Annotated in this window: 51 protein-coding genes (2 of these 51 only partly in view); 40 read left to right on the top strand and 11 right to left on the bottom strand. The window is 45.2% G+C overall.

Annotated features, from left to right (window positions below):
* The 4 genes from QFZ80_RS25300 to QFZ80_RS25285 all read left to right on the top strand — a co-directional run.
* Positions 1–939, top strand: the 3' portion of a protein-coding gene (locus tag QFZ80_RS25300; RefSeq protein ID WP_307553278.1) for a cysteine desulfurase family protein. It extends 210 nt beyond the left edge of the window; the window shows 939 of its 1,149 coding nt (coding positions 211–1,149); the start codon falls outside the window, past its left edge; the stop codon is at positions 937–939.
* Positions 940–967: 28 nt separating this feature from the next.
* Positions 968–1,489 carry a PRC-barrel domain-containing protein gene (locus QFZ80_RS25295; protein ID WP_307553279.1) on the top strand — a complete coding sequence of 174 codons (522 nt, stop codon included), beginning with the start codon at positions 968–970 and terminating at the stop codon, positions 1,487–1,489.
* A gap of 7 nt (positions 1,490–1,496) precedes the next feature.
* Entirely contained in the window at positions 1,497–1,700 is a 204-nt protein-coding gene (locus QFZ80_RS25290; protein ID WP_047676263.1) for a hypothetical protein, read from the top strand.
* A gap of 157 nt (positions 1,701–1,857) precedes the next feature.
* The gene (locus QFZ80_RS25285) at positions 1,858–2,928 is read left to right on the top strand and encodes an AI-2E family transporter (RefSeq protein ID WP_307553280.1); all 1,071 of its coding nucleotides are present in this window, start codon (positions 1,858–1,860) and stop codon (positions 2,926–2,928) included.
* Between the two features lie 220 nt (positions 2,929–3,148).
* Here QFZ80_RS25285 and QFZ80_RS25280 read toward each other — a convergent pair whose 3' ends face one another.
* Positions 3,149–3,379 (bottom strand): DUF3951 domain-containing protein, encoded by a 231-nt coding sequence (locus QFZ80_RS25280; RefSeq protein WP_307553281.1) that lies wholly within the window; start codon positions 3,377–3,379, stop codon positions 3,149–3,151.
* Between the two features lie 497 nt (positions 3,380–3,876).
* On the opposite strand from QFZ80_RS25280, the gene alaS reads away from it, so the two are divergent.
* The 10 genes from alaS (at position 3,877) to QFZ80_RS25230 (ending at position 15,743) form a co-directional block, all read left to right on the top strand.
* A complete protein-coding gene (gene alaS, locus QFZ80_RS25275; RefSeq protein WP_307561714.1) occupies positions 3,877–6,504 on the top strand; it encodes an alanine--tRNA ligase in 2,628 nt (875 codons plus the stop codon).
* 112 nt (positions 6,505–6,616) lie between these two features.
* Entirely contained in the window at positions 6,617–6,877 is a 261-nt protein-coding gene (locus QFZ80_RS25270) for an IreB family regulatory phosphoprotein (RefSeq protein WP_028555746.1), read from the top strand.
* A gap of 18 nt (positions 6,878–6,895) precedes the next feature.
* Positions 6,896–7,312 (top strand): Holliday junction resolvase RuvX, encoded by a 417-nt coding sequence (gene ruvX, locus QFZ80_RS25265; RefSeq protein WP_171644688.1) that lies wholly within the window; start codon positions 6,896–6,898, stop codon positions 7,310–7,312.
* A 6-nt stretch (positions 7,313–7,318) separates the two neighbouring features.
* Positions 7,319–7,627 (top strand): DUF1292 domain-containing protein, encoded by a 309-nt coding sequence (locus QFZ80_RS25260; protein ID WP_307553283.1) that lies wholly within the window; start codon positions 7,319–7,321, stop codon positions 7,625–7,627.
* Entirely contained in the window at positions 7,624–7,926 is a 303-nt protein-coding gene (locus tag QFZ80_RS25255; RefSeq protein WP_307561712.1) for a DUF1292 domain-containing protein, read from the top strand. The genes QFZ80_RS25260 and QFZ80_RS25255 overlap by 4 nt, the downstream gene beginning before the upstream one ends.
* Before the next feature lie 114 nt (positions 7,927–8,040).
* A complete protein-coding gene (gene mltG / locus QFZ80_RS25250; RefSeq protein ID WP_307555969.1) occupies positions 8,041–9,138 on the top strand; it encodes an endolytic transglycosylase MltG in 1,098 nt (365 codons plus the stop codon).
* Positions 9,139–9,184: 46 nt separating this feature from the next.
* Positions 9,185–10,114 carry a peptidase U32 family protein gene (locus QFZ80_RS25245; protein ID WP_307553285.1) on the top strand — a complete coding sequence of 310 codons (930 nt, stop codon included), beginning with the start codon at positions 9,185–9,187 and terminating at the stop codon, positions 10,112–10,114.
* Between the two features lie 26 nt (positions 10,115–10,140).
* On the top strand, positions 10,141–11,424 hold the full coding sequence (locus QFZ80_RS25240; RefSeq protein WP_307555971.1) for a peptidase U32 family protein: 1,284 nt from the start codon (positions 10,141–10,143) through the stop codon (positions 11,422–11,424).
* A gap of 187 nt (positions 11,425–11,611) precedes the next feature.
* Positions 11,612–13,777 (top strand): methyl-accepting chemotaxis protein, encoded by a 2,166-nt coding sequence (locus QFZ80_RS25235; protein ID WP_307553286.1) that lies wholly within the window; start codon positions 11,612–11,614, stop codon positions 13,775–13,777.
* Between the two features lie 151 nt (positions 13,778–13,928).
* Positions 13,929–15,743, top strand: coding sequence for a peptidoglycan D,D-transpeptidase FtsI family protein (locus QFZ80_RS25230; RefSeq protein WP_307553287.1), 1,815 nt, complete (start codon positions 13,929–13,931; stop codon positions 15,741–15,743).
* Here the strand turns inward: QFZ80_RS25230 and QFZ80_RS25225 are convergent.
* Positions 15,729–16,943 (bottom strand): ATP-binding protein, encoded by a 1,215-nt coding sequence (locus QFZ80_RS25225; RefSeq protein ID WP_307564238.1) that lies wholly within the window; start codon positions 16,941–16,943, stop codon positions 15,729–15,731. The two genes, QFZ80_RS25230 and QFZ80_RS25225, sit on opposite strands and share 15 nt — an antisense overlap.
* Positions 16,944–17,241: 298 nt before the next feature.
* Here QFZ80_RS25225 and QFZ80_RS25220 point away from each other — a divergent pair, with 298 nt between their 5' ends.
* On the top strand, positions 17,242–18,066 hold the full coding sequence (locus tag QFZ80_RS25220) for a lipoate--protein ligase family protein (RefSeq protein ID WP_307561710.1): 825 nt from the start codon (positions 17,242–17,244) through the stop codon (positions 18,064–18,066).
* A 57-nt stretch (positions 18,067–18,123) separates the two neighbouring features.
* Here the strand turns inward: QFZ80_RS25220 and QFZ80_RS25215 are convergent, their stop codons facing one another.
* On the bottom strand, positions 18,124–18,855 hold the full coding sequence (locus tag QFZ80_RS25215; protein WP_307553289.1) for an alpha/beta hydrolase: 732 nt from the start codon (positions 18,853–18,855) through the stop codon (positions 18,124–18,126).
* Positions 18,856–19,120: 265 nt separating this feature from the next.
* Here QFZ80_RS25215 and pdhA point away from each other — a divergent pair, with 265 nt between their 5' ends.
* The 4 genes from pdhA to lpdA all read left to right on the top strand — a co-directional run bounded on the left by pdhA (position 19,121) and on the right by lpdA (position 24,066).
* Positions 19,121–20,203 carry a pyruvate dehydrogenase (acetyl-transferring) E1 component subunit alpha gene (pdhA, locus tag QFZ80_RS25210; protein WP_307553290.1) on the top strand — a complete coding sequence of 361 codons (1,083 nt, stop codon included), beginning with the start codon at positions 19,121–19,123 and terminating at the stop codon, positions 20,201–20,203.
* 96 nt (positions 20,204–20,299) lie between these two features.
* Positions 20,300–21,280 carry an alpha-ketoacid dehydrogenase subunit beta gene (locus QFZ80_RS25205; RefSeq protein ID WP_307553291.1) on the top strand — a complete coding sequence of 327 codons (981 nt, stop codon included), beginning with the start codon at positions 20,300–20,302 and terminating at the stop codon, positions 21,278–21,280.
* Positions 21,281–21,311: 31 nt separating this feature from the next.
* Complete coding sequence (locus QFZ80_RS25200) at positions 21,312–22,646, top strand: dihydrolipoamide acetyltransferase family protein (protein ID WP_307561708.1); 1,335 nt, start codon at positions 21,312–21,314, stop codon at positions 22,644–22,646.
* 4 nt (positions 22,647–22,650) lie between these two features.
* On the top strand, positions 22,651–24,066 hold the full coding sequence (lpdA, locus tag QFZ80_RS25195; protein ID WP_307561706.1) for a dihydrolipoyl dehydrogenase: 1,416 nt from the start codon (positions 22,651–22,653) through the stop codon (positions 24,064–24,066).
* Between the two features lie 97 nt (positions 24,067–24,163).
* Here the strand turns inward: lpdA and serC are convergent, their stop codons facing one another.
* The 4 genes from serC to QFZ80_RS25175 form a co-directional block, all read right to left on the bottom strand.
* Positions 24,164–25,252 carry a 3-phosphoserine/phosphohydroxythreonine transaminase gene (serC, locus tag QFZ80_RS25190; protein WP_307561704.1) on the bottom strand — a complete coding sequence of 363 codons (1,089 nt, stop codon included), beginning with the start codon at positions 25,250–25,252 and terminating at the stop codon, positions 24,164–24,166.
* A gap of 395 nt (positions 25,253–25,647) precedes the next feature.
* Positions 25,648–27,039 (bottom strand): ABC transporter substrate-binding protein, encoded by a 1,392-nt coding sequence (locus tag QFZ80_RS25185; RefSeq protein WP_307561702.1) that lies wholly within the window; start codon positions 27,037–27,039, stop codon positions 25,648–25,650.
* A 95-nt stretch (positions 27,040–27,134) separates the two neighbouring features.
* On the bottom strand, positions 27,135–27,956 hold the full coding sequence (locus QFZ80_RS25180; protein ID WP_307553294.1) for a carbohydrate ABC transporter permease: 822 nt from the start codon (positions 27,954–27,956) through the stop codon (positions 27,135–27,137).
* Positions 27,953–28,909 carry a carbohydrate ABC transporter permease gene (locus QFZ80_RS25175; RefSeq protein WP_307561700.1) on the bottom strand — a complete coding sequence of 319 codons (957 nt, stop codon included), beginning with the start codon at positions 28,907–28,909 and terminating at the stop codon, positions 27,953–27,955. Before QFZ80_RS25175 ends, QFZ80_RS25180 begins: the two co-directional genes overlap by 4 nt.
* Before the next feature lie 209 nt (positions 28,910–29,118).
* Between QFZ80_RS25175 and QFZ80_RS25170 the strand changes: the two genes are divergently transcribed.
* The 4 genes from QFZ80_RS25170 (at position 29,119) to lplT (ending at position 33,909) form a co-directional block, all read left to right on the top strand.
* Positions 29,119–29,850 carry a glycerophosphodiester phosphodiesterase gene (locus QFZ80_RS25170; protein WP_307561698.1) on the top strand — a complete coding sequence of 244 codons (732 nt, stop codon included), beginning with the start codon at positions 29,119–29,121 and terminating at the stop codon, positions 29,848–29,850.
* A gap of 41 nt (positions 29,851–29,891) precedes the next feature.
* Positions 29,892–30,275: a VOC family protein gene (locus QFZ80_RS25165; RefSeq protein ID WP_307553297.1), complete on the top strand. Its 384-nt coding sequence runs from the start codon at positions 29,892–29,894 to the stop codon at positions 30,273–30,275.
* A 289-nt stretch (positions 30,276–30,564) separates the two neighbouring features.
* A complete protein-coding gene (locus tag QFZ80_RS25160; protein WP_307561697.1) occupies positions 30,565–32,724 on the top strand; it encodes an AMP-binding protein in 2,160 nt (719 codons plus the stop codon).
* Between the two features lie 15 nt (positions 32,725–32,739).
* Positions 32,740–33,909, top strand: coding sequence for a lysophospholipid transporter LplT (lplT, locus tag QFZ80_RS25155; protein ID WP_307561696.1), 1,170 nt, complete (start codon positions 32,740–32,742; stop codon positions 33,907–33,909).
* A gap of 85 nt (positions 33,910–33,994) precedes the next feature.
* On the opposite strand, the gene QFZ80_RS25150 is transcribed toward lplT, so the two are convergent.
* The gene (locus QFZ80_RS25150) at positions 33,995–34,255 is read right to left on the bottom strand and encodes a diacylglycerol/lipid kinase family protein (RefSeq protein WP_307553300.1); all 261 of its coding nucleotides are present in this window, start codon (positions 34,253–34,255) and stop codon (positions 33,995–33,997) included.
* A 263-nt stretch (positions 34,256–34,518) separates the two neighbouring features.
* Here QFZ80_RS25150 and QFZ80_RS25145 point away from each other — a divergent pair, with 263 nt between their 5' ends.
* The 16 genes from QFZ80_RS25145 to QFZ80_RS25075 all read left to right on the top strand — a co-directional run bounded on the left by QFZ80_RS25145 (position 34,519) and on the right by QFZ80_RS25075 (position 53,816).
* Complete coding sequence (locus QFZ80_RS25145; protein WP_307553301.1) at positions 34,519–36,291, top strand: methyl-accepting chemotaxis protein; 1,773 nt, start codon at positions 34,519–34,521, stop codon at positions 36,289–36,291.
* An 879-nt stretch (positions 36,292–37,170) separates the two neighbouring features.
* Positions 37,171–37,572 carry a DMT family transporter gene (locus tag QFZ80_RS25140; protein ID WP_307553303.1) on the top strand — a complete coding sequence of 134 codons (402 nt, stop codon included), beginning with the start codon at positions 37,171–37,173 and terminating at the stop codon, positions 37,570–37,572.
* A 24-nt stretch (positions 37,573–37,596) separates the two neighbouring features.
* Positions 37,597–38,040 carry an OsmC family protein gene (locus QFZ80_RS25135; RefSeq protein WP_307553304.1) on the top strand — a complete coding sequence of 148 codons (444 nt, stop codon included), beginning with the start codon at positions 37,597–37,599 and terminating at the stop codon, positions 38,038–38,040.
* 138 nt (positions 38,041–38,178) lie between these two features.
* Complete coding sequence (locus tag QFZ80_RS25130; protein ID WP_307553305.1) at positions 38,179–39,993, top strand: sensor histidine kinase; 1,815 nt, start codon at positions 38,179–38,181, stop codon at positions 39,991–39,993.
* Entirely contained in the window at positions 39,990–41,588 is a 1,599-nt protein-coding gene (locus QFZ80_RS25125; RefSeq protein WP_307561695.1) for a response regulator, read from the top strand. Before QFZ80_RS25130 ends, QFZ80_RS25125 begins: the two co-directional genes overlap by 4 nt.
* Before the next feature lie 94 nt (positions 41,589–41,682).
* The gene (locus tag QFZ80_RS25120) at positions 41,683–43,038 is read left to right on the top strand and encodes an extracellular solute-binding protein (RefSeq protein WP_307561693.1); all 1,356 of its coding nucleotides are present in this window, start codon (positions 41,683–41,685) and stop codon (positions 43,036–43,038) included.
* Between the two features lie 11 nt (positions 43,039–43,049).
* Positions 43,050–43,934 (top strand): carbohydrate ABC transporter permease, encoded by an 885-nt coding sequence (locus QFZ80_RS25115; RefSeq protein ID WP_307553308.1) that lies wholly within the window; start codon positions 43,050–43,052, stop codon positions 43,932–43,934.
* Entirely contained in the window at positions 43,931–44,746 is an 816-nt protein-coding gene (locus tag QFZ80_RS25110; RefSeq protein ID WP_307561691.1) for a carbohydrate ABC transporter permease, read from the top strand. Before QFZ80_RS25115 ends, QFZ80_RS25110 begins: the two co-directional genes overlap by 4 nt.
* Positions 44,747–44,769: 23 nt before the next feature.
* Positions 44,770–46,404 (top strand): beta-N-acetylhexosaminidase, encoded by a 1,635-nt coding sequence (gene nagZ / locus QFZ80_RS25105; protein ID WP_307561689.1) that lies wholly within the window; start codon positions 44,770–44,772, stop codon positions 46,402–46,404.
* A complete protein-coding gene (locus QFZ80_RS25100; RefSeq protein WP_307561687.1) occupies positions 46,404–47,387 on the top strand; it encodes an ROK family protein in 984 nt (327 codons plus the stop codon). Before nagZ ends, QFZ80_RS25100 begins: the two co-directional genes overlap by 1 nt.
* Positions 47,326–47,508 (top strand): hypothetical protein, encoded by a 183-nt coding sequence (locus QFZ80_RS39190; protein ID WP_373460158.1) that lies wholly within the window; start codon positions 47,326–47,328, stop codon positions 47,506–47,508. Before QFZ80_RS25100 ends, QFZ80_RS39190 begins: the two co-directional genes overlap by 62 nt.
* A 163-nt stretch (positions 47,509–47,671) precedes the next feature.
* Entirely contained in the window at positions 47,672–48,928 is a 1,257-nt protein-coding gene (locus QFZ80_RS25095; protein WP_307553312.1) for an MFS transporter, read from the top strand.
* A 138-nt stretch (positions 48,929–49,066) separates the two neighbouring features.
* Positions 49,067–50,674: a LytS/YhcK type 5TM receptor domain-containing protein gene (locus tag QFZ80_RS25090; protein WP_307561685.1), complete on the top strand. Its 1,608-nt coding sequence runs from the start codon at positions 49,067–49,069 to the stop codon at positions 50,672–50,674.
* Positions 50,675–50,680: 6 nt separating this feature from the next.
* Complete coding sequence (locus tag QFZ80_RS25085) at positions 50,681–51,424, top strand: LytR/AlgR family response regulator transcription factor (RefSeq protein ID WP_307561683.1); 744 nt, start codon at positions 50,681–50,683, stop codon at positions 51,422–51,424.
* A gap of 132 nt (positions 51,425–51,556) precedes the next feature.
* The gene (locus tag QFZ80_RS25080; protein WP_307561682.1) at positions 51,557–53,617 is read left to right on the top strand and encodes a carbon starvation CstA family protein; all 2,061 of its coding nucleotides are present in this window, start codon (positions 51,557–51,559) and stop codon (positions 53,615–53,617) included.
* A gap of 4 nt (positions 53,618–53,621) precedes the next feature.
* A complete protein-coding gene (locus QFZ80_RS25075) occupies positions 53,622–53,816 on the top strand; it encodes a CstA-like transporter-associated (seleno)protein (RefSeq protein WP_307561680.1) in 195 nt (64 codons plus the stop codon).
* 58 nt (positions 53,817–53,874) lie between these two features.
* On the opposite strand, the gene QFZ80_RS25070 is transcribed toward QFZ80_RS25075, so the two are convergent.
* The 3 genes from QFZ80_RS25070 to QFZ80_RS25060 form a co-directional block, all read right to left on the bottom strand.
* Entirely contained in the window at positions 53,875–54,630 is a 756-nt protein-coding gene (locus QFZ80_RS25070) for a DeoR/GlpR family DNA-binding transcription regulator (RefSeq protein ID WP_307561679.1), read from the bottom strand.
* Between the two features lie 847 nt (positions 54,631–55,477).
* Positions 55,478–56,416 carry an aldo/keto reductase gene (locus QFZ80_RS25065; protein WP_307553318.1) on the bottom strand — a complete coding sequence of 313 codons (939 nt, stop codon included), beginning with the start codon at positions 56,414–56,416 and terminating at the stop codon, positions 55,478–55,480.
* 33 nt (positions 56,417–56,449) lie between these two features.
* Positions 56,450–57,451 carry a Gfo/Idh/MocA family protein gene (locus QFZ80_RS25060; RefSeq protein ID WP_307561677.1) on the bottom strand — a complete coding sequence of 334 codons (1,002 nt, stop codon included), beginning with the start codon at positions 57,449–57,451 and terminating at the stop codon, positions 56,450–56,452.
* Positions 57,452–57,582: 131 nt separating this feature from the next.
* Here QFZ80_RS25060 and QFZ80_RS25055 point away from each other — a divergent pair, with 131 nt between their 5' ends.
* Positions 57,583–57,671: the 5' end (the start) of an AraC family transcriptional regulator gene (locus tag QFZ80_RS25055; protein ID WP_307553320.1), read on the top strand. The gene runs 757 nt beyond the window's last position; the window shows 89 of its 846 coding nt (coding positions 1–89); it begins with the start codon at positions 57,583–57,585; the stop codon falls past the right edge of the window.

Raw genomic sequence — 57,671 nt, 5'->3', positions numbered from 1 at the left:
GGGACCGAAAGCAATAACATGGCGATCTTTGGGATCATGAATGCAAACAAGGATGGCAGGAAGCATATCATTACGACGGAGATCGAACATCATGCTGTTTTGCATCCCTGTGAGCGACTGGAGAGCCTCGGGTACGAGGTGACTTACCTTCCAGTAGATCCGACCGGTCTTATTCAAATAGAAGATGTGGAAGCGGCTATTCGTCCTGACACAGCTCTCATTTCCATGATGTATGTGAATAATGAAGTGGGTACGATTCAACCGATCGAGCAAGTAGGCCATCTAGCGCGGAGTCGGCAAATTCCTTTTCATGTAGATGCGGTGCAAGCTTTAGGTAAATTTCCGCTGAATGTTCATGAACTTCCTGTTGATTTAATGAGTTTCTCGGCTCATAAGATATACGGACCCAAAGGTGCAGGCGCATTATTTGTATCGAAGAACACGAGGTTGACACCTCACGTCTATGGCGGCTCTCAGGAGAGAAAGCGCCGCGCAGGTACGGAGAATGTAGCAGCAATTGCAGGCTTTGCTAAAGCTGTGGAAGTTACTCTCCCCATGCTGGATAGCATGAAATCCAATGTCACAGAGTTTCGCGGGCTTATGATAAGCATACTTGAGCAGCAATTAGGCTGCGATAACTTTACGATTAATGGCCACAAGGAACAGTGTATCCCGCATATTCTGAACATCAGCTTCCCAGGTATCTCAACAGAAACACTTCTTATGAATCTGGATTTAGAAGAAGTGGCTGCTGCAAGCGGTTCTGCATGTACGTCAGGTTCACTTGAAGTATCACACGTATTACAAGCTATGAAGCTCCCAGAAAATGTTACGGCCTCCGCGGTTCGATTTAGTTTTGGAATGGGGAATTCTAAAGAACAAATCGAAACAGCTGCCCAGAAAATTGCAACCATTGTCAAGCGGTTGCGTACTATATAGTACCGGGTGGTTCTAGGAGGAATAGAACTTGCGCAAAGCGCATGATTTGATCGGGCTTCCCGTTATTACGGTAGATTCCGGAAAACAAATAGGTCAAGTTAAAGATTTGTTGGTAGGCCCTGATTGGAACATACGAGGTATCATGCTCGAAGTGAAGCATTGGTTCTCCTCCTTACGTTATATACCGTGGGAGGGAATCGTCTCTGCCGGAGAAGATGCCATTACCATACCGAACGAAAGTGTCATTCGCGAGTTTGAGCATGTGGAAGAGTGCCATGCTTTTCTTGAAGGAAGCCGCAAAATTAAAGGTCTTCCCGTCATTACGGTGGGAGGACACAAATTAGGCGTGGTAGAAGATGTTTATTTAAACCAGAATTGGGGTAAACAAATAGTAGGTTATGAATTGTCCGAAGGGTTTATTTCTGATTTAAAGGAAGGGCGAAGATGGCTTCCCATGCCGGTGGCGGCAACCAAAGGGGAAGATGCCATCATAGTGCCTGTACATTGCGCTCAGGAAGTAGAAGAACTCTTCGTATCCAAAGAAGAATAGGGTGAGCATTATGCGTTGTCCAAACTGTAATTCCAAAGATATTGGAAAAATCGGTTCCCATCAATTCTACTGCTGGGGTTGCTTTATTGAACTCAGTGTTAACGGAGACAAGATGTCCGTGTATCAAGTAGAGGAAGACGGTACGTTGAGTTCTTTGGATGATTTATTTTTTGAGGAAGAAATTCCTCATGTCCACGAACATGCAAATTAATCGTTAATACACATTACAAAACGTTATTTTTTAAGCGCAGAGCGCTTAAGAAGTAGCGTTTTTTCTTGTTTAGCTCATGATTTAACGGGTTAATTTGGACAGGTTGTACATATACTGTATGAGCATATGTTTATAAGGATTAACAGAGGTGAAGAGAATGGAACGCTTTTGGAAAAATAAATGGTTTGTCGGGCTGGTCTACCTCCTGCTTGTTCTGGCCAGCTTGTATATGCTTCTCCAAATAAAGCCAATCATGTTTAGCGTATTTACCTTTATCAAAGCCATCGTGACGCCATTTTTTATAGCAGTGATTATTTCGTACATTTTAAACCCGATCGTGAATATTCTTAACCAGCGGAAAGTGCCAAGAACCATTGCTGTACTGCTTATTTATAGTGTCTTTCTCTCATCTCTGACCGTTATTATCATGAATATGACACCGATGTTTGTGTCCCAAATAGCGGAACTGAATGAGCATATGCCGCAAATGGCTATGCGTGCGCAGTCGCTTGTAGATGGCTTTAATCAAAATCAACTGCTGCCCGACAGTGTGCGCAATGGATTTAATCATTCACTTACGAAGCTGGAAAATAGCATTTCCATGGCCATCTCGAACTACATGAATCAGATTGGAAATACCATCAATATGCTGTTCATTGCTTTCATCGTACCGTTCGTTGCGTTCTATATCTTAAAGGATTTTCAAATTATTGAGAAAACAGCCCTGGCAATTGTGCCGCGTGAGCATCGTAAGAAAACAATCAAGTTGCTCATTGATATTGACACTGCACTTGGTAATTATATCCGTGGTCAACTGTTAGTTTGCTTGATTATAGGAGCTCTTGCCTATTTGGGGTATTGGCTTATTGGCATGCAATATGCCTTGCTGCTCGCTAGCGTTGTGGCGGTGTTTAATATTATTCCTTACTTGGGGCCCTTTTTTGGAGCAGCGCCGGCAATCATTATGGCTTCAACGATCTCTTTGAAAATGTTGTTATTAGTTGCGCTTGTTAATTTAGCCGTACAAATTCTCGAAGGCAACGTAATCTCTCCTCAGGTGGTAGGAAGAACGCTGCATATGCATCCATTATTTATCATCTTCGCCTTACTTGTAGGTGGGGAAGTCGCAGGTATTGTGGGGTTAATATTAGCTGTACCTTTCTTTGCCGTCATGAAGGTTATCATTCAACATATTTTCCTTCACTATGTTCATAAGCCCACGACATGAGGTTTCATTAGGTGTGGACGCACAGAACCCCTCTGAGCCATGATTTGCGGGATCATGGTTCAGAGGGGTTCTGCACGAGGGTTGAGGATATGAAAGGTGTGGCCATGCGTAAACCATCGAATGGGCTACGGAATAAGTATACGAATTCTTGCCTTATGTCTTGGTTCGATAATGAAAATCATTATCATTAAAATTAGTATACTTTCATTGAGAATGATTGTCAACTATGATTTTTTAAGTTTTTATCTTTGTCGTCTCCCTGGTCGTCCTTTTCTTCTTTTTGCTCTTTTTGTTCTTGAAATGGGGCTTGGGTTTGACCAGTTATATAATCAAAAGGATTATAACGGCTATCGGGTATCTCCTTTTTGATGAGAGTCTTGGTCATGATGTAGATGACTAATACAAAGATGGGTGTGATTAACCCGAGTAGGGTGAGGGTTGAAAAATCCAATTGAAACACCTCCGAGGATCATATAAGGAACGAGTATATTGTAGGTACGATTCCCTTAAAGGGTTGGTTCCATTAATTTTCTTTGAATTGAATGGACTAAGAGCCCAAAACTTTACATGAATATTGACAGGGTACTAGCATATAGTTATAATTTGCCTTATCTATATCTGAATTGAAAGCGTTGATGAAACTTTAGTAAGCCATAGTCCATCGTCAGAGAGAAGGTTCCGCTAGAGCAGTATTATTACTGAGTGGCGGCTGTGAGAACCTTTCGATGCTAGGATGGCCCAAAGCTCGTTTCGGAGTGTGGATGAACTCCACCGGTTGGACCCGTTAAAGATCCGCACAAGGAGATTGCGTTTGTTTCCTCTTGGTATAAGCAAGGGTGAACCGAACACAATAACCAGGGTGGTACCGCGATTATTCGTCCCTGTATGTTACAGGGGCGTTTTTTGTTTGTTTTTCGAACAATTGATAAATATGGAGGCTTGAAAAAGATGAAAGCAAGTGAAATACGTTCCAAGTGGTTGCAATTCTTTGCAAGTAAAGGGCATAAGATAGAGCCAAGTTCATCGCTCGTCCCACATAATGACCCCTCACTCTTGTGGATTAATGCGGGGATTGCTCCTTTAAAGCCGTATTTGGATGGACGCGAAATTCCAGAAAATCCACGGATTACGAATGCCCAGAAATGTATTCGTACGAATGATATTGAAAATGTAGGTAAAACACGCAGACATCATACGTTCTTTGAGATGCTGGGGAATTTCTCCATCGGAGACTATTTTAAAAAAGAAGTCATTCCATGGGCTTGGGAGTTTTTGACTGATCCGCAATGGATCGGCTTTGATCCGAATCGTATTTCTGTCACTGTGCATGAAGATGATGAGGAAGCTTTTGAAATTTGGAACAAACAAATTGGTATACCCGAAGATCGTATTTATAAGCTCAAAGAAGATAATTTCTGGGATATTGGCGAGGGTCCATGTGGTCCTTGTACAGAGATTTTCTATGATCGCGGTGATAAATACGGTGATTTGTCTGATCCGGAATGCTGGCCAGGTGGGGAAAATGAGCGTTTCCTAGAAGTATGGAACCTTGTATTTACGCAATTCAACCATAATAAGGACGGCAGCTATACACCGCTCCCTAACAAAAATATTGATACCGGTGCAGGATTAGAACGTTTTGCTTCGATTCTGCAAGATGTAGACTCAAACTTTGACACGGATTTGTTTAAGCCGATTATTGATAAAACATGTGAGCTTACAGGTGTGAAATATCATGTGAACGATGAGCACGATGTTGCACTCAAAGTCATCGCTGACCATATCCGCACAGTTGCTTTCTCCGTTGGTGATGGTGTGCTGCCTTCTAATGAAGGCCGCGGTTATGTTATCCGCCGTTTGCTGCGCCGCGCTGTACGATACGGCAAAGTACTTGGTCTTGATAAGCCATTCCTTCATAAGCTGGTACCAACCGTTGGAGAAATAATGGGCGTTTACTACACGGAAGTTGTAGATAAACGAGAATTTATCGAAAAGGTCATCCGAACCGAAGAGGAGCGTTTCCATGAAACGTTAAGTGATGGCTTGATCATTCTGGCCGAGATGGTAGAAAAGACATGTCAAGCGGGGACGAATCAGATCAGCGGACCGGATGCTTTCAAGCTGTATGATACGTATGGCTTCCCCTTCGATTTGACCGAAGATTTTGCTTCTGAGAAGGGTTTAACGGTCGACCGCGCAGGGTTTGATACTTCCATGCAGGAACAACGTGACCGTGCTAGAGCGGCCAGTCATAAAGAAGGCGGCATGAAGGTACAAGGCGGACCGTTGTCTGATTTGACGATTAAAAGCGAATTTGTTGGATATAATGAATTGGTAGTTACTGCTAGTATTGTGGCGATCGTTCACGAGAATGAACTCGTAGACATTGTCGGAGTTGGTGAGACTTGTCAGGTCGTATTGGATCGGACTCCTTTCTATGCTGAAAGCGGCGGTCAGGTAAGTGACTATGGTATAATTCGAAGTAACCAAGTGTCATTGAAGGTTGAAGATGTTATCAAAGCGCCTCATGGTCAGCACGTTCACAAAGTTCTTGTTGTGTCGGGTGTACTTCGCAAAGGTGATTCGGTAGAAGCTATTGTTGCAGCTGCGGAGCGTGGGGACATCATTAAGAACCATACAGCTACACATTTGCTGCACAAAGCGCTTAAGGAAGTACTTGGAACGCATGTTAACCAAGCGGGGTCTTTGGTTGAACCTGACCGTTTACGGTTTGACTTCTCGCATTTCGGAAGCATTAGCAGCGAAGAACTGCAGGATGTGGAACAGCGTGTGAACCGTCAAATTTGGAACAACACGAATGTGGATATTTCACTCAAAGCAATCGCTGACGCGAAAGCAATGGGAGCTATGGCATTGTTCGGTGAGAAATATGGTGATATCGTGCGCGTTGTGCAAGTGGGCGATTACAGCTTAGAGCTGTGCGGCGGTTGCCACGTTCAGAATACAGGTCAAATTGGCTTATTCAAGATCGTCAGCGAGTCCGGTATCGGTTCAGGTGTTCGTCGGATCGAAGCGGTCTCTGGCCGCAGTGCGTATGAATACCTTGATCAACAGTTACAACTATTGAAAGAATCCGCGGGCTTGCTCAAATCAAATGTTCAAGATGTACCTAAACGTGTGGAAGCTACGCTTCAGCAAGTGAAGGAACTGACACGTGAAAACGAGTCACTGCGCAGCAAACTTGGGCGAATCGAAGCGGGTTCACTTACAGACCAAGTGAAGCAAATAGCAGGGGTTTCGGTGTTGGCTGCACAAGTCAACGCAGCAGATATGGATTCGCTTCGCAATATTGTGGATGAGATGAAGACGAAGCTCGGTTCCGCTGTTATCGTACTCGGCGCTGTTGCTGATGACAAAGTCAATTTGGTAGCTGCTGTAACGCCAGATCTTGTGGCTAAAGGCTTCCACGCTGGCAAAATCATTAAAGAAGTGGCTCAAGCTGTTGGAGGTAGCGGAGGCGGTCGTCCGGATATGGCGCAAGCAGGTGGTAAGGATGCATCCAAATTGCAAGCTGCATTGTCCGGAGTTGAAGGACTTCTTTCCCAATTTGCATAATTATTTTTCTGTGGGACAGGAATTTTTAAACCCATAGAGAATATAACCAGTATACATGGATTGGTTTTCAAATATTTTACAATGGTATCACAAGGAAAGTGAGGTGCTCCTGATGAGTTCCATGGATAAAACGATGAAGTTTAACGTAAAAGCAGAAGAAATTGAGACTTCGCCGAAAGACGTGTTATTAGCGGTGTACGATGCTCTTCAGGAAAAAGGGTATAATCCGATCAACCAGATTGTCGGGTACTTGCTTTCCGGAGATCCTGCCTATATTCCACGGCATAACAATGCTCGGAGCCTCATTCGTAAACGGGAACGGGACGAACTCATTGAAGAATTAGTTCGTGCTTATCTGGGTCAACACAAATAGAAGGAAAAGAGAACCGGCATGAGATGGATAGGTTTGGATTATGGGGACAAAACGATTGGTGTAGCGATGAGCGATGAGCTTGGTTGGACGGCTCAAGGGCTTGAAGTCATACATCGTCGGAAGCCTGGGGAAGACATCGCTCGGCTGGAGGCTATTGTCAAACAGTATGGTGTTACTCAAATAGTGGTAGGCTTACCCAAAAATATGAATAATACAATAGGGCCACGCGGTGAGCTTGCTATCGCATTTTCACAAGAATTAGAGCAAAAACTAAGTGTACCTGTACACTTGTGGGATGAGCGGTTAACGACCGTAGCTGCGACACGCACACTTCTTGAAGCTGATGTGAGTCGGAAGAAACGCAAGCTGGTTATTGATAAAATGGCCGCACAGCTCATCCTGCAAGGTTACATGGATGCCAATATGAAGAGGTGAACGAACATGTCCAAAGAAGAATTGCGTGAGGAACAACCAGAAATCATTTACATCCCGGACGATGAAGGCAACGAAGAAGAGTTCGAGGTTATCATGAAATTCGAAGTGGACGGTTCTGACAAGAAGTATATGATGGTCGTGCCTACTGACGGCGGAGATGAAGAATCTGATGAAGTGTACGCATTTCGCTATGAAGAGGATGAGGACGGCGAGGATTTGAAGCTGTTCACCATCGAAGATGAAGAAGAATGGAATATTGTTGAAGAAACATTCAATACCTTAATGGCAGAATTCGATGAGGAAGAAGAAGCATGAGCATGAGTACGACGCCTTCTGACTTATTGCGCAAAACTTACGGGGATGATATTATTTTGTTTGATGAGCAAAATGAATCAACGGTGTATCATCTTCTTAAAGAATTCGTTTATGGAAATTATACGTATGCTGTTCTGCAATCTGATGAACTCAAGAAGGAAGACGAGGTTGCTGTTTTCCGAGTGACGACAGATAGTGACGGACAGTATGAATTGGAAACCATCGAGGATGACGAGGAATGGGAAACCGTTTCAGAGCTCTACGACGAGATGGTATTTCCAGAACAGGATGAATTGTAAGAAGCATACAACCGAGCGGAGCGCATCCGCTCGTTTTTGTTTGCTTTGGGGTATAGAAATGCTTACGAACTCAGTTTTCTTACGAAAATTCTTAGGAGGATTATTGTGAACAACATGCTTGAACAAGAGAATGAACAGAATAAGCCTAGAAGAAGTAAGCTTAAGCTCATCCTTCTTGTCTTTGGACTATTGCTGCTTATTATCATTGGAACTGCAGGCGGCATCGGATTGTATATTGCGAATGCGCTCCAGCCTGTAGAGGCTTCAGAGCAAGAAGTAAGAGTTTCAATTCCACAAGGCGCAGGGTCTTTACAGATCGCCAAGGAGCTTGAAACGAAGGGACTTATTAAAAATTCTTCGGTTTTTACGTATTATTTAAAGGTGAAGAAACAGGGCTCCAGACTTCAAGCAGGCGAGTACAGTATGAAGCCGGGCATGACATTCGAAGAAATGATCAATAAACTGAATAAAGGGGAGACTGTGAAGGAAGAGGTCATCCGTATTACAATCCCTGAGGGCTATACCATTGATCAAATTGCAGCCAAATTAAATGAGCAGACTCCTTGGAAAAAGGAAGTTTTTCTACAGTTGGCGGATGCGCCTGCCGGGCTCAAAGGGGAAACGATCGCAACGCTTCCTGATAATAAAAGCATCAAACATCGTCTCGAAGGGTATCTGTTCCCAGAAACATACGAGTTTAAGAAGGACTCCACGGAACAAGAGTTCATTGAGCGAACACTGCAGGAGCTGGATAAGAAGCTGGCGACACTTCCATCAGACTGGAAGGACAAGCTCAAGGAGCGCGGACTTGACATCCACCAGATGTTGACCATTGCATCTTTAATTGAACGTGAAGTGGTTGTAAATGAAGAGCGTGCACTTGTATCCGGCGTTATCCAGAACCGGTTAAAGAAGAATATGCCTCTTCAAATTGATGCAACCGTGCAATATTTATTCGATAAGTCCAAAGAGAGATTGCTGGAGAAGGATCTTCAAATACAAAGTCCTTATAACACGTATTTGAATACAGGTTTACCACCGGGACCGATCGCGAGTCCGAGTCTTGCCTCGATGAAAGCAGCTATTTATCCGGAAGAGACGAAGTATTTATTCTACGTAACTAAGAAGGATGGGACCAAAGGGCATTTGTTCGCAGAAACTTTTGAAGAGCATAAGAAGAATATTACAGAAAGCAAGAAGGTCGCGAATTAGTAGTTCGAACTTATGATAGTAAGCTGATAGAAGGTAGGGTAAGCAATTGAAAAAACCAGAGTTAGTAGTAAGCTGCAGCACTGTGGCAGAACTGAAAAGATTGATCGAAGCAGGCGCAGATGCGGTTATTATTGGCGAAGCGCGCTACGGCATGCGCCTGCCGGGAGAAGTGAAACTTGAAGAGATACAGGAAGCTGTGTCCTGGGCACATGAACAGAAGGCTAGTGTATATGTAGCTGTAAACAATATTTTCGACAATAATGCCCTTGAAGGGCTGCATGATTATTTAGCCAAATTACAGGAATACGGTGTGGATGCAATCATTTTCGGCGATCCAGCGGTACTCATGACTGCCCGTAATTTACCTAAGCCGCTAACACTGCACTGGAATGCAGAGATGACATCAACCAATTACGCGACTGCGAATTATTGGGCTAAGCAAGGAGCTACCCGTGTGGTCCTAGCTAGAGAATTGAATATGGAGCAGGTTTTGGCTTTTAAAGAGCATGCGGAGTTGGCTGTTGAAGTTCAAGTACATGGCATCACCAATATATATCATTCTAAGCGTGAGTTAGTGAAGAATTATATCGAGCACCAAGGGAAAGATGCAGCTGAGCAGGATCGTTCCATGGAGCGAGGGCTTTTCCTCATTGAGCATGAACGCCGTGATCAGCGTTATCCTATATACGAAGATAGTAATGGCACGCACATTATGAGTTCTGAAGATATATGTATGTTGGAAAATTTACCTGAGCTTATGGACGGTCAAATAGATAGCTTGAAAATCGAAGGTCTTTTGAAATCTTCTCTTTATAACGAAACAGTAGTGAGAAGCTATCGGGCTGTCATTGATGCTTATGCAGCTGATCCTGAAGGATATATCTTTCAACAGGAATGGTTGGATGCGATAGTTAAGCTGCAAGATCCTGAACGCGAATTGTCATATGGGTTTTTCTACAAAGAACAGGTATATTGATAGATGAAAGAAGGTGCGTTATCGTGATGACGACAGCCATAGAAGCCCGAGCTAGAGGAAAGCGTGTTAGGCTTAACAAGCCGGAATTACTGGCTCCAGCAGGCAATTTAGAGAAGCTGAAATTTGCGATCCATTACGGAGCGGATGCGGTTTACATCGGTGGCCAGAAGTATGGTCTCCGTTCCAACGCGGATAACTTTTCGCAGGAGGAAATGCGCGAAGCCGTAGAGTTTGCCAATCAATATGGGGCAAAAGTATTCGTAGCAACGAATATTTATGCTCATAATGAGGATATAGAAGGCCTTGATGATTATTTGAGAGGACTTCAAGAGGTTGGGATCTCTGCTATTATTGCAGCTGATCCAATTATTATGGAGACGTGCAGAAGAGTAGCTCCTAAGTTGGAAGTTCATGTGAGCACACAGCAATCCGTTATGAACTGGCAAACCGTGAAGTTCTGGAAAGACCAGGGTATTGAACGAGTTGTTCTTGCCCGCGAAGTCAGCATGGAAGAAATCGATCAGATTAAAGCTCATGTCGATGTAGAGATTGAAGCTTTCATACATGGGGCAATGTGCAGCTCGTACTCGGGCCGATGTGTGCTTTCTAATCATTTCACGGATCGAGATTCCAATCGCGGCGGCTGCTCGCAATCATGCCGTTGGAAGTACGATTTATTTGCCAAGGATCAACCACTCTCTGCTCCTTTGGCTACGGATTTGCCGATGTTTGGCGAGGAAGATGATGCTTTCACAATGGGCTCGAAGGATCTGAGCATGATTGAACATATTGCAGAGATGATCGAATCTGGCGTAGACAGCTTCAAGATTGAGGGCAGGATGAAGAGCATTCATTATGTGGCTACGGTTGTTAATGCCTACCGCCAAGCCATTGATGCCTACTTTGCCGATCCAGAGCATTTCGAGGTCAACCCTTTGTGGCAGGATGAAATATATAAAGCAGCAAACCGACCTTTGAACTCCGGCTTCTTCTATGAGGCGCCAGGGCATGAGGATCATATTTTTGAGCCAGAAGATAAAGTGGTTGGATATGATTTTGTTGGTCTGGTTATGGGGTATGATGCTGAATCGGGCACGGCGCTCATACAGCAAAGAAATCATTTCAAGACTGGCCAAGAAATTGAATTTTTTGGACCGGATGGTACGCATTTTAAGCAAAAGGTTGGGGTCATAAGAAATGAAGATGGCTTAGAATTAGATGCAGCTAGACATCCACTTCAAATGATCAAATTACAAACGGATAAAGCTGTAAAAAAATGGGATATGATGCGTAAGAAAACAGGAAAATAAGTTCATGGAAACTTTCTTCAAACTCGAGTAAATTGGAGAAAGTTTCTTTTTTTATTTATTTTAGATCGGATTTTGAAGGATAATGGTAAAGTGTGTCGAAATTATTTAAAAACGTAAAGTGAACCCTTTACATTCTAGTTCAAAAGTCTGGTATATGCAGGAAGTAGAAACTAATGGCGGTGAACAAATGAATCAGAAACTTCAAAGTATTTTAGACAAAGTAGTTCAAGCAATTCGTAATGTTCCATGGGGTCGTATTGTAGGTGTGGCAAGCAACAAATCTAAGCAAATGGGTTCGATCGCTTTTAAAGAAATGAAGCAAGTCAAGGTAGAAAATCCTGTGAAATCCGTAGGTATGAAGCTGTTTTTAATGTTTTTTGTAAGTATTCTTTTTTTCGTCCTTACTGTGGGTTTGATTTCTTACACGGTATCGAAAAATGTGATTAAGAACAAAGTGTCTGAATCCAGTCTTCAAACCGTAACACAGGCGGGGCAAAAACTAGATTTTCTTTATCAAACTTTTGATGAAGTATCTCTACAAATTATGCTTAACAAGGATCTGCAGGATTTGCTTGGGTCAATTCCTACGTTAGATCCATCCTCCTACGAAGCTCTTGATGTTACTCGTCAATTGACGGAGAAATTGAATGTGGTGACTTTCTCGAACAAAGCAATTAAAACGCTTCATCTTTACAGACCTGATGGTAAATTGATCGTTATCACAGGTTCAGGCGGTTCGTCATTTAGCGAGAATTCAAGCGGAAATGATTGGTTTAATAAGACTGTTGAGAACGGTGGAAAAGTGGCTTGGTTAGATAGTAAAGTCAAAGGGTATTCCAGCGGCTCGTCCAATACATTTGCTATTGGTCGAGTGATGAGAAATACACTTACGAATACCACATCAGCCATTCTTCTGATAGAGCTTAATACAGATTTACTCACTAAAGAGATTACTGGGATGTCATTAGGTGATGATAGTAAGGTTGTCATTACGAATACAGAAAACAAATACATAGCTAATAAAGAAATCTCGGAATTAGAAAAAGATTCTGACGTCAAATTGACGAAAGAACAATTAGAAGAAGAACACGGCTCTTTTATAACGAGCGATGATCACTTGGTAGCCTATTATAAATCGTCCATATCCGGTTGGAATCTTGTTGGTGATATACCTGTGAGCGCTCTTGTGAAGGATGCTAAGCAAATCTTCAATTATACGCTTCTAATCGCCTTGTTTGCGGCTATTGCCGCTGTGCTAATCGGATTATTCGTAGCTAGAATGATCGGACGTCCTCTGATTAATCTACGTAACCTGATGCAGCAAGGTGCTAAAGGGAAACTTACGGTGCGTGCTAACTACAAAACACAAGATGAAATAGGACAACTAGGTGCCAGCTTTGATGTGATGATGCAGCAGATTACAACCTTGGTTCAACAAACCAGCTCTTCTGCTCAAGCTGTTTTCGAAACCGCACAAGAATTAACGAATTCCTCGAAGGTAACGGCTACAGCTGCAAGAGAAATTGCAGTCGCGACGGATGAGATTTCCAATGGTGCCGGAGGATTGGCAACGGAGTCTGAGAGAGGCAATGAGTTAACTTATCATATTGGCGAGCAAATGAAGCAGGTAATCGAAGCCAACCTCGAGATGGGAACGGCTGCTGCGGATGTTCAAAGCTCCAGTGAGCAAGGTACGAAGTATATGACGGAACTTATTTCAAAAACGAACCTGACAGAAGAAATGATTCGCTCGATGGTTGATAAAGTCGATAATTTGAAGGACAGTACCCGTTCTATTCGTAAAATCTTGGATGTTCTTAATAATATGACGAAGCAAACGAATATTTTGTCTTTAAATGCGACAATTGAGGCCGCACGTGCTGGTGCAGCTGGTAAAGGCTTCATGGTGGTTGCAGATGAGATTCGTAAACTAGCGGATCAATCCAGACAATCCATTGATGTCGTAGGTCAAATTACAGAAACCATCACGAAAGAAATCGATGAGACGGTGAAAGTGCTTTCAACGGCAACACCCATTTTCCAAGAACAAATATTAGCTGTAAAAGAAGCCGACACCATCTTCAAACAAGTAACGAATCACATGGGTGGATTCATTACACAGCTAAGCACGGTAAGTGATTCGATCTCCACACTGGAGCAATCACAAGTTGTACTTTCCGATGCAATGACGAATGTCAGCGCGGTAGCTGAGGAATCCCTAGCTACATCGGAAGAAGTTGCTTCATTGAGTTCAGAACAACTTAGTATCAGTGACGGTTTAGTTAAACTGTCGGACAAGCTGGATCAGCTGTCCAAATCGCTTAACGACACTTTATCCAAATTCGAAGTTTAGTATCATAGAATACGCAGTCCACTCTCCAATTAGGAGGGTGGATTTTTTCTGTTTTATTGAGCATTAACGTGGATCGGACAGTTTGACCATGATCAGGAATGACGATACTGAAAGCAACACTAGTCATTGTTAGTTAAAAGGAGTCAGTAGCATGAGGATTAAACAATTATCGTCTTCTGAAAAACGTCGAATCTTTCTTGTTCTCCTCACGATCTTACTTTTGTTTATAGGGATCGTTGGCAAGCTTTTTTGGATACAAATAGCGACAACGGAAAACTATTCCTCACGAGGAGTTAATTTGGTCAAAAACTCGGTCGTACAGAGGCAACGGGCACTAGTGCTGGAAAGCGGGCGAGGGGAAATCTTAGATCGTGATCTATTGCCCATGACGGGAAAAATGATTAAAGCCCTTGTGGCATTTCCTATAAATAGCGAATACCATGGTGAGCCGCAACAAGTAAATCAATTGGCCCGGATTTTGCGGACGAATACAGATCATTGGCTTGCTTTCTCTGGTGATTTGAAAGAGCCGCAAGTGTGGCGCACTGCTGAGGGTGGGAAGCCTGTAGAGTTAAGCGATCAGCAGGAGGAGCAAATTAATGCTCTCGGCTTACCTTATTTGAAAGTCGTGAAGATGGAGGATCGCTATCCATCAGGCATGACAGCGCGTCAATTGATTGGGTTTATTGGGCAAAATCCGGATAGAGTGATGAGTATCTACGGTGCTGATCTGGAGAAAGGAAAGGTTGCGCTAACCTCGAAAATCGGAGGTGCTGGACTGGAGAAAACGTTCGATCTGTGGCTTCGAGGCGTTGGTGAGACGTCAATCTCTTATTTTACGGACGCAGGAAAAAGACCGTTAGCTGGTCTAGATGCCCGAATGATTGCACCGGATAATACCTTCTATCCCGTCAAATTAGTGACGACACTGGATTTAAGCGTGCAGCAGCGAATTGAGATCCTTATGGATAAGCTAAATATACGCGAAGGTGCGGCTGTTGTTCAGGAAGTGGCACAAGGAGATATCATCGCGATGGCGAGCAGACCCAACTTTGATCAGACAGAAGTCGATCTCGCTAGCAATAACTGGAGTAATTATGCGCTCAAGGCGACGGCGCCTGGCTCGATTTTCAAAACAATTGTAGCCGCAGCAGCGTTGGATAAAGGGATCGTCGATCCCAAAGAAACTTTCAATTGTGAAGGTGCGCTTGGGAAATATGGCTTTACGTGCTGGAGAAGAGATGGACACGGGCCTTTAACTTTAGAGCAGGGCTTTGCGCAATCCTGTAATATTGTGTTTGCCCGAGTGATGCAGCGACTGACGCCTGCTGAGTTGGAAAGCTATGCACATAAGCTTGGTGTATTGAATGAAGTGGGCTGGACGGGGAAGACAGACGATGAGCAAATGCTCCGTCAATTGGATACAGAAGAGAACGGACAGCTATTTGGGGCCCATACTCCACATAATGACGAGGGAGTGCTTATGCAAACAGCCATTGGTCAAAGAGATGTCAGGATGACCCCTTTACAGGCGTCTAATATGATTGTTACCTTGCTGAATGGTGGGAAGGGTTATTCACCAAGAGTAGTTCAAGAAATTCGGTATCAAACGGATCGTGTGATGGAGAAATTTCCTGTTCAATTATTAGATTCCGAGGCGGGGCGGGTTTCTGCAGCGACCAGTCATACATTAGTAAACTGGATGAGAGAAGTGGTAACCGTTGGAACGGGACAAGGCTTAGAGGATGCGAAGTGGAAGCTGGCTGGGAAATCCGGTACGGCACAAATCGAGAATGGCAAGCAAGAAAAGGTGAATCAGTGGTTTATTGGTTATGGCCCTGTTGAATCACCGAAATATGCCGTTTCTGTTGTCATTAAGAACATGGAGCCTGCTGAGAGCAATAAGTCCATCCCTTTATTCAAAGGGATTATGGATATTTTGGCAAGTGACTCAAACGGTAGGTAATGAAATCGTGAAGCAAGTTCCCTGGTCTGGCTGGCTTGTTACTTCTATGAGCCCGCCAAATGTTTTGATGATTCTATAGGAGACCATCATGCCAAGCCCGGTGCCTTTATTTTTCGTAGAGTAGAAGGGCGTTCCGAGACGGTTCACCTGCTCAGGAGTCATACCAATACCGGTATCTTTAATTTGTAAAATAACTTTAGCGCTTTTCTTGAAGCCAGTTATTAACAGAGTGCCTCCGCTAGGCATAGCCTCGATGCCGTTTTTCGTTAAATTAACTAGGCATTGAATCATTTTTTCGCTGTTGGCTTTAATCAGAAGAGAAGACTCCATGTCAATATGAATTTCTACACCGCTCATTGACGCGTAAGGATTTATGAGATTGCTTATTTTGTGAGTCAAAGTGGAAACATCCAACTCTTCGAGCTTCTCGGCTTGCGGCTTAGCGAAAGATAAGTAGTCGGAAATAATACTTTGGGCTCGGTCAATTTCTTCAATTACCATAGTGGTATAGAGCTTCTTTTTCTCTTCAGTAACTTGAGACTGGCTGAGTATTTGCATAAAGCCGCGGGCAACTGTCATAGGGTTGCGAATTTCGTGGGCAACCGAAGCAGCTAGTTCACTTAATACATTCAGCTTCTCTGAACGCTGGACTTCTTGGCGCATCGCAATATTTTCTCGGATACGAACAATTAAATAGGTTATCAGCCACATCGTCAGCATGTGAACAATACAGAACAGTAAGCCGTATAGCAGAAAGCTCCTATCTACGGATACATTCGAATCGATGCGATATAGCATCGTCATGCAGAAAGTAGCTAGAGCGCTAATAAAAGCCAGAAGACTGGGAAACATCACTTTGGGGGTTCGGTACTTCCAATTGCTTAGGGCAATGAAAGCCAGGATGAAGGGTACGAGCAGAGCCGACAAGGAAACAATCCATAAAAAGTCGGAACCATCCATGTAGTAGGTATAGGCTATTATTACTGCGGAGACCGTAAGTCCTGAACGTATGCCACTGTAAAGGAAAGCAACTAGTACAGGAATCGTGCGCAGATCAAAGTTGTTGCCTGTTATCGTGAAAAAAGGATGGGACATGCAAAATATGGCTGCTAATGAATAAATAGGCAAGATAAATGCTCTATTTGAAGGATTAAAGCTGATGGGACCGGGCCGATCCAGCCATAAAATATGACATAGCATAATGGGGAGAGTTAAAACAAGTATATTGAGTAGTAAGTCGTCAAATACATTCAATGATCTCGCCTACTTAATTGAAAAATTTGGGTTTATTTTTTATTTCGACAGAAAACTTGAAATTCCTTTGATTTCTTTCCAAAATTTTGATGTTTTTTGACAAGTTCTGACGGAAATTTTGCTGTATATCCATTTTTCAAGCAAAATGTTCCTCTTTCCGTACATGCTTTTTATTGCAGCTTAAGTTTGTATCGCTTACAATTCTGTACATGGATTCAAATTGTAGGCTCAGGAGATTAAGCAAATGATGACTTTAGAACTACCAGCTTCAATGGTTATTCTTGATCGATCCGGTGAAACCGCAACGCAACCTATTCTATATGCATTTGCTCTGGAAGAACTTTTATGCCGAGCAATAGGGAAAGCAGCACCACCGATTCTTCACATATGGAGGCACCCGCGAGCCTTTGTAATGGGACTGAGAGATAGTCGCCTACCGAAAGCGGCAGAAGCTAACGAATGGTTGCTAAGTCAAGGCTATGATACGGCTGTAAGGAACTCTGGGGGTGCAGCGGTGCCTCTCGATTTGGGCGTCGTGAATGTATCCCTGTTGTTACCAAAAAACGCAGGGGACATGGAGCATCGCAAGGATTTCGATCTGATGGTAGCTTTGATAAGAGATGTCATGAGCACAATTACGAACCGTATCGATCAGGGGGAAGTGATGGGTTCATTTTGTCCGGGGGAATTCGATTTAAGTGTCGGTGGACGCAAGTTTTGCGGTATAGCACAACGCAGACAACAGCTTGCCTTATCGGTTCAAGCGTTCATAATCGTGGAAGGTCAAGGTGAAGCAAAAGCAACTTTGGCCAGAGGCTTTTACGAACGCGCGGCGGGCTCAGCATCACCAAACGACTATCCGGTAGTGGCGCCGGGGAGTATGGCGAGTTTATCGGAATGCTTACAAATAGAGTTAAGTGCAACGCGTTTCACGGACAATTTCGTACAAGTGATGGCTTCCAAAGGTGTGAAAGTGCAGAGTCCTAGGGATATCCCGGGCTATCCGAGTGAAGATGAGTTATTGGGTATGATGGAGCTTTTGAAGCAGCGTTATGCGATTAAAGAATAAATAAAAGCGGCCCAACTTCACGTCAGGAGACGGAAAGTGGACCGCTTTTTACCGTTATCATGCTAGAAAATAATGCAGAGCCGCGTCCAACTCTCCTTGCCAAAATCCCCATAAATGTTTGCCAGGCTTCTCGATATAATGCAGGGCGACATTTTTATTTTCCATTTCAGCTTTGGCCAGTCGGTTTTCTCTTACGAAATCAAAAGTCCCTCGTTCCGTTTTTACATCTGTTTCATCCAAGCCAATTAGCATATACAGCTCTAGCCAGGACAAGTCGTCCTCCGCTTTGATACGTTCTCTGGTAATGTCGAAAAATGCGCCCGATAAGGATATAACACGGCAAAAAAGGCTAGGATAATCTAAGGCGAGATGCAAGGACACGGTCCCCCCAAGGGAATCACCCGCCACAATGCGTTCGTTCCGTTCGGATCGAATCGGATATCGGCTTTCTACATAAGGGAGGAGTTCCTCTGCAAAAAAACGGCAGTACGCGTCATGGCGTTCACCCTCAGGCGCATATTCCGAAGTGCGGTTACGATTATTCACATCAACACCGACAACAATGGCGGGCTCCAAGCCTTCATCCAGAATACAGCGAGTTATCGTAGTCGCAATTCGGCCGAAATTAAAGAATTGTTCACCATCTTGGCAATAAATGACCGGATAGGAGAGCAGTTCATTGTAACCGGGAGGGAGATAAATTCGCAGGGAGCGATTTTCTCCGAGAAGGACAGAGGTGAGTTCATCTTTCACAATTGTTCTTTTATAAAAGCGAGAGTCATCCGACATGGTTGTGCTCCTTTAAATTTCTCTTTGGACCTAATTTGGTGCAGCAAGTGTAAGCTTGTCGTTTAGAGGGTAATGTGTATTATAGCAGTTGTAAATTTTATGTTAACTGTATTATATATTTTCGGGAACTGTACTATTCACTCCGGTGAAAAAAGGTCATATAGCACAGGGATGCTGGTGTACAATTCACAAAAACAGGTTTATAATAATACTATAACAGAAGTGAAGCTAGCAGGCATCAAAATCATATAAGAGGTGAAATGGTATGAGTAAGCCACTTGTCAGCCAAGCGAATTATGAAGTGACCACAGAGAAGGTTGAGCCTTTACAGGTTCTAGCTCCAGACGGCACCATTGTTAATTCCGACAAAATGCCTAAACTTAGTGACGACCAATTGAAAGAATTAATGAGAAGAATGGTATTCACCCGCGTATGGGACGAAAGAGCAGTTAATCTTGGTCGCCAAGGACGTCTTGGTTTCTATGCTCCGGTATCCGGACAAGAAGCTTCGATGATCGGTAGTGAGTTTGCATTAAATAAAGACGATTTCATTTGCCCGGGTTACCGTGATATGCCACAACTCGTTTGGCACGGACTTCCGCTTTATCAAGCGTTTTTGTATTCCCGTGGCCATCAGCATGGCGGACAAATTCCGCAGGATGTACACGTACTTATGCCGCAAATCATCATCGGAGCTCAAATTTTACATGCTACCGGTGTGGCTATGGCATTCAAGAAACGTAACCAACCGCGTGTAGCGATTACCTACACAGGCGACGGAGGAAGCTCCGAAGGCGATTTCTACGAAGGCATGAACTTTGCAGGAGCATTCAAGCTGCCTGTCATTTATTTTGTACAAAACAACGGTTACGCAATTACGACTCCTTATTCGAAGCAAACAGCTGCGCTTTCTGTTGCGCATAAAGCAATTGCTGCCGGTATCAAAGGCGTGCAAGTTGACGGAATGGACGTATTGGCTGTTGTTCAAGCGGTTACCGAAGCTGCTGAAAGAGGACGCAGAGGCGAAGGCGCTACGTTGATTGAAGCATTAACCTACCGTTACCGTCCGCATTCCTTGGCGGATGACACGACGAAATATCGGACCAAAGATGAAGAGAGCGACTGGGAGCCTAAGGATCCACTTACGCGTATGCGTCTGTTCTTGACTAAAAAAGGTCTCTGGAGCGAAGAAGAAGAAGCTCAAGTGAAAGAAGAAGCGAAAGCAACTGTTGCTGAACATATCAAAAAAGCGGAAGAAACAGAGAAAATGACTGTTCCAGGCCTAATTGACTCTATGTTCGAAGTAACACCGGCACATCTCGAAGAACAGAAGCAAGCGTTTAAATAAATTAGGCTTACGATGCCAGTTTTTCTGGCGATAAACTAAGCTTAAGCTTACGAAGCAAGTTTTCTCACGAAAACAATTAGGAGGCACGGAGAAGTCATGGCACAAATGACGATGATTCAAGCGATAAAAGACGCAATGCGCGTTGAACTGGAAAGAGATCCTAATGTAATTTTGTTCGGCGAAGACGTTGGCCATGTTGGTGGCGTATTCCGTGCTACGGAAGGTTTACAAAAAGAATTCGGCGAAGAGCGCGTATTCGATACGCCTCTTGCTGAGTCTGCTATTGGCGGGCTTGCAGTTGGTCTTGGTATTCAAGGCTTTCGTCCGATCGCTGAAATTCAATTCGTAGGCTTTATTTATGAAGCGCTTGACCAAATTTGCGTGCAAGCAGCTCGTATGCGTTACCGTTCTGGCGGCCGTTACAACTCTCCAATCGTATTCCGGACACCTTTTGGTGGCGGTGTAAAAGCAGCTGAGCTGCACACGGATGCACTCGAAGGCTTACTTGTACAAACTCCTGGTATTAAAGTTGTTGTTCCTTCCAACCCTTATGATGCGAAGGGACTGCTCATTTCCGCGATTCGCGATAATGACCCTGTCTTCTTCATGGAGCATTTAAATTTATACCGCGCATTCCGTGCTGAAGTACCGGAAGGCGAATACACCATTGAGCTTGGTAAAGCGAATGTTGTTCGCGAAGGCTCCGATGTGACGATTATTACTTATGGGGCTATGGTTCACACATCTGTGAAAGCAGCTGAAGAAATCGAGAAAACACAAGGTGTGAAAGTTGAAGTTATCGATCTTCGTACCCTAATTCCGCTTGATATCGAAACCATTGTAACTTCAATTAAGAAAACAAACCGTGCGATTATCGTGCAAGAAGCGCAAAAAACATCCGGTGTAGCCGCTGAGGTAATTGCACAGATTAATGAAAAAGCGATTCTGCATCTGGAAGCTCCTGTTTTGCGTATTGCTCCGCCAGATACAATCTATCCGTTTGCACAAATCGAAGACGCTTGGTTGCCTAGTCCAGCAAGTGTCATTGCAGGCATTAATCAAGTACTCGAATTCTAATCACAGTCGAAGGTAATAGGAGGTTGTGCACGTGGCTTTGTTTGAATACAAGTTCCCAGAGCTTGGTGAAGGCATTCATGAAGGCGAGATCGTAAAGCTGTTGGTTAAAGCGGGTGACACCGTAACAGACGAAACGATTCTTATGGAAGTACAGAACGATAAAGCAGTCGTTGAAGTTCCTTGTCCAGTTGAAGGTAAGGTTGTTGCAGTTGCCGTTAAAGAAGGACAAGTTTGTAATATTGGCGAGCTCGTTATGACGATTGAAGTGACAGGCGAGCTGCCTGCTGAATCCATGCATCATAAGACCGACAGCCACGCTGCGCCTGCAGCGGCTCCAGCTGCTGCCCCCGTGGCGGCAGCACCGGCCCCTACAGCAGCGCCTGCCGCGTCATCAGTTCCAGCAAGTGCCGCGCCAAGCGCTGGCGCGGGCCGCGAAGTCCTTGCGACGCCTAGCGTACGCAAGCTTGCAAGAGAGCAAGGCATCACACTCGCAGAGGTGACGCCTACAGGTAAGCACGGCCGCGTAACACGTGAGGACGTGCTTGGCTTTAACGGAGCGGGCACTGCCGCGGCTCCTGAAGCAGCAGCAGAACCAGCTGCGTTATCAGTAGCAGCTGGTGGAAATGCACCTGCGGCGGCAGCGCAGCAGGTTGTCGTAGGCGATCGCGTCGAGGACCGGGTTCCGTTCAAAGGAATCCGTAAAATTATCGCGAACGCTATGGTGAAATCCGTGTACACGGCTCCGCACGTGACATTGATGGACGAAATCGACGTATCGGCACTTGTCGCACTTCGTGAGCGCACGAAGCCACTCGCCGAGAAAAAAGGCGTGAAGCTGACTTACCTGCCTTTCATCGTGAAAGCATTGGTTGCGGCTTGCCGTCAATTCCCAGCGCTCAACGCGATGATCGACGAAGAGAAACAAGAAATTGTCTACAAAAAGTACTACAACATCGGAATTGCAACAGATACAGACAACGGATTGCTCGTTCCTGTTATCCATGATGCAGACCGCAAGAATATATGGTCGATCGCTTCTTCAATTAAAGACCTTGCCTTACGCGGACGCGAAGGCAAATTGGCTCCTAACGAAATGAAGGGCGGCACGATCTCCATTACGAACATTGGTTCCGTAGGCGGTATGTTCTTCACACCAGTTATCAACTTCCCTGAAGTTGCAATCCTAGGTGCAGGCCGTATCACAGAGAAACCAGTTGTGAAAAATGGGCAAATCGTTGCAGCATCCGTTATGGCGCTTTCCTTGAGCTTCGACCACCGTATCGTGGATGGAGCCACAGCACAAAGCTTCCTGAACTACATCAAACAGCTTCTGGCTGATCCAGAGCTTCTCGTCTTGGAGGTGTAACAGCATGGTAGTAGGAGATGCTTCTTTAGATATTGATTTGTTGGTCATTGGTGCAGGTCCCGGCGGTTACGTAGCTGCCATCCGTGCTGCTCAGCTTGGGCAAAGCGTTCTGATTGTTGATAAAGCAGAATGGGGCGGCGTGTGCTTGAACCGCGGCTGTATCCCGTCCAAAGCTTTAATCTCCGCAGCTCACACGTATGAGCATGCACAGCACGCTGACAGCATGGGTATCTCTGCCCAGAACGTGAAAGTGGACTTTGCAAAAGTACAAGCATGGAAAAACAGCATTGTTGCGAAACAAACGGGCGGCGTTAGCGCGCTGCTCAAAGGCAACAAGATCCAAACTTTCCAAGGCGAAGTGATGTTCATCAATGAGCATGAAGCACGTGTGTTCAATGATGCAGAAGCTCCTCGCTACCGCTTCAAGCACTGCATTATTGCGACCGGTTCCCGTCCGATCGAGCTGAAAGCATTCCCTTACGGCGGAAGAATCATTTCTTCCACGGAAGCGTTGAACTTGCCTGAAATTCCGAAAAGCATGATCGTTATCGGCGGAGGCTACATCGGAATCGAGCTAGGTCAAACATATGCAAAGTTCGGTACAAAAGTAACTGTGCTTGAAGGATCCGATCATGTGCTTCCAGGCTTCGAGAAAGAATTGACGAAGCTTGTTGCGCGCAATCTGGAGAAAGTCGGCGTAGAGGTTCATACCGAAGCACTGGCACAATCCTGCACGAAGACAGAAAATGACGTAACGGTTACGTTCACAGTTAAAGGGGAAGAGAAACAAGTAACAGCGGATTACGTATTAGTAACCGTTGGCCGTCGTCCGAACACAGATGGCGAGCTTGGTCTTGATCTCATTAACTTGAAAATGACTGATCGCGGTTTGATCGAGGTCGATAACCAAGGTAGAACGAGCATCCCGCATATCTTCGCGATTGGTGATGTTGTACCTGGTCTTTCATTGGCACACAAAGCTTCCTATGAAGCTAAAGTGGCTGCTGAAGCGATCGCGGGTCACTCCAGCATCGTAGATTACAAAGCAATGCCTGCTGTTGTATTCTCTGATCCGGAAATTGCTGGCGTCGGTCTAAGTGAAACAGAAGCCAAAGCACAAGGCATCAATGTAACGATTGGTAAATTCCCGTATGCCGCTAATGGTCGCGCTAACTCTTTGAACGCAGGTCAAGGCTTCGTGAAGCTTGTCGGCGACAAAGAAACAGGCCAGCTGCTTGGTGGTCAAATCGTTGGTCCGGAAGCATCTAACTTGATCGGTGAGCTTGCTCTTGCTGTTGAGATGGGCGCTAACTTGGAGGACATCGCTCTTACCATTCATGCACATCCAACATTGACAGAAATGATCATGGATGCCGCGGAAGGTGCACTTGGTCACCCGATTCACCAACTTGGTAAATAAGTAGCATTATTCCTATAGTTTCTCTTACCTTTAGATAAAAAGTCCCGAGAGTTAGGCATTAGCCGCTCTACGGGACTCTTTTATTTTTATTTGTGATCTAACCGTTTCTTCGTGCAAAATCTATCATGAAATCGGCTAAAGCCTGACAAGCTTCGAATGGTACTGCATTGTATGCCGAAGCACGCAGACCTCCGACACTTCGATGACCGGCCAGACCTTCAAAGCCGTTAGCCTCTGATTCTTCGATAAACTGACGCTCTATTCCTTCATTGGCCATGCGCCAAGTGATATTCATATGCGAGCGATTGTTAACTTCAATGATTCCGTTGTAGAATCCGCCGCTATGATCAATAACATCATATATGAGGCCAGACTTTATGCGATTAAGCTGTTCTAATTGATCAACACCGCCTTTGTTTACAGCCCATTTTAGCACCAAATTCATCATGTAAATGGCGTGAACAGGCGGCGTATTGAACAATGATTTGTTTTTGGCGAATGTTTCATAGCGCATGATCTCAGGGATCTTCTTGGATGCCTTCTCCAACCACTCTTCTCGGATGATGGCAACTGTAACGCCTGCTGGTCCCAGATTTTTCTGGGCGCCGGCATACATCATCGAAAACTTCTCTAGATCCAGCTTTCTGCTGAGGATTTCACTCGTTAAATCGGCTACAAGCGGCGTGCTGCCTACTTCCGGAATTTGATTGTAACGGGAACCTTCAATCGTATTGTTCATGGTGATGTGAATGTATGCCGAATCAGGTACTAGCTTAGCTGCAGATAACTCAGGAATACTGCGCCATTGCTGGTCTTTGGAGCTTGCCGCGACATGTGTGAGCCCGACATAAGCAGCTTCCTTATAAGCTTTTTCCGAAAAGCTCCCAGTTAATGCATAGTTGGCCGTTTGATTCGTGTTCAAAAAGTTTAACGGAAGGAGAGCAAACTGTGTGCTAGCCCCTCCACCCATAAAAAGCACCACATACCCGCTAGGCAGGCCGAGCAGTTTCAGAAGAAGCTGCTGGGTTTCTTGATTCAGATCCTCAACTGTGCGGCTTCGATGAGACATTTCGAGGAGTGAGATACCTGTCCCTTGATAGTCCACAAATTGCTCTTGGGCCTCTTCAAGTACCTCAAAAGGCAGTGCAGCGGGTCCTGGGTTAAAATTGTACCGTCGTTTCGTCATTTCTAGTTACCTCCCATTTGTATGTGGTTAAAAAAACAAAATTACCCCACAAAGTGATGTGTACCCTTCGAAGCTTATTCCCAATACTTTGCGGGGGCCCCGAAAATAACAAAAAACGCCCTCATCCGATTGGGACGAGGAGCGTTTGCTCGCGGTGCCACCCAATTTAAGAAACATTCGGGTGAATGCTTCTCCACTTGGTTCCGCGGTAACGGGCGGTGCCGGTTAACTTAGAATGACTGACTTTGCTGAGCGCAAAGGGTTGTTCTTGGCGAAAACGCCTCCGAGTTGGAATCTCATCATAGGCACGATCTGGTATGGATATTGAGTAGAAGTATAAGCCTATTCGCAGAAAAGGTCAATCGTTTTGGAGAGTTCTGCTGGTTGTTTCCAAGTTACTTCACTGTCTTGTTATAAGCGGCAATTTTCTCCGTGATACTCTTCGCAGCACCATCCAACGCTTCTTTCGGCGCCTTCTTACCTGTTAGAGCTTCTTCGATCGCCGTTTCTACAAGCTGACGCGCTTCTGGGAATACACCCATTACAGCACCTTGTGTGGCTTTATTAGCTTTTGTATTGTGCAGTTGATCAATTGCAGTTTGGAATTGCGGATATTTGGCAAGGTTATCCTTCACCAGCTGCTCGTCGTAAGCTTTCTTCGTAATTGGGAAGTAGCCAGTGTTAACGTGCCACCAAGCTTGTGTTTGTGGTTTTGTCAGGAATTTGATGAACTCCCATGCACCTTTTTGTTCAGCTTCGGATTTGTTGTTTAAGATATAGAGACTTGCACCACCGACAACAACACCGCCATCCTTCGCATCAGTTGGTTTAGGCAGGGTGCTGGTTCCGACTTGGAATTTACCGTCAGCACCGCTCACGATCCCGCGGAGTGAGGCTGTGGAGTCTAATGTCATAGCGACTTGTCCAGCCAAGAACGCTTTCTTCGTATCGTCTGTCTTGCGTCCTAGGTTAGTAGCTGTTTTGCTGTCAACCATTTGCTTCCACCACGTCAAAGTCTTCACGCCTGATTCACTATTGATCATGGATTCCGTAGCTACGGCTGTACGACCGTTACCATTGTTAAGGTATTCGGCACCTTGTCCAGCAAAGAATTGCTCCATAAACCATCCGTAGATGGCGAAGGATGCGCCTGCTTTACCGTCTTTGCTTAATGTTTGAGAAGCTTTGGCAACCTCTTCAAAAGTTGTTGGCGGCTTTTCAGGATCAAGACCGGCAGCTTTAAACATGTCTTTGTTGTAATAAAGAATCGGATTCGATGTGTTGAAAGGCATGGAATACAGTTTGCCATCGAATTTATAGTAATTCAGAATATTATCTTCAAGTTGGGTGAGATCAAATTGATCAGCATCGACATACTTTTGAACTGGCGTAATGGCCTTGGAGTCGATCATGAAACGAGAGCCGATTTCGTATACTTGAATAAGAGAAGGTCCGCTTTTGCTATCCATAGAAGCTTTCATTTTATTTAAGCTTTCATCGTATGTGCCTTGAAAAACAGCTTCAACTTGAACATCTTTCTGGGAAGAGTTGAAGTCTGTTACAAGTTTATCTACAGCTTTGCCGAGCTCACCGCTCATCGAGTGCCACCAGATAACTTTAACTGGTTCAGCCTGTTTTTTTGTTTCTGCGGCAGCAGGAGAAGCGGATGCTTTGATATCTGCTGTACTGCCAGATGTCGTCGTTTCAGCCTTGCCGCATGCGCTAGTCAATAGCACCATGAGTGCTGTTATTGCGATAGCTGAACTTCTCATTTTCAATGTCTTCATTTTTTTTGTTTCTCTCCCTTTTGGTTTCTTTAATTTTTATTTATGGAAATCTGGGTCAGCTTATTGCTGAACAGAGCAGCCATCACACATGGGGACTAACCTTTCACAGCACCAGCAGTAAGCCCTCGAACGAGCTGCTTCAAACCGAGTACTAAAAGCAATAGTGAAGGCAGCAAGACGATAGTTACGCCTGCTAAGACCAAGTTCCAAACGGTTAATTCTTCGAATTGAAGCATGGCAATGCCAATCTGAACCGTTCGCATTTCCTCGCTGTTGGTGATGAGAAGCGGCCATAAGTACATGTTCCACGAGTTTAGGAACGCATAGACGGCTAGCGTTGCAAGTGCTGGGCGGCCTAGGGGCAGGACAATTCGGAAAAAGCAGCGGAAGTGTCCACAACCATCAATCCGCGCTGCTTCGAACAGCTCCTTAGGCAGCTGTAAGAAAAATTGGCGCAGCAGAAAGGTGCCGAAAGCAGTCGCCAGGAATGGAACGGTTAAGCCCTGAATGCTATCGAGCCAGTCCCATTTTTTGACCGTCAAATAGTTGGGAATGATGGTGACTTCCCACGGAATCATCATGGTGGCCATGAATAACGCGAAGAAGACAGCTTTACCCTTGAAACGAATGTTAGCAAAGGCGTAAGCGGCCATGCTGGATGTAATGAGCTGTCCAGCCGTAATGATGATCGAAACGACCAAACTGTTGGCTATAAATTTGCCGATGGGGACTAATTGGAACACGGCGACTATACTGCCGATATAAAAGCTGCTCGGCCAGAAGCGGGGCGGATAGGCCGATGCTTCCTCAGGTGTCATGAATGCTGCGGTAAACGTATAAAAAATAGGATAGAGCACGAGTGCAGCGAATATGATTAACAGAACATACACGAAGGTATTTTGTAATCGATGGGTCATTGATAGTGCACATTCCTTTCAAAAACTTTAAATTGCACAAAGGTGAAAATAAGGATGATGGTGAACAGGACAAGGGCCTGAGCACTACCAGTCCCGAATCGGAAGTTGATGAAGGCATCTTGATACAAGCTGTATACAAGGACATCTGTGGAATTAACAGGTCCGCCTTTGGTCAAAATGTGAATCTGTCCGAAGGACTGAAAAGCACCAATGATCGACACAATGGTGACGAAGAATACCGTCGGTGAAAGCAAGGGGAATACGATTTGGATAAAGGTACGGAATGGACCTGATCCGTCGATTTTGGCGCTATCATAAATTTCTTCTGGTATTCCTTGCAGGCCACTGAGAAGGACGATGTAAGTAAATCCAAGATTCATCCAAACTGTCATCATAGAGACGGAAAGCAGTGCCCATCTTGGATCTGTTAACCAAGCTACTGGCTCTAAGCCAACAATGCTCAGCAAGTAATTCAACATCCCGACACTCGGGTGAAAAAGCATCATCCAGATCACCGCAGAGGTTCCAACTGACAGAACAACAGGCAGCGAGAAGATGAATTGAAAGATCCGCATTCCCTTCAAATGATTGTGTGTTAGTGCGGCGAGTAAAAGCGCAAGAGCAATGCAGGTTGGCACCGTAAGAAGTGTAAAAAGACCTGTGACTTCCAAACTTTTATAAAATCGCTCGGAAGTGAAGATAGCAATGAAGTTATCGAAACCGACGTAAGAAGCAACTCTCCCTCGCGGATCCGTCTCATGAAAGCTCAGATAGAAGGTTTGAAGCAGGGGGTAAAAAAGAAAGATAGCAAACAGCAAAATCGAAGGGAGTAAGAAAACATAACCAAGCAGCGTTTCCGCCCATTTCTGATGGATAAGCGCACGGGGAGGTTGCCCCGCTTTTGCTTTTGGCTTGGTTGTTGAAAGCGGTAAATCTCTATTCATCGTATTCATGTGGTGCTCCTTCACGAACATTATTAGACTTGTACTATGTTATTAGCTTAACGATGCTTTATTTGACCCGTGTTAAATAGAGATTAACTTATTGTGTATTTTTCCAACAAATTTACGTAACCTTTACGAATAAATACTGGGCAAGAGCGAGTCATTTCATCTATAATTTGAGCATAGTTGAAGAAGCTTACATGTTGGGAGTGTTAACAATGAACAAACATAAACCGATTGTAATTGGACATCGCGGAGCGGCTGGGGAAGCACCGGAAAATACGCTAGCTTCTTTTGCATTAGCTTTGGAGCAAGGGGCAGAAGGCATCGAACTAGATGTACATATAACGAAAGACGGAGAGATTGTCGTCTGTCATGATGCTACGCTCGATCGAACGACGAATGGTTCCGGGCTTATTTGTGATCACAGTTGGAGTGAATTGAAGTCGTTGGATGCTGGCTCTTGGTTCTCTGAGGCGTTCGCGGGGGAACGGTTACCACTTTTGCATGAAGTATTCGATTTATTGCCGCGAGGGTTCTTTATCAATGTGGAAGTGAAGCATGCTTATGAAGGACGAATGGAGAAGGCGCTTCTAGCATTTTTGCGTGAAAGCAGCCGAATGGAAGATGTGGTCATTTCTTCTTTTGATCACAAGGTGATTCGCCGAATTAAGCAGGCTGAGCCTGGGGCGAAGGTTGGTTTGTTATACGCTGCAAACCTTATGGATCATACTGCTTATGCAGGGCAAATAGGTGTAGATGTGTTTTCGTTGCATCCTCATCACCAATGCATTGAGCAAGAAGATGTTGCTGCGGCAGTATCCTCTGGGCTTGCTGTTTATCCTTATACGGTAAATGACTTGGCCGATTATCATAGGCTGATTGCATCCGGTGTTTCAGGAATAATTACCGATTACCCTGCTAGACTTAGAGAGCTATTGAACCTGTAGTGTGGTAAAATATGGGTATAATAGTTTGGGAGGGGAAACGTATGAGCGATAACAGCTTAACTCAAATTGGACAAATCTCAGTAAATGCAGCTGACATTCCTAGAGCAGTTGCCTTTTACCGCGACACATTAGGCATGAAGTTTTTGTTTCAAGCTTCTCAAATGGCTTTTTTTGATTGCAATGGCGTTCGATTGATGCTAAGCCTTCCTGAAAAACCTGAGTTTAATCATCCTGGATCTGTTATTTATTATAAGGTTGGGGACATTAATCAGGTCTATGAGGCTTTTCTAGAACGAGGAGTGTCCTTTATTAGTGAGCCGCATGTGGTAGCTAATATGGGCAGCTTCGATATTTGGATGGCTTTCTTTCGGGATACAGAGGGAAATACCTTGGCAATTACCAGTGACGTCCCTAATGGAAATTAAATGCTTTTAGAGAGAGACCTATGCAGTTGGATGCATGGGTCTTTTTTTATTGAAAAAAATCCTCCAAGAAGCTGGTACTACGCAAAGTTAGTACTATCAGATTCCAGGCAAATGCATACAATGGAGTTATGATCAGGTATTAAGAGAAGCCCAAAAGCTTGTGCGTACGAATCCAGTTTAGCCAAAGCAAAGCTCAGTTGATGCTTACGAGAGAGCTTTGCCAAAGCGAAGCTCAGACCATGCTTACGATGATAGCTTTGCTAAAGCAAAGCTCTTAGGAGGAGTCCCAATGATCAAATGGTTGTTTGTTGCTCTGTTAAAGCTGTTACTTCCCTTATTGCGTCCAGTCTTGATGACAAGTTTTAAGGTTAGGGTTAGGGGGATGGAGCGGCTCGACTTGACGGAGAAAACGGTGCTTATTCCTAATCACGTATCATTACTGGATGCTGTGCTCTTAGCTCTGATACTGCCGAAGGAAGTGGCATTTGTTGTAAACACAAGGATTGCTAAGCGTTTTGCTTGGCTGCTCCTTTTTCGGACGCATATTTCGGTAGATCCGTTGAACCCTTACTCCGTGCGAAAGATGCTGAAAACCGTGCAAAACGGTATACCGCTTGTTGTTTTTCCAGAAGGGCGAATCACAACAACCGGGGGCATGATGAAGGTGTATGGTGGGATTGGTTACATTGCTCTGAGATCACAGGCATGCATGATTCCAATTGCGATTAATGGACTGGAGCATTCGAAATTATCTTATCTACGCGGCAAATTGAAGCAGATCTGGTTTCCGGCAGTGAGCATCACGTTTGGGGAAGCTTTTCAAGTGCCCATGAGTGAACATATTTCGAAGCGAATTCAGAAAGAGCGGGCGACGGATATCATACGCAGCCGTATGCAGAATCATTTGCTGGAAAGCCGAATGAAGCCTGAGCTTAATTTATTCAACGAGATGCTGATAGCTGCCAAACTTCATGGCATTTCTACCGTGATTTGTGAAGATATCATAAGTGACTCCGCTTTAACATACCGCAAATTACTGCTCACAACGTATACAATGGCGGGGCTTCTAAAGCAGCTTCTTAAGGAACAGAAGCGTGCTGCCGTTTTATTGCCTAATGCTGCGGCACATGTAGTCACCTTGTTTTCATTATTCCGATTAGGAGTAACACCAGCTGTATTGAATTATTCTGCTGGTAAGCAGACGATGTTGGATGCATGCGAAACAGCCGCGGTGAAGACGATTATTACGTCCAAAGCGTTCATCGACAAAGCGGGACTTGCCGATTTTATCGATACCGCAAGCGGTACTTTCAAGATTGTTTATCTCGAAGATGTTAAACAAAGTATCACTTTTAAACATAAAATTGCCGGTATTATTCACTATATACGGAAAGTTCAAGGACCGGTTGGCTCAGGAAAGAACGAGGTTGTTCTTTTTACATCAGGCAGTGAGAGTAAACCGAAGGGTGTCGTTCTTACACACCGTAATATATTCGCTAATATTCAGCAGGCTAAGGCAGTTATTGCCTTTAATGGGTCGGATATTGTGCTGGGCGCGATGCCGATGTTTCACTCCTTTGGATTGACCGCAGGAACGATGCTGCCCATCCTTTCGGGTATGAAAGTCGTGCTTTACCCTAATCCCTTACATTATAAAGTCATTCCGGAGCTAGTCTACGATCGCAATATTACGATTCTGTTTGGAACTTCAACATTTCTTTCGGCTTATGCGAGAACTGCACATCCGTATGATTTTGCCCACTCCCTCAAGTATGTCGTGGCTGGTGCTGAGAAGTTGAAGGAGGAAGTCCGTCAAACCTGGTCCGATAAATTCGGGATTCGTATTCTAGAGGGGTATGGGACAACGGAGACAGCGCCCGTCATATCGCTTAACACACCTATGTACGCAAAGAAGGGTACAGTGGGGCGAATCATGCCAGGTATGGATTACCGTTTGGAAAAGGTGGAAGGAATTGAGCTTGGCGGTAACTTGTTGGTGAAGGGGCCGAATGTGATGAAAGGTTATCTCATTCATGGTCAAGGCTTCGTCCCTTGCCCAGAGTGGTATAGCTGCGGAGATGTTGTGCAAATGGATGATCAAGGGTATATCTCGATTCAAGCTAGGTTGCAGTCTTTTGCCAAAATTGGTGGGGAGAAAGTGTCACTGCCGATGGTGGAGGAGCTTGTGACGGCAAGCTTGCCGCCCGAGGCGATATGCGCAGCGGTTAGTGTGCCGGATATGCGTAAAGGGGAGCGAATTGTTGTCTATCATAATATCCTTGGTGTCCAGCTACAGCAAATCAGAGAGTCGATGAAACAGCAAGGTCATCCCTCATTCTACATGCCTTCGGAGCTTCGTTATACGGAAAAATTGCCGCTTCTAGGAAGTGGAAAAGTAGACTATGTGTCGATCAAGCGATCGGCTTTGAAGGATGATCTTGAAACCTAAAGGGAGCGAAAAGTTATGAAAATGAATCCACTTCAGACGCTGTATCTAACGCAATTTCTTTCCGCTTTTGCCGATAATATGATTCTCTTCATTACTCTGGCGATCATTAACCAACAGGCATTCCCTGATTATTATATTGGCGTTGTGCAAGCCTGCTTTCTTATTGCCTTCGTCATTTTGGCACCGTTCGTTGGGGCCTTTGCAGATAAAAATGCGAAATCCCAAGTCCTTCTCGTCGGAAACGCCATCAAAGCCATTGGAATTATAGCCCTATTCCTGAATCTCGATCCTGCTGTCAGTTATGGCATTGTCGGGATAGGAGCCTCGGTTTATTCACCGGCCAAATATGGCATCCTGCCTTCCCTTACGCATTCGGAAAGCGAGCTGCTGAAAGCCAATGCACGTATTGAGGGCTATACGATTATGGCTATTCTCACTGGCTCCGTGTGTGGCGGAGTTTTGGCGAAAATCTCGCTTACAGGGTCTATTGCTGCTTGCTTCGCGCTATACTTGATTTCATTACTTTTAACGCTGCAAATTCCTAGAATTTCAGGCAATTCGAGCCTACGCTACGTCAAAGAGGCCGGGTCATTCCTAACGGATATGAAGCTCTTGTTAAAAGATCGCACGACCCGCTTTTCACTGGTAGGTACGGGCTCATTCTGGATGACTTCTTCCGTCGTCCGTCTTGCGATTATTGCATGGGTGCCGGCACATCTAGGTATACAGTCTGTCGATCAGATTTCGATGCTTGTTGCCGTCACGGGCATAGGTATTATGGTTGGCGCTCTCATGACGCCCAAATTGATTCCAGCGCATAAATATTATAATTCCTATCTATTTGGGATTGTAATGATTATCAGTATATTGCTGTTCCCGCTTATTACTAACTTATATGTCACCATAGGTCTTCTGCTTCTTGTAGGCTTCAGCGGCGGCGTATTTATCGTACCGATGAATACCGTGCTTCAAGATAAAGGACAGGGAATGGTGGGGGCTGGCAAAACAATTGCTGTTCAAAATTTCCTCGAAAATTCCATGATGCTCGCAGGTGTAGGCATATATACACAAATATCCAAGGATGGATTATCGCCTGATTTCTCGATCACGGGAATTGCTGTTATACTCGCTGGCTTCGTAGGATACCTGTTTATACAGCGTCAACGCTTGAAAATCGTCGTGTAAGTTAACCTTCATTCAGAGATGACCCGATAACAGTTAATGCAGAGGGTACAATCTCGATTTGGAGCGGTGTTGACCCGGCGAATTCTCAGTCCGCTTGGACGAGTAAAGGATTTTGTGTACGAAGTGAAATCGACGTTCCTTTATAGAAAGAAACAGCAGGATGCTGGATATGCTTACCTTGATAAACTGTGAAAAGAATCGGCAGCAATCGGTATCGCCCTCTGCTTTGAATCACGACAATATCGGCTACGCCGTCGTGAGGAGAGGCAGCAGGGCATATTTGTATGGAGCCACCGTAAAAGGGGATATTAGCGACTGCAGCCAGCCGCATATCAGGGCAATTCATGAACCGTGCCGTCAACTTCTCATTTCATTTAACTCCGATCTATCACGAAAATGGAATAAATTATATGCGTAATTTCTTGATTTATGTATCTTTTTTGCCTTATTTTGTCTTTACATCGTGAACGCTGTTTTGTAGAATAAACCGTAGGTTAATTGAAAAAATTATGTAAGGTTTATCACACGTGCAAATGAAATGGTTTAGTAGTTTACAGGACAAGTAAGTAAGACTACAAGATCTATCACTCGGGAGGAGAACGGGAAACTTTGAAATTCAAAAAGAAATTGAATGTGAGTAACTTTAAGAACGTAAGAAACGTGAAAGCCAACCTGTCCATCCTTCGAAACCTTAAACTACGCTTTAAACTACTATTAATGAACGCAATCGCTATTTTGTTCCTACTAATTGTAGGTATTACGGGTTATTATTTCATGGATAAGATGTCTAGTAATTCTACTAGAATGTACGAGGAAAGTCTGCTATCTGTCAAATGGATTAATCAATTGAAATCAAATTTTAATGAAACCGAAGCCAATCTGCTGGAGATGATGCTTTCGACCGATGTGAAATACAAGGTTAAATTAAAAGTTAAATTAGATGAAAACAGTGCAAAGAATAAAGAACTGGTTACTAAATTAGCGGGAATTGCCTTAAATCAAGAGGAAACTGACGCTTTTAAAAGCTTTGAGGAACTGAATCTAAAGTACCGTGAGGTTGTAGTCAGAACCATTGATCATGCTACCCAAAATAATCAAGTAGCCTACCAAGTATATAACAATGAGGTTTCACCTCAAGGTGATAAAACGATAGAAGCGTTGGACAAATTGGTTGTACTCAAAGAGTTTGCTGCTGAACAATTCCAGCGTTCAAGCAGCGCAGACTCAAAGAAGTCACACTGGGTCATTATCCTTACCATTGTTATCGCAATCATCATAATGACGGTAAATGCACTAGCTTTAAATATGATTATTACGACGCCAATTCGCAGATTGCAGGAGCATATGGAGAAAGCGGCAAGCGGTGATCTCTCTGTTAAAGGTGACTACCCTTATGAGGATGAGGTCGGTAAATTGACAGGCTCCTTTAATGTCATGACCGAAAGCTTGCGAAGCTTAGTCAAACAGATTGCAGACAATGCGTTGACACTCTCGGCGAGTTCGGAAGAACTTCTGGCGAGTTCGGAGCAAAGCTCCATGGCTGCGAGGCAGGTAGCGACATCCAGCCAGAAGCTATCCGAAGATTTCGATAAGCAGTTTGCTGGCGTGAATCAAGCAAACGAGGCTGTTCAGCAAATGCTGACAAGTACGAAGCTCATTGATGAGTCAGCCCAAGAGGTTGCTGAGCTCGCAGAACAAGCAACTCAAGCCGCACAAAACGGCAAACAATCCGTTGTCTCGATTGCCGGTCAAATGACGGAAATCTCCGATGCTGTTCGTGAAGTCAACGATGTGATAGAAGCATTAGGTAAGAATGCTCACAAAATCGGTGAGATTGTCAATGTGATCAACGAAATTTCCACTCAAACGAATCTTCTCTCTTTGAATGCTGCTATTGAAGCAGCTCGTGCTGGAGAAGCGGGTCGCGGGTTCGCGGTTGTAGCAGGAGAAGTGCGTAAGCTTGCTGAGCAATCATCTTCGTCTGCACGCAACATTACGGAGCTTGTTTCCACGATTCAAAGACAGATCAATCACGCTGTAAGCTCCATGCATGCAGGAGCAGGCAAAATGGAAGTTGGATTATCGATTTCGGGGAAGGCACAAGAATCCTTCGTACATATCGAATCATCCGTTGAGAAAGTGAATGCGAAAGTGGAAAGTGTGAACACGAATATTCACCAGCTTGTTGATGCTAATTTACGCATAGAACATGTGATGGGAATCGTGAGTGCTGTTTCGGAAACAGGGATTTCCGTCAGTCAAGAGACATCGGCTGCCAGTCAGCAGCAAATGGCCACGACCGAGGAAATTGAGAATTCGGCCAAAGCCTTGGCAGGACTTGCCGAGGAATTACAAATTTCTTTGCAGAAATTTACGGTGTAGTAAGATGACCGCGGGCGGTTTGCCTGCGGTTTTTTTGTTTGGGCTGCCGCGGAAACGGATGTATTCATCGCTAAGGGGCGGCAGAAAAGGCTGTCTCGGAGGCCCGAATGGGGTGAAAGATGTGCGAGATGTCTGAAAAGGACCTCTCAACTGCTGAGAGCAGGCGTTTGAATGACGAGGTTTGGAATTTACATTGACCGATGGCAAGTAACTCTACTTTTAATTGTTGAGGTCTGGCTTTTACGTTTTGAATGGTGAGTTTAGGTTAGCATGTTTTAAGTGGTGATATTAGGCTTATACAAATTGAATGGGCTAAGCAAGGGCATAGGGTATAGATAGCGTGTACGTATGCTAAAAGAAGAGTATATTTATATATTGACATTCAATGAAATTTCGTATATAATTTATGAATTGATTGAAATGAACCATATAAACACTTAAAACCAAACCTCATTTACCCCACACGAACGATTAGCGAGAAGAAAGTAACCCCCTCTCCTTGTTTGTTTTTCTCCCAATGTGCAGTAAAAACCAGCTCATTTATGGTAAACCCGAGGCTACGTCAAGTGTTTCGGCAGCAGGTGTTTGTTAAGCAATTCGTACTGGCGCGGTCATTGGAGCCGCAAGGATGGAAGAGAGGTAGGGCTTTCATTGTTTTGATTCCAACACATTAATTATGCATTTTCATAGATATCAATGATAGCAAGTATAAGGCTGTTTTTATCTATTTTAGGGATAAGGATGGCCTTTTTCTATTGCAAAAAAACAAAATCGTTCTCGTCCTGATACCAGGAGTGAGAACGATTTTTGCTTACTGGTGAAACAAAGCGTATTCCTTTACAATTATAATTAACAGTGTATATGTAAAGGATGGTTGCTATGATTTGGAATATGAATTGGACATTTTTACTGCTGGCAATCATATTTGAAGTAGTGGGAACGACGGCTATGAAGATGTCGTCAGGCTTTACAAGGATAGGTCCGGCTATTGTTATGGGCATCTGCTATATTCTATGCTTCACCTTACTGACGCTGGCTTTAAAGCAGCTCGATGTCAGTTTGGCCTACGCCATATGGTCTGGAGTAGGGACAGCACTCATCACGATCATCGGCATATGGTGGTTCAATGAATCGGTTTCCACACTGAAGGTGCTTTCCATTGTTCTCATCATCTTAGGGGTTATTGGTCTACATATAAGCAGCAGTGGGGACGAAGGTCAATCGAAGGCCTCGCAAGCGCAAAATTCTTCAACGGCAATAAACTTAGACACGAAGGAATAGATGAAAGTGAGGCGCTAAAAACCTATGAGCGAGCATCGTTTTGAACTTAAGGCTGAGTGGTCCGGAGGCTTGGACGGCACAGGTCACATTCGAGCAGGTAACCTAGTCTCGGCGATTTCAGTGCCAAGCCAATTAGATGGTCCTGGCATCGGGACGAATCCGGAGGAGATGCTGCTTGGCGCGGCAGCGACCTGCTTTTTAATCACACTAAGCATGCTGCTGAAGCGTCAAGGTATTGCATCGATCGAGCTGAACTCAGAGATATTCGTCCATAGCAGTCCGGCGATGAAGGTGGATAAAATCATTCACCGGCCGCGAATCAGTATCCCAGCTCATACTTCACAAGAGCTTACGGATAAAATAAGCAAAGCGGCCTATCGTGCTGAGCAGACTTGTATGATCAGTAAAGCATTAAAAGGGAATGTTGAGGTCATTGTGGAACCTGAAATTCTTCTATTGAAGGAGTAGAGGATTTTATCCCTATAACAGCCAAACCTATCCCTAGGAGCATAAAATGCGGGTCATTTATAATTAATAGTAAGCAGTGTAAAGGCGCCAACATTAGGATGGTGCCTGATTCAGTTTGGAAGGAGTCTGCCATCGTCGATGAATTTGAACAAAAAAGTGTTTATCGGTTTTTTAATGTTCATTATTATTCCTTTGTTCGTACTAGGCTCCGCCGTTTATACGGTATCTCAACAGCTAATTGAGAAGAAGTACGGGGATTTGACCGAGGTCACTTTGCAGGCGATTTCTCGTAACATTTATTACATGTTTAAGGAAGCCAATTACTTTTCGGACTTTTGGATGGTAAAAGAGAGTATTCAGGGTATTTATCGAACGATCGATGAGGTGAAGCCGAATGAAAATACGCTCTCGTCTTATGACTTGAATACCTTTGATACCTTGCTGCGCGGCTCCATATTAACCTATTCACCAGTGCAATCCGTCGCGATTTATAATAATGCCGGCAAATCGTTTAGTGCGGGGCGCGGGGGTGGAAGCACTTTGCCGTGGAAAGCGCTGACGCAAAGTATCGCATTTCAGCACATACAGGAATTGAACGGAAGTCCACTCTGGATTGGACCTTCCGAATATAAGGAGTTCGGGACGGGCCGCGGGGAATTTTATCAAGCGAGATTGGTCAAAGATTTCTGGACGATGGACAACCTGGGGTTCATGCTGTTGAAGTTCAAATTCAATGAGCTTGATCAAATTTTCAAATCATTCCATACGAATGAGGAAAGCTCGAAGCGTTATTTACTCGTTAATAAAAGCGGACTTATTTTTTATGATAATAAGCAAAATTTAGAAGGTGCCAATGTACTGCAGCTGCTGCCAGGCAAATTGGATCTGCAGCTAAACAATAACAGTTTCCAGGCGGATTTTCAGAATGAAAAAAGCTTAATTTCACTCTATCATTTGAATATTAATCAGATGGGTGTTCAAGATTGGAGCGTCGTGTCGATCACCTCATGGAAGTATGTAGCCGGGGAAATTGAGACGATTATGAAGCTGGTCGCAGGGATTACGTTCGTCTGTTTATTTTTTGCACTTGTATACAATCTGGTTTTTGTAAGGCGAATCGTTCAGTTGATTCTGCGTATGCTTTCTTCAATGAAAAAGGTTGAACGCGGCGATCTGACGACCCGTATGGAGGAAAGCGGTAAGGATGAAACGTCCGCTCTCGCTAGAGGGTTTAACAGCTTGGTTGTGCGTGTGGAGGATCTTCTGGAAGAAGTCAAACGTCAGCAGGACCGTAAAAATAAGGCCGAGCTTATGCTGCTGCAAGCCCAGATCAAGCCGCATTTTCTTTTTAATACACTCGAATCCATCAATGTGCTAGCAATCCAAAACCAAGGGAAGAAAGTCAGCCAAATGGTGTATCGATTGGGGAATCTGTTACGGATTGGGATGGAAAACAGAGAAGAGATTTCACTAAAGCAAGAGCTTGAGCATCTGAAAAGCTACCTCGAAATTCAGGAATTCCGATTTGAAGATCAATTTCAATATGACATTCAAGCTCCGCCTGAGCTTTTGGATTATTACATTCTCAAGCTTACTCTCCAACCATTGGTAGAGAATAGTTTGCAGCATGGTTTTGAACCCATAGATTATATGGGCATGATCGCCATTAAGGTTGTGGATGAAGGAGAACGAATTGCTCTTTATGTGACGGATAACGGCATCGGTATAAGTGCGGAGAAATTAGCTAAATTCCATTACAAAACAGAGCTAGAGACGCCGTTTCACGAAATATTAAGCGCGAATGAAGAACGAAGAGGACTTGGCGTCAGCAATGTAGCTGACCGTATACGGATCCAATATGGCGCACATTATGGCATGTTCATCTGCAGTCAAGAAGGTCACGGCACGACAATGAAGATCGTGATCCCAAAAAATAAGGGGGAAGGCTTATGAGACTAAAAGCGATCTTGGCAGATGATGAGCCTAACATTTTGCGTAATTTGCAGGCGGTTATACCTTGGAATGAACTGGGGATTGATATTGTTGGAACGGCCAAGAACGGGGTTGAGGCACTGGAACTTAGCTGTCAGCATGTGCCGGATTTGGTCATGAGTGATATTCGTATGCCGCTAATGGATGGAATTACGTTCGTTCAGAAGCTGCGAGATATCAATGTGGATTGTACGGTGCTTATGGTGACGGGTTATCAAGATTTCGAATATGTACGTTCGTTAATGCGAGTTGGCGTGAGCGATTATATATTGAAGCCTATTAACTATGAAGAGTTAGAGAATTCGATAAGCAAATTGGCGAATGAAATCAGAGTTAAGAAGCTAAGTGAGCAAGAGGAGCAGCAAAAGTGGGGCAAAATGAAAAATTTGGCCTATGAGAAGATCCTTCAGGATGTTTTGATGAATTATACGGAAATTACGCCAAATACGCTGCTTCCAATTGATGATAGGGACTTTGAAACGTTGACCTATTTATTTGCGATGATCGACGTGGATGATTACTCGCAGAAATCACTGCCTTGGACGGAGCAGGAGCGGAAGCTATGGAATTTCGCAGTACGAAATGTATTGCAAGATTCGTTAACGGACGAGAAATTGAAGTTCACAGTACTCCAGATCCGCGAAGGCGAGTGGTGTGTAATCATACAATGGGATGAAACTGACGAAAGCGCCGCATTGGTGAAGTTAAATGAAATAGCTGCTCAACTGCAGCATAACGTTTCACAATCCGTTAAATTAGGCATTAGCGTCGGCATCTTCCCGTCAGCGGTGGGACTACGTCAACTCTCTGAGGCGTATCGAAAGCTTCAGCGATTCATGCAGCTTAATCTGGGGAAGCAGGAATCCGTGCTGTTGTATAAAGAGTCCAAAGAGCCAGCTGATGCGAACAGCTCCATATGGTATTTGGTGGAGGAAATTGTAACAAGCCTTAAACAGCTGAACCGTCTCAAAACAGAGGATGCTTTAAAGCGCTTGAAATTGATGCTTGAAGGTTTGTCTGACAGCTCTTTTGCCAGAGCCTATCAGATGCTGCATTTCCTCATTCTTCATCTGCTCCGCGAACTGCGAGAAATGAATTCCCTTGATTTTCAGGAGGAAGAACAGATCTGGTGTCAACTAGATAAAAGCGAGAGCATTCAACATTTGCTTCAGGTTATGGTACAGCTTGTAGCACTTGGGCTGGAGGGGACGAATAAGAAGAAAAACAGCGAGCTGCTCATGACAGCGGCGAAGGAATACATAAGAACACACTACTCGAACGATTTCGGGATCGAGGATATAGCGAGCTCCCTAGGGATTAGCTCCAGCTATTTTAGTTTATTATTTAAGCAGCATTTTGGAGAAACCTTCGTTGAATATGTCACGAAACATCGGATGGAATTGGCGAAGTCGATGCTGCTGCACAGTGATAAAAGTATTACCGACATCGGGAAATCAGTGGGATACATCGAACGGCGATATTTTACCAAAGTATTCCAAAAATTTACTGGCGAGATTCCCTCGGAGTTTCGCGAAAAGCGCAAAGAAGCGAAGTAGAGAATTTTGCCCCTGTATTAGGAATTTGTGGGTCTTTAGGACAAACAACCGTTAATTTATACTTAGATGGTAAGCAAAAAGGAGATCAATAAAGATGAGAAAAGGAACGTTGATTTCGGCAGCAGTGGTAGTGGCTATGACGTTCATCGTATCTGCTTGCAACGGCTTAACTTCGAGTAAGGAACAAAACCTTCATACAGGCGAGACTCCCAACCCCGCGGGGATAAAAGGAGAGCCGATCCTACTGACACTTCGTCATACGCAGGTGAAAGATACACAGAAGAAGCGCTTCGCGATGCTGCAGGATGTAGTGAAAGCAACGGAGTCGAAGATGCCTGGCTTATCCATTACGTTAGATGGGGTGGAGGATAAGGTCAATCGCTTCGAGAAGCTGAGAGCAGAGATGGCAGCTGGGAATCCACCAGAAATATTCGACTTGTTTGGCGGAACGGATACGAAGGATTACGTCAAAGCGGGTAGGCTGCTTGATCTTACGCCGATTCTGAATGAGCTAGGATTAATCAATAAGTTTTATAGCTTCGAGGAGTTTACGGTTAACGGTAAAATTTATGGCATTCCGATGGCAGGGTATGTCGAGGGCTTGTACTACAACAAAAAGATTTTAGCGGATCATCACATAAAACCACCTCAAACGTGGGAAGAACTGCTCACGGCTGCCGCGATACTAAAGGCTCAGAAAATAACGCCATTTGCATTGACGGCTAAAGATTCCTGGGTCATTAACATGATGATCAATACGATGTGGGTGCGCACGGCCGGTCCAGATTCTGTTATGGGCTTTTTGGATGGAAGTAGACGATGGACGGATCCGGATGTTGTGGATGCTTTTGATAAGTATTATACGTTGATTCAAAAGGGGTATCTCCAGGAGGGCAGCTTAGCACTTTCATATGCCGAGCAGCAAAATAAATTTAGCAGCGGTGAAGCAGCTTTCATGTTCGATGGCAGTTGGGCGAATACGCCACTGCTTGACCCTGAGAAGTCGTCCATTGTAAAGGATGTAGGCTTCATGAATTTCCCGGCTATGGGAGGCCCAGGTGATGGCTATATCAATGGCGGATGGTCTAATGCTTATGGCTTCTCTAAGAAAGCGACACCAGATCAGCTAGAGGCCATTAAGGAGTTTATCAGGCAAATGTATAACGAATCCATGCAAAAAAGACAGCTCGTCGAAGAAGGTATGCCACCTGCCATGGAGCTGCAGGATACGAGCAATGTAAACCCGCTCATTACGGAAATTCTGAATGTATTTGAAACCAGTAAAGGTGCCTTCCCCGCATTCGATTCACGCATTCAAACGAAAGTTCGAGAAAAATTGGAACGCGGTATGCAAGAATTAATAGGCGGAAGAACAGATCCGGCCTCCTTAATGGCGGACATACAGAAGCAGCAAGAGGCTTCGAATAAGGAAGAAACCCATACCAACTAGTAGGATGAGACATGAATAAGATAGGAAGAAATCCATTTGCTTATGCGCTTTTTACGATACCGACACTGCTGCTATTCGTAATCTTTTTCTTATATCCCATGATCATGTCGCTGCGCTACGGTTTCACAGAGTGGAACGGAGTATCGCCGGCGAGATTTAATGGTTTGGATAATTTCGTTACTGCTGTCCAGGACAAATATTTCTGGATGGCTGTGCGGAATAACCTGTATTTCATTGGTTTTTCTGTTGGATTGCAAATCCCCTTTATACTCGGTTTAGCGCTTCTGGTAAGCAAAGTTAGGCGATGGACTAGCTTCTACAAAACGATGATTTTCCTCCCGACAGTTCTTTCAACAGCTGTGGTTGGTGTATTGTGGGGGTTTATCTATCACCCGCAGGCAGGGCTGCTCAATCAAGCCTTAGAAGCTGTAGGGCTAATGACTTGGCAGCATGTTTGGTTAGCAGAGGAAGCGACAGCGATGCTCTCTGTGCTTGTTACCAACGCATGGCAGTGGATTGGATTCTATGTCGTGCTGGTTTTATCGGCGATCTATGCTATCCCCAAAAATATCTTGGAAGCGGCTGAGTTAGACGGGGCGACAAGCCTGCGAGAGGCTTGGTCGATTACGCTTCCGCTGCTGCGTCCCGTCATTATGGTCATGATTTTGCTATCGATTACCGGAGCTATGAAGGCCTTAGACATCGTCTTTGTGATGACTGGCGGTAATCCGTATGGAATTACAGAAGTGATGGCCACGTATTTGTATAAAAAAGCTTATCGCATTGGTGAATATGGGTATGCAAACGGAATTGCCGTACTTATTCTCCTGCTAACCGGCATGTTAACATCCTTGTTTGGCTGGTTCACAAGGAAGCAGGAGGAGGTGCGATTTTGAAGGAAATTCGCTATCGCCGTGTCTTCCTCCATGCTGTACTCATGTTGTACATAGGCATTATTTTGTTTCCTCTTCTTTGGGTATTGAACTCCTCATTTAAAACAAATAAAGAAATCATTGCCTCGCCGTGGTCCCTTCCAGAGCAACTCTCGTTTTCGAATTATTGGAATGCCTGGACTGGTGCGCATGTGGGTCACTATTTTACGAACAGTTTAGTGATTTCTGTGATATCCGCCGTGGCGACGCTGCTTCTTGGTACGGCAACGGCGTACGCCTTAACACGAATGGAATTTCCACGATTAAGCAAGTTCTTGAAGCGTATATTGATGCTTGCTTTGCTTGTGCCCGCAGGTTCCTTGCTTGTCCCGCTATATATGCTCCTTCGCAGCATGTACGTATATAACACACCCTTAGCTTTGATCCTGCCATATGTAACGATGGGTTTACCTTTGACTGTGTTTATTTTTAGTGCCTTTTTGAAATCCATACCGAGTGAGTTAGAAGAAGCGGGGATCATGGATGGACTATCCATCTACGGACTTTTATGGCGAGTCATTTTACCTATTACGATACCTTCACTTGTCACGGTTTTTATGCTCAATTTCCTTAACAATTGGAATGAGTTTATGATGGCCAATCTATTTCTAACGAAGGAAAAGTTTAGGACGCTTCCTGTGAGCATGGTAGCCTTTTACGACCAATTGAATATGAACTACGGTTCGCTCTGTGCAGCAATTATGTTTAGTGTTATTCCAGTTATGCTGATCTATTTTATTTTGCAGAATCGTATCATTGAAAGCATTAAATCTTAACTCACTCATTCATGGAGCGTGTAATGATGTCATCTTCATCACGTAATAACCAACATCCTTTAACCTTGCGCCAAAAAGTAGGTCAAATGTTTATTTGCGGTTTTGAATCTTTGGAACCAAATGCGTCCATTACCCAATTAATTGAGGAATACGGACTTGGCGGTGTCATCTATTTTCGTCGAAATGTAAAGGATGCTCACCAATTGGCTCATTTGTCATCCGAATTGCAAACGATGAGTCTTCGCAGCGGCGGACAGCCGTTATTCATTGCCGTAGATCAAGAGGGTGGTATGGTTTCCCGTATTGAAAAAGGAGCAACTCTGCTGCCAGGGAACATGGCTTTAGGGGCTTCTTTTGCTCCCGCAGGTGTTTATGCCAGCTCAAAAGTGATGGGTAAAGAATTACGCCAAATGGGTGTGAACATGAACTTCGCCCCTTGTTTAGATATCAATAATAATCGATTAAACCCTGTTATCGGCGTGCGCTCTTATGGTGAAACAGCTGCGCTAGTGGGTGATATGGGCACACATGCGGTGAAAGGCTTGCAGGATATGGGCGTTATAGCCACAGTCAAGCATTTCCCAGGGCACGGTGATACGTCAGAGGATTCTCATCATGACCTACCCGTTGTGCCCCATAGTATGGAGCGGTTGATGGAGCTAGAGCTAGCCCCTTTCATTAAAGCGATTGAAGGCGGAGTAGATGCGATTATGACGGCGCATGTCGTCTTCACGGCACTAGAAGAGAATGGTGTTCCATCGACGTTGTCATATCGCATTTTAACGGAATTGCTTCGTGAGAAACTTCAGTTCAAAGGGTTAATTGTAACAGACTGCCTGGAGATGAAGGCGATCTCAGAAGGGATTGGTGTGGCGGAAGGCGCTGTACGTGCCATTGAGGCTGGATCGGATCTTATTCTGGTTAGTCATTTACTGGATCGCCAAGTGTCTGCCATTGAAGCGGTTATAGCTGCGGTGGAAAGTGGACGTATTCCGGAGTCGCGAATTGATGAGTCTGTGCTGCGGATAATGACCTATAAATATAAGCGAGAAATTCGCTATGATACGCTAGCACCCATCCCGACCGAACCTATTTCTAAACCCGAGCATCAACTGCTCGCCAAAGAACTGAGCCGCAAAAGTATTACGCGGGTTAAGGATGAAGTAGGTAAAGTGCTGGATCTGAACGAGCCTACTTTAGTTATTTGGACAGAAGTACAAACGGGAACTGAAATTGATGAAGTTGTGGAGCGGAGCGGTACACTGGGCAGTGTCTTATCTGAGATAGCCGGAAAGCCTGTTCAGGAGGTTTATTTGGGGCTGTATCCTTCGGATACGGAGGTAGCATCGGTTCTAGAAGCTTGTGAGGGTAACAAGCAAATTGTCATTGTCACATACAATGCAACATTCTCAGCAGGACAAACCAGGTTGGTTAAAGAATTAGTTCAAATGGAAGAACCGTATGTTATCGTGGCTGCTGGGAGAAATCCTTATGATTTACTTGAATTTCCTGAGGTAAAGACTTATTATGCTTGTTATGAAAACCGTCCGCTTGCGATGGTTTCTCTCGCGAATGTGCTTCTTGGGAAAGAGAAAGCGGTTGGAAGGCTGCCTGTGACATTGTCGGAGGAGTATCCGCTTGGTTGGAGGCTGGATTGATGGGGAAAGGGGAAAAAGAGATGACATTGGAGCAGGAAAATAAGCAAGATGTTTTTGTAAAGGGTAACGGCATCGAACAAGAAAAAGGTATGAAAAACATCGGAGAAGAACAAGATGTCTTCGTTCGGGAGTATTTTGTTGGGGTAGATCTGGGAGGCACGAAGATGCTGGCCGCCTTGGTCGCGTACGATGGCAGCATCATCGCGCGAGAAGAGATCCCCACCCTTGCGCAGCAGGGGGAGGTAGCTGTGCTCGATCGGCTGGGTAACCTGATCGAGGGGATTCTCGCGGCTGTGCCCGGCAGCCGCAGTGCTCTCCGCGGTATTGGCGTCGCCACCGCTGGCACGCTTGATACGGCGAACGGTGTCGTCACCTTCGCCACGAATCTCGGCTGGCGCGACGTTGCTGTCGCCGCTGTGTTGTCGGACCGCTTCGCTTGCGAGGTCCGGCTCGAGAACGATGCCACCGCCGCAGCGGTTGGCGAATGGCTGGCCGGCGCGGGCGAGGGCGCGCCGGACTGTATATTCGTGACGATCTCCACAGGGATCGGCGGGGGCATCATTTCCGGCGGCCGCTTGATCGCCGGAGTTAACCATAACGCAGGGGAGCTTGGTCACATTTCCATTGATGGAAATGGGCCACGCTGCCTCTGCGGGAATGTGGGGTGCCTGGAGCTCTACGCGTCAGGCACCGCCATTGGCCGCCGCGGCGCCGAGCACGTGCGCCGCGTTGCGGGAGGCGACGGCGACGCTGCCGGCGCCCTCACGAGGCTTGCGGGAGGCGCCCCTGACCGCGTCGATGCGCGGTTGGTCGCGGCCGCAGCCGCGGAAGGGGATGCCGAGGCAAGCGGCATCCTGCGCGAAGCGGGACGAGCCCTCGGCATCGGGCTCGTGAGCATTCTCCCACCTCCTCAATCCGCAGGTGGTCATTATTGGCGGCGGAGCTTCGCACATCGGCGAGCCGCTCCTAGGTCCGATGCGTGAGGTTATCGAGGAGCGCTGTCTGCCTTCGATTCTTGGCCCGGTCCGATTCGTAACATCCGCGCTTGGATCCTCCGCAGGAGCTGTAGGCGCAGCACTGCTCATGTCGAGGGATGGGCGCTGAGTCATTTCACTTTATGACCGGTCATATGACAAATTGCACTAGACGTTAAGCACCTTTTTCGTTACATTTGATGAGGCTTATGAAACTTTTTTAGTTCCGGTTACGTCGGAATGAAGTTGACGTTTTATAGACCAATCTATTGTCGAAGGGGTGTATTTTTTCTATGTCTCAAGCAGTATCTAATTCTGCGCCAACGATGCGTTCTTTTTTTGCCAATCGTTTTGTGCAGTCCATTATGTTATCGGGTCTCTTCCTCCAAATCGGGATTTGGATTCGTAACTTCGCGATTCTTCTCTACGTAACCGACATGACGAATAACGATCCTTACTCGGTTTCCTTGATTTCCGTTGCCGAGTTTGCGCCGATATTTATTTTCTCTTTCATTGGCGGTGCCTTTGCAGATCGATGGAGACCTAAGCTCACGATGGTCTGGTGCGATATTCTCAGTGCTGCCTCGGTGTTTGTCATTATGATTACCCTGTATTATGGTTCATGGAAGGCGATCTTTTTTGCCACATTAGTATCGTCCATCCTGTCCCAATTCTCTCAACCGTCCGGGATGAAGCTGTTCAAGGTTCATGTGCCGGAATCTCAAATGCAAATGGGGATGTCATTGTTTCAATCGATGATGGCAATCTTTATGATTTTGGGTCCAATTATGGGTACTTTCGTGTACTATACCTTTGGAATCGAAGTTGCTATAGCGATCATGGGAATTTGCTTTGTGCTTTCCGCTCTTGTCCTAACATTTCTACCAGCTGACCGTAAAGCGGAAAAAGGATCGGAAGCTCCATCCACGCACATTTTTGCTGAGATGGGCGAAGGTTTCCGGTATGTGCTCAAGAATAAAATGCTTGTTACTTTGGGAGGCTGCTTTGCTGTTGCCGGTCTTGCGATTGGTCTAATCAGTCCACTTGGTATCTTTCTTGTTACGGAAAATCTGGGCTTGCCTAAAGAGAACTTGCAATGGTTTATGGCCACGAATGGTGTCGCGATGATTATCGGCGGGGGCTTGACGATGGGCTTTTCCAAAAAAATGTCGTCGCAAGCGCTGCTTATACTCGGGATGTCCGTAAGTGTCGTGGCGTTCGCGGTCATTGGTATGACACATCTGTTATGGGTAGCACTTGTTATGCAATTCCTGTCCGGTCTCGTCATGCCCGCTATCCAAATTGGTATCAATACGATGATTCTTGGCAACACGGAGGAATCATTCGTGGGTCGCGTGAATGGTATTCTGAATCCTTTGTTTATGGGAGCTATGGTCATCACGATGAGTTTGGCCGGAAGTATCAAAGCTTCCTTCTCGCTTGAAGCCATTTATCTAGTAAGTGCTGCTTTATTTTTAGTTGGGGTCTTCATTATGCTGCCTTCGTTGAAATATAAGCAACCTGTCGTGCCGCAGACGAGTAGTGAATGATGTACGAACCCTCCCGATTATCGAGAGGGTACATAAGACCAAGGTTTCTACAAACGTAGAAATCATGGTCTTTTTTACTGCAAGGACAAACGATTTCTGCTAGGATTATTTTAAAAGATGTTAAAAGGTGTGTGAGCGATGCTTCATTTGTTCGTCGATATGATTGAAAGGGTTGGATTCTTGATAGCGCTTGCATTTGCCTTTTCTCGCAGCCGCTGGATGCGCAGTTATATGAGTTATCAAGGTAACAAGACCTATCAATGGCGTTTTCTTTTCTTTTTCACTGCTTATGCGATTCTGGCCACCTACTCGGGTGTGACGGTTTCCGAGTACACATATCGACCGGCACCATGGATCGGCGAAGTAGCCCCAACCGCGGCCATTGCCAATGCTCGAACCGTTGGAGTCGTCATTGCCGGCTTGCTAGGCGGTGTGAAAAGCGGGCTCATCGTTGGTGTCGCAGCGGGCCTGCATCGTTACAGCTTGGGTGGATTTGTTGCTGTAGCTTGTATGATTGCGCCTATTCTACAAGGTGTCTTGGCTGGACTTTGCCGCAAAGCGTTCAAGAAACGCTTCCGCAAGGTGTCGTCCATTCAACTCGCCTTTCTTGTAGGCTTCATGGCTGAAGCTCTGCAAATGGCACTTATTCTTGCGCTCGCCAAGCCCTGGGGAGATGCATTAAACCTAGTTTCGCTTATTGGTTTACCACAGACTCTCGCTAACAGCATCGGGGTAGCCCTTTATTTCGTACTGTACAACACGATGGAGCGCGAAGAGGATCGCATCGGCGCAGAGCATGCTCATAAAGCACTGCAAATTGCGGATATGACGATGCCGCTTTGGCGATTGGAATTCGAGAAGGCCGTACATGAAATCGCGAAAGTTTTGAATGAGGAAATGAAGGCCGTGGGTGCATTTTTCAGTAAGAACGGCTCGGCATGGATAGCGGAGGGAAGAAAAACAAAGCATTGGATCGACTTATTCATTCATATTCCGAATCAGCGTCCGATTGGGCAATTTCGCTTGTATTTCGAGCGAGAGCAGGATGATAATCCATCTCGTAGACGAATGTTGTCCTCGCTTGCCGGTCTGCTTTCTCAGCAGTATGCGTTTGTCGAGTCCGAGAGACAGTCGCAGCTGCTGGCGGATGCGGAGATTCGTTCGCTGCAAGCGCAGATGAATCCCCACTTCCTTTTTAATGTGCTCAACACAGTCAAATCGTTTATTCGTACTAAACCGGAAGAGGCCCGTCAGATGGTGATGCACTTGTCTAAGTTTTTGCGCAAAAACATGAGCCATAGTAACCAACGGATGATTACGATACGTGACGAATATGAATTGGTCATGTCTTACCTTAGTTTGATTAAATCACGTCTTGGGGATCAATTGGAATTTTATGCTGAAATCGATGAAAGGCTACTGGATCATCAGATCCCTCCGTTTACGATTCAACCTCTTGTCGAGAACGCCATTGTTCATGGCATCAAAAACAGGAAGGGAATCGGTATGATCAAGCTTATGGTGAAGGAGGAACTGGACGACGGAAAGCGGCATGCGCGTATTACTGTCGAGGACAATGGAGTTGGCCTAGAAACCGTCAGGCTTCACAGTCATGGGGAACAACACGCCGGTATGGCTTTGCGGAATATCGAACAGCGGCTAATCTACCATTACGGAAGAGAGCATCCGCTTGAAATTGAGAGTAAGTCAGGCGAAGGCACAAAAATTAGATTCTGGGTGAGGTGATGGTAGGTGGGCTGGAATATCGTGATTGCTGATGATGAAGCGCCGGCAAGGGAAGAGTTAGTCTATCTCTTAGAGCAGTACGAAGATGTAGAGATGGTGACACCTGCGACCAGCGGAATGGATGCAATTAAGAAGGTAAAAGAACAATCACCGGATGTCTTATTTCTCGATATGGACATGCCGGATCTTAATGGGCTTCAAGTGGCAGAAATCGTACGAGAGATCAATCCGCAGGTGAAGGTTGTGTTCTCCACTGCGTACGATCAATATGCTGTTCATGCATTTAAGCTTCGTGCTTTTCACTATATGCTCAAGCCGTACGACGAAGAAGACTTAGCTATCGTTTTCCGAGAGCTGCGTAAAATTCGAATGCAGAACGGATCGGGCGTCCTAGTCCATCCTTCCACCGGAATGACAAGTGTAAAACTAGCGCTAGAATTGGATGAAGGCATTACCTATGTATCACCGAAGGACATCATGTATATCAGCAAAGAAGTCAAACATGTACAGGTTCATCTTCGTGATAAAGCCTATAACGTTTCCTATACGTTAGTGGAGCTGGAACAAAAGTTGGAGCCATTCGGTTTTTTTCGCTGCCACAAAAGCTATCTCGTCAACCTGGCTTCCATTGCTGAGATGAAGACTTGGGTCAACGGAGCGTATAATCTGCGGATGGATGACGCACTGCGAAGCAGCATACCTGTTAGCCGAAATTATGTGAAGATGCTGCGTTTGAAACTCGAAATTTAACATCATAGGGCCCCAATATGGCATGATGCGCTCCAGATATTTCGCTCGGAAACTAAACAAGCTATACTCCTTGTAAGCGTTATCAACCAATAGTCAATTTGGAGAAGAAAACACTTACTAGGAGTGATAGGTATGAAAAACAAATTTACTTCGTATGTAATTTGGGGTGCGATTGCAGCATTAGGTGCAGCTGGTTTCGCTATGCTCGCGCTGTCGAATGGCGAGAACATCTCGGCAGTTTGGTTAATCATTGCCGCTATCTGTACGTATGCTTTTGGTTACCGTTTTTACAGTCGGTTCATTGCTAAGAAAATTTACGAGTTAAATGATCAACGGGCAACCCCAGCCCATGTTCATAACGATGCCAAAGACTACGTCCCGACTAACAAATATGTGCTTTTTGGCCATCATTTCGCGGCCATCGCCGGAGCAGGACCGCTGGTTGGTCCGATATTAGCCGCACAAATGGGGTATTTACCCAGCATTCTCTGGATTATTGTCGGGGCCGTTCTTGCTGGCTGCGTACAAGACTTTGTGACCCTTGTTGGATCCATGCGTCGAGATGGAAAGTCACTGGGTCAAATGGCCAAAGACGAAGTCGGTCGATTCAGCGGTACGTTAGCGTCCATTGCAACGTTAGCGATCCTCATTATTATCGTCGCCGTTCTTGGACTCGTCGTAGTGAAAGCGTTAGCAGAATCACCATGGGGCATGTTTACGATCGCCATGACCATGCCGATTGCGATATTTATGGGCTTTTATATGCGTTATATTCGACCTGGTAAAGTAATCGAAGGCTCCATCATTGGTTTCGTCTTATTGATGATTGCTTTATGGTCAGGACAGTATGTAGCGGAAAGTCCGATGCTATCCCAGATGTTTACCTTCACAGCTCCACAAATCGCCATTATGATGGTTGTCTATGGCCTCATTGCTTCCATTTTGCCAGTTTGGGTCCTTCTTGCACCGCGTGATTATTTAAGCTCTTTTTTGAAAATCGGCGTTATCATCTTACTTGCTGGCGGCATTATGGTCATTTTACCGGAGCTGAAAATGCCGGCAGTGACCCAATTTATTGATGGAACCGGGCCTGTATTTTCCGGCAATTTATTCCCATTCCTATTCATTACCATAGCTTGCGGGGCGGTTTCCGGATTTCATTCCTTGATTTCTTCCGGTACGACTCCGAAAATGATCGATAGAGAAAGTCATGCCCCTTTTATCGGTTTTGCCGGTATGGCCGCAGAATCCTTCGTCGCTGTTATGGCATTGATCGCGGCATGTGCCTTAGAACCCGGCATTTACTTCGCGATGAACTCTTCACCGGCTGTAATCGGAACGGATCCAGCTGCCGTCGCGGCCAAAATCTCATCATGGGGCTTCACGTTGACTCCTGATCAGATTACAAGCACGGCCAAAGAAATCGGTGAAAAGACGATCCTCTCGCGAACAGGCGGGGCACCAACGCTTGCCGTAGGTATGGCTGAGATTTTTGCAAAATTCCTAAATGGAGCCAAAGCATTCTGGTACCATTTCGCTATTTTATTTGAAGCTGTGTTCATCTTAACAGCTGTAGATGCCGGTACACGGGTTGGCCGTTTTATGCTGCAGGATTTGATCGGAAACTTCTACAAGCCATTTGGCCAAACAAAAGATTTCAAATACAATTTCATTGCTTCGCTGCTTGTTTGCTCGGCTTGGGGGTACTTCTTGTATCAAGGGGCGATCGATCCGTTTGGGGGTATCAATTCCTTATGGGCGCTATTCGGAATCGCGAATCAAATGCTAGCTGCTATCGCTTTAGCCGTAGCAGTAACGATTATGATTAAAATGGGCAAAGCTCGCTACGCTTGGGTAGGTATCCTTCCTTTTGCATTCCTCTCCGTGACGACGTTGACTGCCGGCTTTCAAAAAGCATTTTCCGGAAACGCAAGTATCGGTTTTTTAGCGGCAGCGAAGAAATATCAAGAAGGAATTGACAAAGGCCAAGTCATCGCACCTGCAAAGAACATGGATGTCATGCATCAGATTGTGACAAATAACTATATCGATGCGGCCCTCACCATCTTCTTCGGTATCGTCGTCATTCTGATGATTATCATCTCTTTACGGGTATGGTACAATATCTTGATTCAAAAGCAGAAACCTCACTTGAAAGAAGCGCCTTTTGTACAATCCACATTTGGAGCCTGATGCCATGAAAACAATTACGAGTTTTACAAAGAAGGTTAACACGACAATAAAGGTCATTTTCAATATCCCAGACTATGAAAGATACTTGAAGCATCAACAGGATCATCATCCAGATGATAAACCTTTGACGGAAAAGGAGTTTTACATGCTTTCCCTTCATGAACGTTATGAAAGCGGAAAAATTAATCGCTGCTGTTAATAAAAAGAAACGGAGCATTACGGGAGGAATGAACCCGAGATGCTCCGTTTTTATTTTTTCATAGAAATGGTGCTCCGGCTTCCTTGAAAGCATGCTTCATTTCCGGTGTTATGGCTGAATCGCTAATAATACCTATGGTTTCTTGAACTTCCCCTATGACAAACAAGGAGCTGCGGCTGAACTTGGAATGATCGGCTACGAGGTAAGTTTCCATGGACTGCTTCATCATGCGCCGATTGGTCTCGGCTTCCAGCTCATTATAAATCATCATGCCACGGGATAACGAGACACCGTCCACACCCATGAATGTTTTGCGAATGCTGAGATTGTCTAACGTTGCATTGGCGAGTGGTCCCGACAACTCGAAGGTTTGGGTACGAATCACCCCGCCAGTAAGGATGAGCTGCAGCCCCGGCGTTCCGATCAGCTCATAGGCGATATTAACCGCATTCGTGATAACGGTAAGGTTCTTAAATTGGTTGAGCTTTTTAGCGATAAAAGTCGTCGTCGTACCGCCGGTTAAACCGATGATATCGCCATCTTCAATATAGCGCAGCGCCTTGTCGGCGATTTCTTTCTTTTCATCCGTGTAGAGGTCCATTTTGTTGAAAAAAGGGACTTCGACCTTCAAGCTTTCAAGCACGGCGCCTCCAAAGGTACGAATGCAGCGCTTTTCTTGTTCGAGTATCTCAAGGTCCCGTCTAGCCGTTGCTTCCGAAACAGCAAACTGCTTGACGATATCGGTCAAGGCGATGGAGCCTTTATCTTTAATGGCTTGCATAATCGCATCGCGGCGAATGTCTGTCTTTCCCATGGTACCTCCTAAAAGCAGATCCTTATTCTTCCTGTAGATAACGCTTTCTTATATCTTATCATGTCAACGGATAAGCCGTCCATCGGATGGGTGGAAGAATGGTGGCGAGGAGCATGATCTGCCAGATAAGAGTCCCCAGAGACTCCTATTTGAGCGGAAAGTGCCAGAAAAGCGATAATAGCAGTCTCTAGAGGCGCTTATTTGCTCGGATTTAATCCAATTTAAGCTCAATTTGCCCAATAAGAGTCTTCAGAGACTCCTATTTGAGTGGAAAGTGCCAGAAAAGCAAAAATAGCAGTCTCTAGAGGCGCTTATTTGCTCGGATTTAATCCAATTTAAGCTCAATTTGCCCAATAAGAGTCCCCAGAGACTCCTATTTGAGCGGAAAGTGCCAAAAAAGCGATAATAGCAGTCTCTAGAGGCGCTTATTTGCTCGGATTTAATCCAATTTAAGCTCAATTTGCCCAATAAGAGTCTTCAGATACTCCTATTTGAGTGGAAAGTGCCAGAAAAGCAAAAATAGCAGTCTCTAGAGGCTCTTATCTGCTCGGATTTAATCCAATTTAAGCTCAATTTGCTAAATTAGTCCCCAGAGACTCCTATTTGAGTGGAAAGTGCAAGAAAAGCAATAATAGCAGTTTCTAGAGGCGCTTATTTGCTCGGATTTAATCCAATTTAAGCTCAATTTGCTAAATAAGAGTCTTCAGAGACTCTTATTTGAGTGGAAAGTGCCAGAAAAGCAAAATCCGGCAGGTGAGTATCCACAAGCACACAAAGCCCCCCGGCCCAATATCGGCCGGGGGGCTTCAAGCGGCACACAAACGGTGCCGCAAAGGTTGCGCAGCTGTTACACCGTCGCTGCGGTCAAATCAAGCCATGCCAGCTCCTGCGCAGACAGCACAAGCTGCGCGCCGTCACGGCATGAGAGCATTTCGGCTTCGCTGCGCGGCCCAATGAGGGCGCATGCCGGGAACGGCTGGCTCAGCACATAGGCGAGCGCGATTTGGATCGCGCTGACGCCTTTTTCCTGCGCCAGCTGTTCGGCGCGGCGCAGCCGCGTCCAGTTCTCGTCACTGTAGAAGACGCGGACGAGATCGGCGTTTTCGCGGTTCTCCGGCGTGAACCGCCCAGTGAAAAATCCGCGTGCCTGCGAAGACCAGGACAGCAGTGGGAACTGCTTGGCTTCATGCCAGCGCAGCGCTTGCTCATCGGTTGAGACACAGCCAGCCCAGAATGGCTCGTTCGCTTTAGCTAGGCTAAGGTTAGGGCTGCTGAAGCTGAAGCCGATTAGACCATGCTGCTCAGCATAATCTGCTGCTTCTTGCAGACGTTCATGTGTCCAGTTGGATCCGCCAAAGGCGCGGATTCTTCCAGCTTCCACATGTTCATTCAGCGCTTCGAGGATAACGCCGACCGGTGTTGACGGGTCATCGCGATGAAGCGCATAAAGATCAATATAGTCAGTGTGCAGTCTCTCGAGACTGGTGAACAAATCACTTCGAATTGCTTCCGCATTCACTCTGGGCCCGCTAGCATCATGATGTGCGCCCTTGGTAAAGATATTGATGTCATCGCGATTGCCCATTTCATCGAGCCAAATCCCAAGCGCTTGCTCACTCTGGCCACCACAATAGATGAAGGCTGTGTCAATCGTATTTCCACCGATAGATAGATAATGCCCGAGGATTTCGCTGACTTCTTGACCATTATCCAGTCTAAAAAAGTCAGATCCCATGATCAGTTTGGATACTGGTTTATCTAATCCTTTAATCTGAATGTGCTTCATATGAAATCATCCCTGCTTTCTTTATATGAATGATTATTGATTAATAACAATTCGTGAGCGATCTCTAGCTGACTTCAGGCATGCATCGATCACTTTCAAGTTTTTAATAGCATCACTCGCTGGGAAGCGAGGTGCTCTCTCACCCCAAGCGGCATAAGCCATGTCGTCCGCTTGCAGCGCGTATTGGTTGAGAAAAGGAACCTTTTCTTCACGGCGTTCATTTTTAACATGGACGATAAAATTGCCGGATTCCTCTGTTGGCGTCACAAACGCAGAAGGGACTTCAATACGTCCATGCGCGCCAACGATTTCGAGCGTATTACGGAAAGCTGCCCACATTCCGCAGTCAAAGGTTAACGCGACATTGCCGCTAAATTCAACTAAACCGGACATCATCATATCGACATCATCATGCTCCGGCGAGAAGAAGGCGTGAGTGGTCACAGCCTCTGGTTCCCTGCCCAACAGCATTCTTGCAGCACTTAGTGGATAACATCCAACGTCATAGGCCGAACCGCCACCCCATTCACGAACGTAGCGAACATTTTTGCTATCACCAGGGTTACTAAAGGTAAAAACACCATGAATTCCACGAATATCACCGATTTCACCGGATTCCATAATAGCTTTAATCCGCTCGTACCGCGGGTGGTGTCTATACATGAAAGCTTCGGCAAAAACCACACCTGCTTGTTCGCAAGCCGTGACCATTTCTTGAACATCATCCGCCGTAAGAGAAGCTGGCTTCTCGCACAGTACATGCTTACCAGCCTGGGCAGCACGAATCGTCCACTCTTTGTGCAGATGGTTCGGAAGCGGTATGTATAAGGCATCAATATCTGGATCCTCGATCAATTCTTCATAACTGCCGTAAGCCTTAGGAATATCTAGCTTAGCTGCAGTTTCCTGTGACTTCTGCAGATTGCGGCTGGCAATAGCGCTTACAATGCCAGTCTGAGACTGCTGGATACCAGGAATACAAGCCCTTATGGCTATATTGGCGCAACCTAAAATCCCCCAACGAAGCTTTGTCATTACAGCATTTCTCCTTTTGTAAAATATTTGATAACGGTATATTGTTATTATAAAACGAGTTATTTAAAATGAATATGATAATATATTGCACCGAGTATCGGAATATTGTCATTAGAAGAGGAGGAGTTAAGATGCAAAGGCATGTCATGCTGCCGAGGCTGCAGCAATCTTCTTATTTCATTTTTCCAGAGTCTGTTGGCTGGTACCGTGATCTCCCGAA

Origin of the sequence: Paenibacillus sp. V4I7, assembly GCF_030817275.1 — a bacterium.
GTDB lineage: Bacteria > Bacillota > Bacilli > Paenibacillales > NBRC-103111 > Paenibacillus_E.
This window is presented reverse-complemented; position numbering and strand designations above follow the sequence as displayed.

Coding starts and splice junctions, on each gene's coding strand:
- serC (WP_307561704.1), bottom strand. CDS start 25,252: ATGACGAAACGACGGTACAATTTTAACCCAGGACCCGCTGCACTGCCT.
- QFZ80_RS25255 (WP_307561712.1), top strand. CDS start 7,624: ATGAGCATGAGTACGACGCCTTCTGACTTATTGCGCAAAACTTACGGG.
- QFZ80_RS25060 (WP_307561677.1), bottom strand. CDS start 57,451: ATGACAAAGCTTCGTTGGGGGATTTTAGGTTGCGCCAATATAGCCATA.
- QFZ80_RS25120 (WP_307561693.1), top strand. CDS start 41,683: ATGAGAAAAGGAACGTTGATTTCGGCAGCAGTGGTAGTGGCTATGACG.
- QFZ80_RS25080 (WP_307561682.1), top strand. CDS start 51,557: ATGAAAAACAAATTTACTTCGTATGTAATTTGGGGTGCGATTGCAGCA.
- QFZ80_RS25180 (WP_307553294.1), bottom strand. CDS start 27,956: ATGACCCATCGATTACAAAATACCTTCGTGTATGTTCTGTTAATCATA.
- alaS (WP_307561714.1), top strand. CDS start 3,877: ATGAAAGCAAGTGAAATACGTTCCAAGTGGTTGCAATTCTTTGCAAGT.
- QFZ80_RS25230 (WP_307553287.1), top strand. CDS start 13,929: ATGAGGATTAAACAATTATCGTCTTCTGAAAAACGTCGAATCTTTCTT.
- QFZ80_RS25270 (WP_028555746.1), top strand. CDS start 6,617: ATGAGTTCCATGGATAAAACGATGAAGTTTAACGTAAAAGCAGAAGAA.
- QFZ80_RS25070 (WP_307561679.1), bottom strand. CDS start 54,630: ATGGGAAAGACAGACATTCGCCGCGATGCGATTATGCAAGCCATTAAA.
- nagZ (WP_307561689.1), top strand. CDS start 44,770: ATGATGTCATCTTCATCACGTAATAACCAACATCCTTTAACCTTGCGC.
- QFZ80_RS25205 (WP_307553291.1), top strand. CDS start 20,300: ATGGCACAAATGACGATGATTCAAGCGATAAAAGACGCAATGCGCGTT.
- QFZ80_RS25235 (WP_307553286.1), top strand. CDS start 11,612: ATGAATCAGAAACTTCAAAGTATTTTAGACAAAGTAGTTCAAGCAATT.
- pdhA (WP_307553290.1), top strand. CDS start 19,121: ATGAGTAAGCCACTTGTCAGCCAAGCGAATTATGAAGTGACCACAGAG.
- mltG (WP_307555969.1), top strand. CDS start 8,041: ATGCTTGAACAAGAGAATGAACAGAATAAGCCTAGAAGAAGTAAGCTT.
- QFZ80_RS25065 (WP_307553318.1), bottom strand. CDS start 56,416: ATGAAGCACATTCAGATTAAAGGATTAGATAAACCAGTATCCAAACTG.
- QFZ80_RS25100 (WP_307561687.1), top strand. CDS start 46,404: ATGGGGAAAGGGGAAAAAGAGATGACATTGGAGCAGGAAAATAAGCAA.
- QFZ80_RS25165 (WP_307553297.1), top strand. CDS start 29,892: ATGAGCGATAACAGCTTAACTCAAATTGGACAAATCTCAGTAAATGCA.
- QFZ80_RS25125 (WP_307561695.1), top strand. CDS start 39,990: ATGAGACTAAAAGCGATCTTGGCAGATGATGAGCCTAACATTTTGCGT.
- QFZ80_RS25135 (WP_307553304.1), top strand. CDS start 37,597: ATGAGCGAGCATCGTTTTGAACTTAAGGCTGAGTGGTCCGGAGGCTTG.
- QFZ80_RS25225 (WP_307564238.1), bottom strand. CDS start 16,943: ATGCTATGTCATATTTTATGGCTGGATCGGCCCGGTCCCATCAGCTTT.
- QFZ80_RS25220 (WP_307561710.1), top strand. CDS start 17,242: ATGATGACTTTAGAACTACCAGCTTCAATGGTTATTCTTGATCGATCC.
- QFZ80_RS25140 (WP_307553303.1), top strand. CDS start 37,171: ATGATTTGGAATATGAATTGGACATTTTTACTGCTGGCAATCATATTT.
- lplT (WP_307561696.1), top strand. CDS start 32,740: ATGAAAATGAATCCACTTCAGACGCTGTATCTAACGCAATTTCTTTCC.
- QFZ80_RS25090 (WP_307561685.1), top strand. CDS start 49,067: ATGCTTCATTTGTTCGTCGATATGATTGAAAGGGTTGGATTCTTGATA.
- QFZ80_RS25170 (WP_307561698.1), top strand. CDS start 29,119: ATGAACAAACATAAACCGATTGTAATTGGACATCGCGGAGCGGCTGGG.
- QFZ80_RS25115 (WP_307553308.1), top strand. CDS start 43,050: ATGAATAAGATAGGAAGAAATCCATTTGCTTATGCGCTTTTTACGATA.
- QFZ80_RS25150 (WP_307553300.1), bottom strand. CDS start 34,255: ATGAATTGCCCTGATATGCGGCTGGCTGCAGTCGCTAATATCCCCTTT.
- QFZ80_RS25285 (WP_307553280.1), top strand. CDS start 1,858: ATGGAACGCTTTTGGAAAAATAAATGGTTTGTCGGGCTGGTCTACCTC.
- QFZ80_RS25240 (WP_307555971.1), top strand. CDS start 10,141: ATGACGACAGCCATAGAAGCCCGAGCTAGAGGAAAGCGTGTTAGGCTT.
- QFZ80_RS25160 (WP_307561697.1), top strand. CDS start 30,565: ATGATCAAATGGTTGTTTGTTGCTCTGTTAAAGCTGTTACTTCCCTTA.
- QFZ80_RS25130 (WP_307553305.1), top strand. CDS start 38,179: ATGAATTTGAACAAAAAAGTGTTTATCGGTTTTTTAATGTTCATTATT.
- QFZ80_RS25175 (WP_307561700.1), bottom strand. CDS start 28,909: ATGAATACGATGAATAGAGATTTACCGCTTTCAACAACCAAGCCAAAA.
- QFZ80_RS25075 (WP_307561680.1), top strand. CDS start 53,622: ATGAAAACAATTACGAGTTTTACAAAGAAGGTTAACACGACAATAAAG.
- QFZ80_RS25260 (WP_307553283.1), top strand. CDS start 7,319: ATGTCCAAAGAAGAATTGCGTGAGGAACAACCAGAAATCATTTACATC.
- QFZ80_RS25185 (WP_307561702.1), bottom strand. CDS start 27,039: ATGAAGACATTGAAAATGAGAAGTTCAGCTATCGCAATAACAGCACTC.
- QFZ80_RS25095 (WP_307553312.1), top strand. CDS start 47,672: ATGTCTCAAGCAGTATCTAATTCTGCGCCAACGATGCGTTCTTTTTTT.
- ruvX (WP_171644688.1), top strand. CDS start 6,896: ATGAGATGGATAGGTTTGGATTATGGGGACAAAACGATTGGTGTAGCG.
- lpdA (WP_307561706.1), top strand. CDS start 22,651: ATGGTAGTAGGAGATGCTTCTTTAGATATTGATTTGTTGGTCATTGGT.
- QFZ80_RS25215 (WP_307553289.1), bottom strand. CDS start 18,855: ATGTCGGATGACTCTCGCTTTTATAAAAGAACAATTGTGAAAGATGAA.